The 57,671-nt window shown below is 43.8% G+C and carries 50 protein-coding genes (2 of these 50 cut by a window edge); 24 read left to right on the top strand and 26 right to left on the bottom strand.

What is annotated here, in order from left to right; translation table 11 throughout:
- From rbtA to cxpE, 3 genes are all read right to left on the bottom strand, one after another.
- A protein-coding gene (gene rbtA / locus FTU45_RS08065; protein WP_180076234.1) for a rhombotarget A crosses the window boundary here: on the bottom strand, positions 1 to 1,669 show its 5' portion. The gene continues 131 nt to the left of window position 1, outside the view; only the first 1,669 of its 1,800 coding nucleotides appear in the window; it begins with the start codon at positions 1,667 to 1,669; the stop codon falls past the left edge of the window.
- A 120-nt stretch (positions 1,670 to 1,789) separates the two neighbouring features.
- Positions 1,790 to 2,494 carry a DnaA regulatory inactivator Hda gene (gene hda / locus FTU45_RS08060; RefSeq protein WP_005097624.1) on the bottom strand — a complete coding sequence of 235 codons (705 nt, stop codon included), beginning with the start codon at positions 2,492 to 2,494 and terminating at the stop codon, positions 1,790 to 1,792.
- A 14-nt stretch (positions 2,495 to 2,508) separates the two neighbouring features.
- Entirely contained in the window at positions 2,509 to 3,729 is a 1,221-nt protein-coding gene (gene cxpE / locus FTU45_RS08055; RefSeq protein ID WP_074383363.1) for a chloramphenicol efflux transporter CxpE, read from the bottom strand.
- A gap of 135 nt (positions 3,730 to 3,864) precedes the next feature.
- Here cxpE and purM point away from each other — a divergent pair, with 135 nt between their 5' ends.
- Positions 3,865 to 4,935, top strand: a complete 1,071-nt coding sequence (gene purM, locus FTU45_RS08050; protein ID WP_005097626.1) for a phosphoribosylformylglycinamidine cyclo-ligase — start codon at positions 3,865 to 3,867, stop codon at positions 4,933 to 4,935.
- Positions 4,936 to 4,941: 6 nt separating this feature from the next.
- Entirely contained in the window at positions 4,942 to 5,571 is a 630-nt protein-coding gene (gene purN, locus FTU45_RS08045) for a phosphoribosylglycinamide formyltransferase (RefSeq protein WP_005170032.1), read from the top strand.
- 62 nt (positions 5,572 to 5,633) lie between these two features.
- Here the strand turns inward: purN and FTU45_RS08040 are convergent, their stop codons facing one another.
- Both FTU45_RS08040 and sppA read right to left on the bottom strand, forming a co-directional pair.
- A complete protein-coding gene (locus FTU45_RS08040) occupies positions 5,634 to 6,437 on the bottom strand; it encodes an alpha/beta fold hydrolase (protein WP_005170030.1) in 804 nt (267 codons plus the stop codon).
- Positions 6,434 to 7,456, bottom strand: a complete 1,023-nt coding sequence (sppA, locus tag FTU45_RS08035) for a signal peptide peptidase SppA (RefSeq protein WP_005097629.1) — start codon at positions 7,454 to 7,456, stop codon at positions 6,434 to 6,436. Before sppA ends, FTU45_RS08040 begins: the two co-directional genes overlap by 4 nt.
- A gap of 126 nt (positions 7,457 to 7,582) precedes the next feature.
- Here sppA and FTU45_RS08030 point away from each other — a divergent pair, with 126 nt between their 5' ends.
- On the top strand, positions 7,583 to 8,557 hold the full coding sequence (locus FTU45_RS08030) for a lysophospholipid acyltransferase family protein (protein WP_180076233.1): 975 nt from the start codon (positions 7,583 to 7,585) through the stop codon (positions 8,555 to 8,557).
- Here the strand turns inward: FTU45_RS08030 and FTU45_RS08025 are convergent.
- The 3 genes from FTU45_RS08025 to FTU45_RS08015 all read right to left on the bottom strand — a co-directional run bounded on the left by FTU45_RS08025 (position 8,546) and on the right by FTU45_RS08015 (position 13,009).
- Complete coding sequence (locus tag FTU45_RS08025; protein ID WP_180076232.1) at positions 8,546 to 11,011, bottom strand: DNA internalization-related competence protein ComEC/Rec2; 2,466 nt, start codon at positions 11,009 to 11,011, stop codon at positions 8,546 to 8,548. The genes FTU45_RS08030 and FTU45_RS08025 overlap by 12 nt on opposite strands.
- Positions 11,012 to 11,097: 86 nt before the next feature.
- On the bottom strand, positions 11,098 to 11,781 hold the full coding sequence (gene lolD / locus FTU45_RS08020) for a lipoprotein-releasing ABC transporter ATP-binding protein LolD (protein WP_005170024.1): 684 nt from the start codon (positions 11,779 to 11,781) through the stop codon (positions 11,098 to 11,100).
- Positions 11,774 to 13,009: a lipoprotein-releasing ABC transporter permease subunit gene (locus FTU45_RS08015; protein ID WP_180076231.1), complete on the bottom strand. Its 1,236-nt coding sequence runs from the start codon at positions 13,007 to 13,009 to the stop codon at positions 11,774 to 11,776. The genes lolD and FTU45_RS08015 overlap by 8 nt, the downstream gene beginning before the upstream one ends.
- Before the next feature lie 26 nt (positions 13,010 to 13,035).
- On the opposite strand from FTU45_RS08015, the gene FTU45_RS08010 reads away from it, so the two are divergent.
- Positions 13,036 to 13,599: a PilZ domain-containing protein gene (locus FTU45_RS08010; RefSeq protein WP_005097634.1), complete on the top strand. Its 564-nt coding sequence runs from the start codon at positions 13,036 to 13,038 to the stop codon at positions 13,597 to 13,599.
- Positions 13,600 to 13,608: 9 nt separating this feature from the next.
- On the opposite strand, the gene FTU45_RS08005 is transcribed toward FTU45_RS08010, so the two are convergent.
- The gene (locus FTU45_RS08005) at positions 13,609 to 14,523 is read right to left on the bottom strand and encodes a DMT family transporter (protein ID WP_074383367.1); all 915 of its coding nucleotides are present in this window, start codon (positions 14,521 to 14,523) and stop codon (positions 13,609 to 13,611) included.
- A gap of 12 nt (positions 14,524 to 14,535) precedes the next feature.
- A complete protein-coding gene (locus FTU45_RS08000) occupies positions 14,536 to 15,021 on the bottom strand; it encodes a YaiI/YqxD family protein (RefSeq protein ID WP_005097638.1) in 486 nt (161 codons plus the stop codon).
- A 239-nt stretch (positions 15,022 to 15,260) separates the two neighbouring features.
- On the opposite strand from FTU45_RS08000, the gene FTU45_RS07995 reads away from it, so the two are divergent.
- The gene (locus FTU45_RS07995; RefSeq protein WP_159138218.1) at positions 15,261 to 16,193 is read left to right on the top strand and encodes a hypothetical protein; all 933 of its coding nucleotides are present in this window, start codon (positions 15,261 to 15,263) and stop codon (positions 16,191 to 16,193) included.
- Between the two features lie 593 nt (positions 16,194 to 16,786).
- Here FTU45_RS07995 and serC read toward each other — a convergent pair.
- Positions 16,787 to 17,866, bottom strand: coding sequence for a 3-phosphoserine/phosphohydroxythreonine transaminase (gene serC, locus FTU45_RS07990; protein ID WP_159138219.1), 1,080 nt, complete (start codon positions 17,864 to 17,866; stop codon positions 16,787 to 16,789).
- A 262-nt stretch (positions 17,867 to 18,128) separates the two neighbouring features.
- Between serC and FTU45_RS07985 the strand changes: the two genes are divergently transcribed.
- The 5 genes from FTU45_RS07985 (at position 18,129) to FTU45_RS07965 (ending at position 24,280) form a co-directional block, all read left to right on the top strand.
- On the top strand, positions 18,129 to 19,310 hold the full coding sequence (locus tag FTU45_RS07985; protein ID WP_005170006.1) for a type I restriction endonuclease: 1,182 nt from the start codon (positions 18,129 to 18,131) through the stop codon (positions 19,308 to 19,310).
- 137 nt (positions 19,311 to 19,447) lie between these two features.
- A complete protein-coding gene (locus FTU45_RS07980; protein WP_159138220.1) occupies positions 19,448 to 20,914 on the top strand; it encodes a TolC family protein in 1,467 nt (488 codons plus the stop codon).
- Positions 20,915 to 20,925: 11 nt separating this feature from the next.
- Positions 20,926 to 22,053, top strand: a complete 1,128-nt coding sequence (locus FTU45_RS07975) for an HlyD family secretion protein (protein ID WP_005170000.1) — start codon at positions 20,926 to 20,928, stop codon at positions 22,051 to 22,053.
- Positions 22,053 to 23,180, top strand: coding sequence for an ABC transporter permease (locus FTU45_RS07970; RefSeq protein WP_159138221.1), 1,128 nt, complete (start codon positions 22,053 to 22,055; stop codon positions 23,178 to 23,180). The genes FTU45_RS07975 and FTU45_RS07970 overlap by 1 nt, the downstream gene beginning before the upstream one ends.
- Positions 23,180 to 24,280: an ABC transporter permease gene (locus tag FTU45_RS07965; protein WP_159138222.1), complete on the top strand. Its 1,101-nt coding sequence runs from the start codon at positions 23,180 to 23,182 to the stop codon at positions 24,278 to 24,280. The genes FTU45_RS07970 and FTU45_RS07965 overlap by 1 nt, the downstream gene beginning before the upstream one ends.
- 33 nt (positions 24,281 to 24,313) lie before the next feature.
- Here FTU45_RS07965 and FTU45_RS07960 read toward each other — a convergent pair whose 3' ends face one another.
- From FTU45_RS07960 to FTU45_RS07935, 6 genes are all read right to left on the bottom strand, one after another.
- Positions 24,314 to 24,733, bottom strand: a complete 420-nt coding sequence (locus FTU45_RS07960; RefSeq protein WP_005169984.1) for a hypothetical protein — start codon at positions 24,731 to 24,733, stop codon at positions 24,314 to 24,316.
- A 68-nt stretch (positions 24,734 to 24,801) separates the two neighbouring features.
- Positions 24,802 to 27,795 carry a DNA gyrase subunit A gene (gyrA, locus tag FTU45_RS07955; protein ID WP_180076230.1) on the bottom strand — a complete coding sequence of 998 codons (2,994 nt, stop codon included), beginning with the start codon at positions 27,793 to 27,795 and terminating at the stop codon, positions 24,802 to 24,804.
- Between the two features lie 329 nt (positions 27,796 to 28,124).
- A complete protein-coding gene (locus tag FTU45_RS07950; protein WP_100329073.1) occupies positions 28,125 to 28,775 on the bottom strand; it encodes a hypothetical protein in 651 nt (216 codons plus the stop codon).
- Positions 28,776 to 28,928: 153 nt separating this feature from the next.
- Positions 28,929 to 29,861, bottom strand: a complete 933-nt coding sequence (locus FTU45_RS07945; protein ID WP_159138225.1) for an FAD-binding protein — start codon at positions 29,859 to 29,861, stop codon at positions 28,929 to 28,931.
- 18 nt (positions 29,862 to 29,879) lie between these two features.
- Positions 29,880 to 30,632, bottom strand: coding sequence for an electron transfer flavoprotein subunit beta/FixA family protein (locus FTU45_RS07940; protein ID WP_005097655.1), 753 nt, complete (start codon positions 30,630 to 30,632; stop codon positions 29,880 to 29,882).
- Between the two features lie 520 nt (positions 30,633 to 31,152).
- Complete coding sequence (locus FTU45_RS07935; RefSeq protein ID WP_100329074.1) at positions 31,153 to 31,758, bottom strand: LysE family translocator; 606 nt, start codon at positions 31,756 to 31,758, stop codon at positions 31,153 to 31,155.
- Positions 31,759 to 31,870: 112 nt separating this feature from the next.
- Between FTU45_RS07935 and FTU45_RS07930 the strand changes: the two genes are divergently transcribed.
- The gene (locus FTU45_RS07930; RefSeq protein WP_005265834.1) at positions 31,871 to 32,365 is read left to right on the top strand and encodes an Lrp/AsnC family transcriptional regulator; all 495 of its coding nucleotides are present in this window, start codon (positions 31,871 to 31,873) and stop codon (positions 32,363 to 32,365) included.
- A 186-nt stretch (positions 32,366 to 32,551) separates the two neighbouring features.
- On the opposite strand, the gene FTU45_RS07925 is transcribed toward FTU45_RS07930, so the two are convergent.
- From FTU45_RS07925 to FTU45_RS07895, 7 genes are all read right to left on the bottom strand, one after another.
- Positions 32,552 to 32,935: a hypothetical protein gene (locus FTU45_RS07925; protein WP_034608955.1), complete on the bottom strand. Its 384-nt coding sequence runs from the start codon at positions 32,933 to 32,935 to the stop codon at positions 32,552 to 32,554.
- A gap of 231 nt (positions 32,936 to 33,166) precedes the next feature.
- A complete protein-coding gene (gene xerA / locus FTU45_RS07920) occupies positions 33,167 to 34,102 on the bottom strand; it encodes a site-specific tyrosine recombinase/integron integrase (RefSeq protein ID WP_159138226.1) in 936 nt (311 codons plus the stop codon).
- Positions 34,103 to 34,708, bottom strand: a complete 606-nt coding sequence (locus FTU45_RS07915; RefSeq protein ID WP_227523632.1) for an alpha/beta fold hydrolase — start codon at positions 34,706 to 34,708, stop codon at positions 34,103 to 34,105.
- Positions 34,709 to 34,801: 93 nt separating this feature from the next.
- Positions 34,802 to 35,647 carry a diaminopimelate epimerase gene (gene dapF, locus FTU45_RS07910; protein ID WP_100534855.1) on the bottom strand — a complete coding sequence of 282 codons (846 nt, stop codon included), beginning with the start codon at positions 35,645 to 35,647 and terminating at the stop codon, positions 34,802 to 34,804.
- Between the two features lie 13 nt (positions 35,648 to 35,660).
- A complete protein-coding gene (gene lysA / locus FTU45_RS07905; protein ID WP_074383381.1) occupies positions 35,661 to 36,905 on the bottom strand; it encodes a diaminopimelate decarboxylase in 1,245 nt (414 codons plus the stop codon).
- Positions 36,906 to 36,929: 24 nt separating this feature from the next.
- Entirely contained in the window at positions 36,930 to 37,163 is a 234-nt protein-coding gene (locus FTU45_RS07900; RefSeq protein ID WP_005169961.1) for a lipoprotein, read from the bottom strand.
- Positions 37,164 to 37,296: 133 nt separating this feature from the next.
- A complete protein-coding gene (locus tag FTU45_RS07895; protein WP_005097664.1) occupies positions 37,297 to 38,700 on the bottom strand; it encodes an amino acid permease in 1,404 nt (467 codons plus the stop codon).
- A gap of 320 nt (positions 38,701 to 39,020) precedes the next feature.
- On the opposite strand from FTU45_RS07895, the gene FTU45_RS07890 reads away from it, so the two are divergent.
- The gene (locus FTU45_RS07890) at positions 39,021 to 40,367 is read left to right on the top strand and encodes a sodium:alanine symporter family protein (RefSeq protein ID WP_005097666.1); all 1,347 of its coding nucleotides are present in this window, start codon (positions 39,021 to 39,023) and stop codon (positions 40,365 to 40,367) included.
- 100 nt (positions 40,368 to 40,467) lie between these two features.
- Here FTU45_RS07890 and FTU45_RS07885 read toward each other — a convergent pair whose 3' ends face one another.
- Positions 40,468 to 40,872 (bottom strand): hypothetical protein, encoded by a 405-nt coding sequence (locus tag FTU45_RS07885; protein ID WP_005169959.1) that lies wholly within the window; start codon positions 40,870 to 40,872, stop codon positions 40,468 to 40,470.
- Between the two features lie 175 nt (positions 40,873 to 41,047).
- On the opposite strand from FTU45_RS07885, the gene radA reads away from it, so the two are divergent.
- The 6 genes from radA (at position 41,048) to FTU45_RS07855 (ending at position 46,802) form a co-directional block, all read left to right on the top strand.
- Positions 41,048 to 42,439 carry a DNA repair protein RadA gene (radA, locus tag FTU45_RS07880; RefSeq protein ID WP_005097669.1) on the top strand — a complete coding sequence of 464 codons (1,392 nt, stop codon included), beginning with the start codon at positions 41,048 to 41,050 and terminating at the stop codon, positions 42,437 to 42,439.
- A 118-nt stretch (positions 42,440 to 42,557) separates the two neighbouring features.
- Entirely contained in the window at positions 42,558 to 43,562 is a 1,005-nt protein-coding gene (locus FTU45_RS07875; protein WP_005169956.1) for a Tim44 domain-containing protein, read from the top strand.
- A 208-nt stretch (positions 43,563 to 43,770) separates the two neighbouring features.
- Positions 43,771 to 44,127, top strand: coding sequence for a hypothetical protein (locus FTU45_RS07870; protein ID WP_074383383.1), 357 nt, complete (start codon positions 43,771 to 43,773; stop codon positions 44,125 to 44,127).
- Position 44,128: 1 nt separating this feature from the next.
- Entirely contained in the window at positions 44,129 to 45,850 is a 1,722-nt protein-coding gene (locus FTU45_RS07865) for a PepSY domain-containing protein (protein ID WP_180076229.1), read from the top strand.
- Positions 45,847 to 46,185 (top strand): DUF3325 domain-containing protein, encoded by a 339-nt coding sequence (locus FTU45_RS07860; RefSeq protein ID WP_180076228.1) that lies wholly within the window; start codon positions 45,847 to 45,849, stop codon positions 46,183 to 46,185. The genes FTU45_RS07865 and FTU45_RS07860 overlap by 4 nt, the downstream gene beginning before the upstream one ends.
- 98 nt (positions 46,186 to 46,283) lie before the next feature.
- Entirely contained in the window at positions 46,284 to 46,802 is a 519-nt protein-coding gene (locus tag FTU45_RS07855; RefSeq protein ID WP_100534858.1) for a tetratricopeptide repeat protein, read from the top strand.
- Positions 46,803 to 46,863: 61 nt separating this feature from the next.
- Here the strand turns inward: FTU45_RS07855 and FTU45_RS07850 are convergent, their stop codons facing one another.
- Positions 46,864 to 47,865, bottom strand: a complete 1,002-nt coding sequence (locus tag FTU45_RS07850; protein ID WP_257223969.1) for a DUF4917 family protein — start codon at positions 47,863 to 47,865, stop codon at positions 46,864 to 46,866.
- A 223-nt stretch (positions 47,866 to 48,088) separates the two neighbouring features.
- Here FTU45_RS07850 and ahcY point away from each other — a divergent pair, with 223 nt between their 5' ends.
- From ahcY to FTU45_RS07820, 6 genes are all read left to right on the top strand, one after another.
- Entirely contained in the window at positions 48,089 to 49,471 is a 1,383-nt protein-coding gene (gene ahcY / locus FTU45_RS07845) for an adenosylhomocysteinase (protein WP_180040621.1), read from the top strand.
- 182 nt (positions 49,472 to 49,653) lie between these two features.
- Complete coding sequence (gene metF / locus FTU45_RS07840) at positions 49,654 to 50,490, top strand: methylenetetrahydrofolate reductase [NAD(P)H] (RefSeq protein ID WP_005097677.1); 837 nt, start codon at positions 49,654 to 49,656, stop codon at positions 50,488 to 50,490.
- A 107-nt stretch (positions 50,491 to 50,597) separates the two neighbouring features.
- Complete coding sequence (locus tag FTU45_RS07835) at positions 50,598 to 51,308, top strand: 16S rRNA (uracil(1498)-N(3))-methyltransferase (protein ID WP_100329084.1); 711 nt, start codon at positions 50,598 to 50,600, stop codon at positions 51,306 to 51,308.
- A 176-nt stretch (positions 51,309 to 51,484) separates the two neighbouring features.
- Complete coding sequence (locus FTU45_RS07830; RefSeq protein WP_180076227.1) at positions 51,485 to 54,361, top strand: bifunctional diguanylate cyclase/phosphodiesterase; 2,877 nt, start codon at positions 51,485 to 51,487, stop codon at positions 54,359 to 54,361.
- Between the two features lie 140 nt (positions 54,362 to 54,501).
- Entirely contained in the window at positions 54,502 to 56,781 is a 2,280-nt protein-coding gene (locus tag FTU45_RS07825; protein ID WP_180040615.1) for an NADP-dependent malic enzyme, read from the top strand.
- Positions 56,782 to 56,875: 94 nt separating this feature from the next.
- A protein-coding gene (locus tag FTU45_RS07820; protein ID WP_074383390.1) for a multifunctional CCA addition/repair protein crosses the window boundary here: on the top strand, positions 56,876 to 57,671 show its 5' portion. The gene runs 440 nt beyond the window's last position; only the first 796 of its 1,236 coding nucleotides appear in the window; it begins with the start codon at positions 56,876 to 56,878; its stop codon lies beyond the right edge, outside the window.

The raw sequence follows: 57,671 nt of genomic DNA, 5'->3' as shown, positions 1-57,671 counted from the left end.
TGGTAATGGTCAGATAAGGTTTACTTTTATTAAATCGCGTGGATGTGGTTACCACTTGCAGCTCGAAGATATCTGCCCCATGCCAAGTCGAATCTGGGGTATACACCACATTGCCATGAATATCGATGCGTGTTTTACCTTTGGACTCTGTTTTAGTTTGCACAACTTTCAAACATCCATCTTGCCAAGGCTCACCTGTCGGCTGTTGACCAACCATGACATTGCATTGTTCTTTTGGAATTAAATCACTATCACCCAAAAAGGATTCAATTGAAAATTTGGCAATTTCACCTTTTAACAGGTCTTGTCCAACCAGACTCCCTGAGGTTGGCACAGTGATTTCAATCGCACCACGGTCACAGAACAGATTATCCATTAAACGGTTGATACCACGCTGGTCAGCAGCTTCACATGCCACTGTCGGGGCTGCAAGATTAAGCGCTGTACCTCTATTTACAATAGATGAGTCGCTGACCTGATTATGACTTAATAAAATACGTGGACGCATATAACCAAGAAATTGCCCTTTAGCAACGCTGTATGGACAAAGTATGGCTGTGCTATTTTCACTCAAGGTTTGACAAACACCTTCACTCTTATTTGAAGCTTCGGCTAAGATTTGTGTACCATTCCAAAGCTCATTTGGAGCAACAGCATCCCCTGTACCGCAGGACACAGTCAGCAGATTGTTTTGAATCAGGGTTTTATCGCCGTTTTCAATTTGGCAGTCCTGTGCACCATTTCTTAAAATAATACTATTTGCCACATAAGCCCTGCCAGCCGGGGCATTCATACGTAAAGCAGTATCAGCATTATCAACGATCGTTAGGTTATTTAATCCCATCCCGTCCATGACATTAATGAGTGTCCCCTTATTTTTTAATAGGGTACTACTTAATACTTCGGCACTAATGTTTTGAAGATTCTCTGTGTCAGCAAACTGCCCGGCGCTATAAATATTGGCCGCCGAGTTATTTAAGGTCTGGTTATTTTTAAGGACACTTTGCCTGATAAGGAAAGCGGGCAACTCGCTATATAAAATGCCACCTCGTTGTGCTTTGTTATTTTCAATCAGGCTATTTTTAATTTCAACACGACTGAGAAAGTTCTGACCAAATTGTCCCGTATTATAAATTGCCCCACCCAAATTGGCTGCACCATTAAATAAACGGCTATATTCAACCACCACTTGGCCTTTATTATGAATCAGACCACCTTGTTCAGCACAACTGACTTTGCCACAGCCTTCGAGGTCTAGTTCTTTTAAGTTAAGCTGAACTAGTGTATCTGTGCTGTTAAGGCGAAATAGATTGTCAGTTCCTTGCATTTGAATATGGGCATTATGCAGACCCAGTGTTTTTTCAGTTGTACTGAATTCTTCATCGCTATCAGCTACAGACCGAATGCTTAGAGATTTTTTGATTGCTATATGCTTATTGAGCACATAAGTATTTTTTTCTTTTAAAATAATGGTACTGGATGAATTTTCTCCACCACATCCCATAAAACCTTCTTTGGCTAAGCCCCGGTTAATATATTCAACGGCTTCTCGAAGTGAACATTCCTTGTCATCTTTTTCAATATCTTCTGTCGTGGTTACAATAATATCTGCACTATACGCCTGCCCTGCCATACACAGCAAAGCCATGCCTATGCTCTTCTTGAGCATAACCTTCTCCTTAATTTTTATTTCTTTCTTTTTCTTCTAAAGTTGCAGAATCCTTGCAACTGTGAATTATTTTGCCTTACTGTGGCATAGACTGAGTAATTACTCAAGAATTTTTATGATTTACCGATATTCGTCAATCAAGGCATAAATCTGTCGCAGATTGGCATTGCTGACCTTCAGTTTTTCTCCCTTAAGCAGTTGAATAATTTGCTCTAATCTCTGAAGAAGTACCGAAGTTTGATGTGGCCCATGACTCAGTAAATAGTCAAAAATTTGAGGATCTAAATGAATCCCCCGACGATCCAGTACGGATGAAACCAGCGCATAACGATCAGCATAAAGGCTACCACTCGGCACACGGGTACTCACCGCTTGTGTTAAGCGTGACTGTAGATCTGGCAGCTCAAGCTTAAGTTCAATCGGCGCAAAGCGTGAAGAAAATACCAGCTGTCCGCCGCCTTCATTATTATAATTAATCAGATGAAAGACCGCGCGCTGCCAATGCGGCACACCACTAATCGCTTCAATATCATCGAGTGCGACCAGATCAAAACGATCCAGCGAGGTAATCGCCTCGGTCGGTGCATCTAGAAGCTCAAGTAAAGAGACCTGAATCGCAGATTTCCCTACTTCAAGATAAGAGTCACAGATAGCAGACAATAAATGACTTTTTCCTGTACCCGCCCCACCATAGACATAAAAACGGCTGATTAAGCCTGCATGTAATTGACGCACTGCATCAATCACATGCCCCCAACCTGGCCCTGAAAAATCACTGATTCGGGCATCGAGCTGAGGTTCTATATCTAACTGCAATTGACGCATATGATTTTTTGGCCTTATGAGTCTTTACCATGGGGATCATGAATTTTACTTGAGTTCTCCTCTGCTTGCAGCGGTTTTTTCTCTGGCTTTTTCATTTCAATATCAACATCTAAGTCTGCTGTTTCGATATTGATTGAACCAGTAGAGGCATCTTGCATCACAATGGCCCGATCGCCATAAAATGTTGTGTGTTCATAGTACTCGCGTACATGCCGCAGTAGTACCACAATGACGGCTGCCACCGGTAATGCAATCAGCATTCCCAGGAAGCCTGCCAGCTGTGCACCTGCCAATACGGCAAATACTACGGCAACAGGAGAAAGACCAATTTTATCGCCCAGCAAGAATGGTTGCAGAATATAACCTTCAACTGCCTGTCCGACCATAAACACAATGCCGACCAATACCAGTTGCCACCAGTCAATCCCAAATTGCAGTAAGGTCGCAATCACCGCTGCGATAATACCGACTGCAAAGCCCAGATAAGGAATAATACTGGCCAGACCTGCCACCATACCAATAATCAATCCAACCTCAAGACCAATCAGTTGCAAGCCCACCGCATAGACAATTCCCAGCAAGATCATGACCAGAAACTGCCCTTTAACAAAAGCACCCAGCACGCTATGACATTCGCCCACAATTTTTAGTGTACTTTTTTCATAAGGACGTGGAATCAGGCGGCGCAAACTCCCCAGCATACGATCCCAATCCAGCAGGAAATAGAAGGCAATGATGGGAATTAAGACAATCGTACCGCCAATCTGGAGAAAATTAATTCCGGATTGAGCAAGGCGTAACAAGAATGCCTGAATACTGTCTGCGCTATAATTGGTTTGTACATAATTCATGACCACATCAGAAATCTGATTGGTATCAATTTCCATTTCAACGACATTAAAGGTATTGGACAACCATGGTAAAAAGGTCGAATTAATCCATCCAATGATCGCGGGTATATTGTCACGTGCATACATCAACTGTTGCCAGATCAGTGGCACTAAATACCAGATGGCCAAGGTCAGTACAATTCCGATTCCGATAAAAACGATACTAATAGAAAGCCAACGCGGCAGACCCACATCATGCAATTTATCCACCAGCGGGCTAAATAGATAAGCCACTAAAAGTGCTGCAACAAATGGAATTACAACGGGTTTTAATAAGTATAAAGTCCATAACAATAAAGCTATCCCAGCTAGGATAAACACGCGACGCAATGTGCGATCTACCATAAAGTTTCGCCTTTTCTCTATTAATCATTCTAAAAATTAAAATATTTCAATAAAGATAGCATTTTAGATCAGAAATACCATAAGAGTTTTATATATTCAGGTTATAATCGCCACCGCGAATGCGGAGACTTCATTATGAGCAACTCAACTTCTACCCCAAATACTGGTTTAAGCTACAAAGATGCAGGTGTCGACATTGAAGCGGGCGACGCGTTAGTCGATCGTATCAAATCTGTCGCTAAGCGTACCTCACGTCCCGAAGTTATGGGCGGTCTAGGTGGCTTTGGTGCACTTTGTAAAATTCCTAAAGGTTATGAAGAACCTGTTCTCGTATCTGGCACAGATGGTGTGGGTACAAAATTACGTTTAGCATTGAATTTGAACCGTCATGACACAATTGGTCAAGACCTGGTGGCAATGTGTGTTAACGACCTTCTCGTGTGTGGTGCTGAACCACTGTTCTTCCTCGACTATTATGCAACTGGTCATTTGAATGTGGATGTTGCTGCAAATGTTGTCACTGGTATCGGTACTGGTTGTGAGCTTGCTGGCTGTGCACTGGTCGGCGGTGAAACTGCTGAAATGCCAGGCATGTATGAAGGCGAAGATTACGATCTTGCAGGTTTCTGTGTCGGTGTCGTTGAGCAAAGCAAAATTATTGATGGCTCTAAAGTCAAAGCCGGTGACGTTTTAGTTGGTGTTGCTTCTTCAGGTGCGCACTCAAACGGTTACTCACTGCTTCGTAAAATTCTAGACGTGAAAAATGTTGATTTAACTCAAATCGTTGATGGTCGCCCACTTGCAGATGTTGCAATGGAACCAACCCGTATTTATGTCAAATCGATTCTCGAATTGCTTAAACATGTCGATGTACACGCAATGGCGCACATCACCGGTGGCGGTTTGCCAGGTAACTTACCTCGCGTCCTTCCAAATGGTGCTCAAGCGCTTGTGAATGAATCTTCTTGGGAATGGCCTGAGCTATTCAAACTTCTACAACGTGAAGGCGGTGTAGAGCAGTTTGAAATGTATCGTACCTTTAACTGTGGCGTCGGCATGGTGCTTGTGGTTGATGCAAATGAAGCTGACAAAACTGTTGAATTACTCAACGGTCTTGGTGAGAAAGCATGGACAATGGGTCAGATTCAAGACAATGCTGAATCGGTTGCAGGTGCAGACGAAAAAATTCGTGTGATCTTCGCATAATTTCGCATGATTAAAATTGCTGTACTTGTTTCAGGTAGCGGATCAAATCTACAAGCCTTGATTGATGCCAATCTTTCAGGGCAAATTGTCGGCGTGATTTCCAATAAACCTGAAGCCTTTGCTTTAACGCGTGCGCAACAAGCAGGAATTCAAACTGCAGTTATTGAACACAGGCAATATCCAAACCGAGAAGCGTTTGATGATGTGATGCATCAGCAACTGCTGGACTGGGATGCGGATCTGGTGGTACTTGCCGGCTTTATGCGAATTTTAAGTGAAAAATTTGTAAAAGCCTGGGAGGGGAAAATGTTGAACATTCACCCTTCTCTATTGCCTTATTACAAAGGCATGCATACCCATCAGCGTGTACTCAATACCGGTGATGTTCTGCACGGCTGTACGGTGCATTATGTCACGGCTGAACTTGACGCAGGCCAAGCGCTTGCTCAAGGTGTGCTCAAGGTTTCTCACCACGATACGGTAGACAGTTTGGCAATGCGTGTGCATAGCCTTGAACATGTAATCTATCCTCAAGTCGTAGAATGGATTTGTAGCGGTACCATTCAACACACTGAAGACGGTGTGCTATATCGAAACGAGAAAATGCAAGAACCTGTTCAATTCTGCAAGTTTTAACCTCATTTAAATATAAAAAAACGCATCCTCGGATGCGTTTTTTATATTCTCTTTTTAATGATTCAAACAGATTGTTGCTGAATCAATTGCTTTACTAAGTCCGCTACCTGATCGGGTTGTTCCAATGGAAACATATGTCCTCCCTCTACCACGGTAAAAGGAATACCAAATTTCTTTTCGACCTGCTGCGGGAACTTGCGGGCCAGAAATGGACCTTGCTCAGCCACGACCAAATGTACCGGAACTTTCGGTTTCGCCTGAGGCAACCACCACAGTGAGGGATTGGTTCTAAACACGGCCACTTCATCCTTTTTAGGGATGGTGAGTTCTACTCCGCCCCGAATCGGATCATCTTGCAAGGCATGCTCAATATAGGCCTGGAAGCAATCGGCATCAAAGTCTTGATAAAAACCTTTAGGACGCAACAACGCTGCTGCCTGTTCACGTGAATCCCAATGATCACGACGGCGCTTGGACAGACCTGCCGGAGACATTCTGTCCAAAGCTTTTAAGCGCAAAGTTTTCGCAAGATGCAAGGCAAAGGCTTCTTTACCCATAATCATCGGCGGGTCCAGCATGATCATCTGCGAAAACAGTTCGGGACGCTGCAAGGTAGCCTGGAAAGTTAATACTGATCCTAGAGAATGTCCCAAACCAATCACCGGTCGACCTTTTGACTGACGCACAATACTGTCAATCACTTGCTGAGTCAGGCTTTTCCAATGGTTATCCACTGGATAACGTTTATCAGGCCCTAAGAGCGGCACATAGATAATATCGTAATCATCTTGCAGTCCATCAAACAGCTTTTGATAGACTTTCGATGGCACGCCATTGGCGTGCGCGAAATGAATCAATGGTTTCATTGCAATGTCGTACTGTTTTCTGACTGAAGTTTCTGCGCAACTGAAGTGGCAATTCCGTCACCAATCGATGAGCCCATGCGACCCAATACGGACTCAAATGGACTATATTCAATGGTATAATTCAAGGCTCTTTCAGTTTTCAGTTCGCGCTTCAAGGTATTTAAACTTCCGATCCGATCTGCGATTCCTAGTTTCACCGCCTGATCACCGGTCCAGAACAAACCAGAGAAAATCGCAGGATCGGTTGATTTCAGTTTATTACCACGCCCCTGTTTTACCGCATTAATAAAGTGACTATGCACATTATCCAAGACACCTTGTACATGGGCTTTTTGTGCAGGATCGACTGGTTGAGTCATCGACAGCAAGGCTTTATTGTCACCTGAAGTCATGGTGCGATCTTCAACACCAAGCTTTTGCAGCAAATTACTCACGCCATAATTTGGCATGATCACACCAATCGAACCGACTAAACTCGATGGATTGACAATAATCTCATCCGCAGCAGAAGCGATATAATAAGCACCCGAAGCACCGGTATCACCGATCACTGCATAGAGTTTTTTCTCGGGATACTGCTTTTTCAAATACTGAATTTCTTGCCAGATTTCATCGGACTGTACCGGTGAACCACCCGGCGAGTTGACATTCAGCACTACGGCTTTACTTTGTTTATTTTCAAAAGCTTTTTTCAGCGATTTAATCGTATTGCTACTGTTGACACTCTGCTTGTCGGCAGCAATCGTACCAATAATATCGACGACGGCAATATGAGCACCTGCGCCAGCGCTGGCATCTGAGGAAACTGAACTACAGCTCTTGCCGAGTGCCAAAATCACCACAAGCAGATAAGCAAAAGTCAGGAATTTAAAGAAAATTCCCCAACGGCGCGCACGGCGCTGCTCTTCAACCGAAGCTAAAACCGCTTTTTCCAGCAATTTCCATTCCGGACCAGTCGGTTGAACTGGCTGTTGCGTATTTTGTATTTGATTTTCAGGTTTTGGTGGCCAATCGGACATAAATAATCCAATAAATTGATTTATATTGAACCCATTATATACACTGAATCGGGTAATTCTGTCTAAACAAAACGTTTTCGCCTATAATAAATTTTGTTCTCTTTTTATTGTACTTAGACGAAATCAATGACCAAACAGGACTCACGGAATTCAGCTTACGGTTTACTCAAATACATTAGCCGCCAACCGCTTCCGGTTTCTCGATGGATGGCCCGTCTTCTGGCCTTTATTGTGAACAGTTTCAAAGTCACCAAAACTTCGGAAATCATTCGCCTCAATCTCGAGATCAGCCTTTCTGAACTGTCCAATGACGAACGTGAGCGTATTAACCGTGCTGCGGTTCGCAATGAATTAATGTCATATTTCGAGTTTTTTACCATTTGGGGCTCAACTAATCAGAAAAATATCAAACGGGTGCATCGCGTCATTGGCGAAGATCTACTGCATGATGCACTGGCACAAAATAAAGGCCTGGTGTTAATCGTGCCACATTTTGGTACCTGGGAAATCATGAATGCCTATGTCGCCCAGTTTACTTCCATGACCATTATGTATAAACCTGTAAAAAATCAGGCAGCGGATCAGTTTGTACGGGCTGCGCGTAGCCGCGAACAGGCACATCTGGTGCCGACCGATGAATCTGGCGTCCGTCAGATTTTTAAGGCCTTAAAACAAGGTGGCACCACCGTGATCTTGCCAGACCATACCCCAAATGTCGGTGGTGAATATATACCGTATTTTGGGGTGCCTTTGGCCACCAGTAATTTAAGTGCCAAGCTGATTCAAAAGACCAAAGCCCGCGCCCTGTTTCTATATGCCCTGCGGAATACCGAAGATGGTTTTGATATCTTCATCGAGGCAGTTGATGAGAAAATTTATAGTGGCAATGCCAATCATGGCACGCAAGTCATTATCAATAGTATTGAAAATTTAATCCGTCGCCATCCTGAACATTATCACTGGAGCTATAAACGCTTTAATGCACATCAGGGCTTGGGCAATCTTTATACACTGGAGCATGAACAGGCTTTAGGCAAAGTAAATGCGTTAAGAACTCAGGAATTACATGAAGCTTCGCCCGCTCTAGAATCAGCGACTTAAAGGCTGACGATATAACCATTGCCATTGATGTCGTTCGGCTGAAAGTACCAGTTTTGAGTCTTGTTGCTGAAAGTGCAGACTACCCTGCTCTGCCGTATTCAGTAACGGAATATTGAGGGCTTTGAGCCGCTGCTGAGTCAATTGGCTCGGATGGCCATAACGGTTAAATTTCCCTGCCGAAACAATTGCCAGTTTAGGCTGTAAAACTTCTAAAAACTGATAGGCTGAGCTGTGCTGACTGCCATGATGTCCAAGCACCAGCACATCAACTTTAAGCTCAGGATAATCTTGGAGCAGCTGATACTCAGTCTCCCAACCCGCATCGCCCATGAGTAAAAAATTTTGATAAGGCCCGGCATTTTTAACTTGCAGATATACCACACAAGACCGTTCATTTTTATTGAAATGGGCTGTATTTAACTGCTGCTGCCGAGGTGCCAGAATTTTAAACTGAATATCTTCAGACCATTGCCACTGCTGACCTTGATGACAGAACTGAAAACGGGAGGAGTGCGCTATTTCAGGAATCTGATTGGACGATACCTCTTTAATTTTCAATTGATGTTTAATACTGTGATAAGCGCCACTATGATCTTGATCCAGATGGGTTAAAATCAGTTGATCCAGCTTACCCACACCTTGCACAGACAGAAATGGCAGAATCACCTGTCGACCGATACTGAATTTTTCTTCATCATAATAGCCACCCATATCGATCATCATACTGCGTGCTCCATCCCGAAGAAAAATTGCTTGTCCCTGCCCCACATCCAGAATAGAGAGCTGAAATGCATGCTGATTGAGCTGAGGAATACACAGCGGCACACAGGCAAGCGCCGTCCAGCTTTTGGGCAATAGGCCACGCGGTAAAAATACAATCATTAAGGCCAGAATACACAGCGCAATCATCCAGACATTCATCGCCACCGGAATCAGTTGTGGAGCAAACAGCCGATCAAGCAGATCCAGAAATGCCAGCAGCATGTGAATGAAAACATCATTCAATTGAAATACCACACTGGAAAGTGGCTCTGAAATAAAAAACAACAAAGCCGCCAGAATATCTATAGGCACAATCAGCAGCCCAATCCATGGAATCGCGACCAGGTTACTGAATGGGGTAATCCAGGCGATTTGCTTAAAAAACAGCATCATCAAGGGAAATAGCGCCAGAAAGATTTTCCATTGTGATTCCAGCAGCACTTTCAACGCAAAATATAGCCGTTGTAATAAGGTTTGTTCTGTCTGACGCGGTTGCTGCTGAATGGTCTGATAGATTCGCAGCAAAACAAAGCAGGCCCCATAAGACAGCCAGAATGCAGCCGACAAAATACTGAAAGGATCAAAGAGCAATAATAAGGCAGCACTCAGAATCAGTAATTTTAAAGCTTGCACACTTTGCCTGAGCAACAAGGTAAAGGTCACAATCACGCAGATCAATAAAGTGCGTAGCGCTGGAATTTCAAAGCCCACAAAGGCGCAGTACAGCAAGACACACAGTAAAAAAGGCAGGCTCAAAAAATACTGCCTTGGCCATTTCAGATAAATATGCGGCATAAATCTTGAAATCAGATATTGCAAAGTACCACAGACCATCAAGGCAAAGATCAGAACGTGCGGCCCGGAAATGGCTAATAAATGGCTCATACCAAAACGCTGGAATTGTCGCTCTGTCGCCGGATCTAACAGGCTTTCATCACCGCTTAATAAGGCCAATAACAAACCTTTATGCTGTACGGGTTGCCTGGCTACGAATTCTCTTAATGCCAGTCGCTGCCGCTCTACCCAAAGTAAAATTCGCGGACTTAAATTTTGCTGCTGGCGTAAATATTTGCCATGACCAAGCGCATAAAGTTGTTGCGGTTGTAACTCCTGAATGCTCTTGATTCGGAAACCGGCCATGATATTTTGCTGTAATGCCCACTTTTCAGCGTCAAAAGATCCGGGGGTGGCATAACTATGATGAGGTCGGATTTGGCCTTGAATTAAGTAATATCGTCCAAGTTCAAGGAGGTGCTGCTTTATCTGCGCATTTATCAAACTGGATTGAGTCACGGGTTCTTGGACAGGCAAAAAGCCCATCCATTTAACTGTACTGCCATCAGGGCTGAGCACATGCAGAGCTTGCTGGATATTCTGCTCACCAAGTTTATTCAGGTCTTTGATATGCACCACAATCTGTTTTTCGGAGACTTCATGTTCACGCGTCGACAAGCGTTCAGACAGTTGCAGATTGGCATAGCCATGGCCTAGAAATAATCCTAACAGCAGGCTTGAACCAGTCATGACCAAATTGCGTAATGGTGTGTTGAAAATGTGCTTTAATTTACGGCAACCCAGATACCACAGTAATACCGCGATTAGAACGACCGTGCTGCTCAGTTGAACAGACAGAAAACTTTTCCCCATACAGGCCAGGCCTAAAATCCAGCCGATACACAGCCACTGCAACATTGGATCTTATTCTTTATGGTTATTATTTTACCCAATAATAAAGCCCACCGGAGTGAGCTTCAATCAAATGCGAATATTCTCTTGATTTAGGATGTGACCCACAGGCCATCCTGCATATGTAAAATTCGGTCTGCTGCATGTGCCAGTTGTTCATCATGCGTCACAATCAGCATCGCCATATTGAATTCACGTTGCAATTCGGTGAGCAGTTCAAAAATCTTTGCTGCAGTCTTACGATCCAGATTTCCGGTCGGTTCATCCGCCATCATCAGTTTAGGTTTGCCCACCACTGCACGCGCTAAGGCCACACGCTGGCGCTCACCTCCAGATAATTCACCTGGCTTATGTGTCAGACGATGCGAAAGACCAACCCGCTCCAGCAAGTATTCAGCCTGCTGTTTGGCTTCTTTAAACTTCACATTATCGCGGAGCATCAGGGGCATGGCTACATTTTCCAGTGCCGTAAATTCTGGTAACAGATGATGAAACTGATACACAAAACCCAAATGCTCATTGCGCACATAGCCGCGCTCTGCTTCGGACAAGGTATCGAAACGGCGACCATTGACCATCACTTGCCCTGATGTTGGTCGATCCAGTCCACCCAAAACATGCAATAAGGTACTTTTACCAGAACCACTCGAACCGACAATCGAGACAAACTCACCTGCTTTGACCTGCAGCGACAAGCCTCGAATCACATCGACGGTGGCTTTGCCATCGGTAAAGGATTTGTGAATATTCTGGGCATCTAAAATCAGATTACTCATAACGCAAAGCCTCTGCCGGTTGAATTTTTGCTGCACGTAAAGCGGGGTAAATCGTCGCGACAAAACTTAAGGCCAATGACAAGCCGACAATCACCAAGACATCCTGCCAGCGTAAATAAGAAGGTAGATAATTGATAAAATAGGCATCAAACATATTCAGACCCAAAGTATTGTTTAACCAGCCGATAAAGCTACTGATACTGGTCGCTGCAATAATCCCGAGGATTGCGCCGGCACATGTCCCAATCACCCCAATCACCGTGCCTTGCACCATAAAGATTTTGGTAATGGTGGCAGGCGAAGCACCCAAAGTCCGTAAAATCGCAATGTCCGATTTTTTATCCGTCACCACCATCACCAGTGATGAAACGATATTAAATGCCGCAACCAGCACAATCAGGAATAATAACAAGCTCACCATGGCTTTTTCCATCTGGATCGCGCTGAACAGATTACCATGAGTATAAGTCCAGTCAGATGCGTAGAAGTTGGATGGTAAATCCCGCACGATTTCCTGAGACACTTGCGGTGCGACAAAAATATCATCCAGTTTTAAACGCACGCCTTGTGCACCATCAGGCAGACGCAATAAAGTTGAAGCATCATTTAAAGCGATATATCCCATCATCGAGTCGACTTCAGCACCAATACTGAAAATTCCCACCACTTTAAAGCGCTTGAAACGAGGCACCACACCTGCTGGTGAAGGGGTCGCCTCTGGCAATACCAAGGTAATATTATCGTTTAAACCGACCCCCATGGCATCGGTCATCTGCTTGCCCAGAACAATACCAAATTCACCTTTTTTCAGGCTATCAATACTGCCCTCGACCATATGGTTTTGTATAATGGATACTTTTTTCTCATACTCGGGTTCAATCCCGCTGACCATAATCCCGGCAACCTGTCCCTGTGCCGTCAGCATGCCCTGTAATTGGGTAAATGGTGCAACCCCCTGGACATGCTCATGCTGCTCAATCTGCTTTGCAAGTTCGGGCCAATTTGTTAGAATTTGCGTTGAAGAAACAGTAGCTTGAGGTATCATTCCCAAGACACGATTTTTCAACTCTCGGTCAAACCCATTCATCACAGACAAAACTGTAATGAGGACTGCTACACCGAGCGTGAGACCGATCATTGAGACCAATGCAATAAAAGAAATGAAGTGGTTACTACGCCGTGCGCGAGTATATTTCAACCCTATATACAGCGAGATTGGTTTAAACATAACCATCTAGTCCGAGGTAATAAATTATGGAAAATGTACAGCATCCAAACGGATACACGGAAAGACGCGTTATGTCTCGCATCGATGCTGCCTTACGAATTAATTATCAGATTATTTCCGATGATGTTGCCTTAAATGATCCTTATGACTCTAACTTCGTCTTGCCCCGCTATTTTCTACTACTTGCAGAGCTAGATCAATTTGATCATGCGGTTAACTACGAATTAGAACAATTATCTGAAAAAGATCAACAAATTGCTCGAATCTTATCCTTATTCAACCAAAAATTAAACCTTATTACCGGTTCTTTGTATGACGCAATTGTACAAAGCATGTTACCTGTACCAGAGCAGGTGAACTTTTCGGAAACCGGTTTTAGTTTCTTTAGTGACCGCCCCATCACTGAAGGCACCTATCTGCACGTGACTTTAAGCCACCCGGAAAATTTCTTCCATATTGCGGCAACCGCCCAGGTGGCCTACAGTCGTGAAGAAGAAAATAGCAAATTCCGGACCGGTGCTTATTTCATTACCATGCACCCACAAGACCGTGTCAAACTGGGTGAATGTGTCAAAGCCAACTTTGCTTAAATCACTGATTTAGTCATTGTGAATACTGGATGGAAGGCGAGCTGCATAGCTCGCTTTAATTTCTCTGGAAAAATACAACAATAAACCCGTCAACAAAATACCGACACCGATTAAGGCCTCACCCGACAAGCTCTCATCATTCAAAAGCACACCTACGAATAAAGCAAGCATTGGAGTCAATACCGTCGTCAAAGACAAGGTGGTCGCCCTGATTTTCTGTACCAGTTTAAAATAACAGAACATGGCAATCAGCGAAGCCATCACCACGGCATATCCTAGCCCGATCAGTGATTTTGCCTGAGGCATTTGGGTTGGCGCAAATTGCCAGATAAATGGCAACATGGCACAGGCCATGACTGCTGAAACTGCAATGGAACCGGCCGCTTGCGCCATCGGTTGTAAGGGTGCATTGACTTTTTTGACCCAAAACATCGAAACACAATAGATAAACACACTCAGTAGCATCAGACCAATACCGATTGGCTGAATGTGCTGGTCTTTGCCACCGAGGCAAATCACCGCCAAACCAGTCAGGGCAATCGCCATCCCGCACCACTGTGAAGGATAGAGCTTGAGCTGAAACACGAAACGGCCAATCAATCCGGTAATAATAGGTGCCAGACCAAACATCAGCGCAATAATGCCTGAGCTGAGATAATCCGTGGCCAGATAGGTAAAAATCTGCGAGCCAATAAAACTGCAAGCTCCAGCCAGATAACTGTGCATCGAGAGAGAATCGACAGGAAAACGGGTTTTAAACAGCCACAACAAGATAAATGCAAAAGGCAATGCCAGAAAAAATCGCAGTGCCAGTGCCCAGAGCGGATGCAGATCGCTTACACTCCAGACAATGGCTAGCGGTGTAGTGGCCCAGATAAAAACCAATAAAAGATAGGTCACAACCATATTGGTGTGTGTTGGCATGCGCGATTGCTCTTAAAGTGCAGATGTTTTACGTTTTTGTTTTTGAATGGTTTGATCCAGTGCGCTTGAAAATTCACGCTTATCCCGCTCTGAAATCGGAGGTGGCCCACCCGTTTGTACACCGGCACCACGCAAACTATCCATAAAGTCTCTTAGATGTAAACGTGCTTTGACATTGGCCGTGGTATACACTTCACCGCGTGGATGAATGGCAATCCCGCCCTTTTCAATCACTTCTGCCGCCAGGGGAATATCTTGGGTCATGACAATATCATGCTCTTTCATGCGCAGAATAATCTCTTTATCTGCAGCATCAGCGCCACTCATCACCTGAATTGAATTAATCCGGACTGAAGGCGTAATGCCCACCGACTGATTAGCCACAAAAGTCACTTCCAACTGATAGCGATCCGACGCACGGATAATCACATCTCTTAAAATACGGGGTAATGCATCAGCATCGACCCAAAGTTTGAATGGCAACACAGGGTTTCCCATTAAGGTATAAATCCTGGGTATTCTAGCAAATTGAGAGGATCAGGTTGATGATTAAATCGTTGCATTTTCATCGCTGCTGTCGCTCATGTTTTTTTGAATCTATTTGATTTGAGCAACGACTGTGATTTAGTCTAGAAAAAAATTGGCTGCATTTAATTTGAAAATTCATTCGATTGACTTGAAAAATCGCAATGACCCTCGATTAACTATAAATAAGTCATCCAAGATCAATTGTGCATATGAAAAATCAGAATAGCCCAGAGATCATCACCATTGATGATCAGAATTTCGGTAGTCACGTCGAACACTGGACATTACTCACCGAGAATCCAGGTACAGATGTGCCACAGTGGTTAGGCAAAGCTCTTGATGCGCCTATTATGCCGATGGGCATTTGCACACAAGAATGTGATATGGATGAAAATACCTGGCTGATTCAGGGGCCGAGTAAAGCTGCGGTGCAATTGAGCCAAGTGATCGCCATAGAAAATAATAAGCCACAGGCCGTAAAAACTGCATTCCCCTGCTTTGACAGTCCTTATCAGGTCAAAGCGACCATCGATCGAATTATTTCCTGCAAATCCAATACTCAGGCGGTATTACGTCTGAATCTGGGTGCCAACAATATTATTTATGCTTTCGATAGTCTGTATAGCGTCAATCATCCGCATTATGAAAAAGACCAGTCCTATGTGGTGAATCTGAATGCTTGGGCCTATGAGCTTGAAGCAGTGGCTGACCATGAACATCTGGTGGTGGATGATCCGGCTTCGATCAAGCATCACCGTGCCTTGAATGATATTCTGACAGCCAACCAAGGCGTGGCACCCGATAATTTGCAGGAACAGATTGATGCCTGGCAGCCACAGTCAGAAGAAGATAAAGCACCTGTTACTGTAGATTTCTCTAAAATGGTGGCTTATCTTTATGGTGAAACCATGGGCCAGGAAGATGAAGCCTGGTTTCAGGGCAATATTGTCGGTAAAACTGCCATGCAGTTTATGGATCAGGACTATACCCTGTATGATGTCACACTGATTCATGATGAAGGTCAACCAGCCACCTTGATCCGGATTGCAACGCGGAATGAGCAGCATAAAAATTTCCAGATTGGTCAATATATTCGTGGAAATCTGTGGATTCAGGCCAATATTTATAGAAAATCAGCTTAAGTTAAAATAAACAAAGAAGATCTTCTTTTTGATGGGGATCTTCTTTTTTTAATCCGTATTTTCTGTTTTTAATTTTATTTTTTTGATTATTTTTTACCCATTTTTTCTAGCTTAATAACCTATTTAAATCATTTAAAAAATCGAGTTATCCACATTGTTAAATTCACATGAATTCATTTTATACATGCAATCGAATCCTAAAAATCTTGTAAAAATAAGACTTTGATTTCGCATACGAATAAGTTCAGACAAATCCAAAGCTGATATTTAAATAAAATGAAAATTTATGAACTTTAATCAAGAATGTACTTTATTTAATCAATTTTTTATGATAAAAATACTCACAACAAATAGTATTAACGATAAATAGATCGGACAATAAATATCTATGAAAATCGTGCAAGAAGAAACATTAGACCAGGTCGAGCATCATCTTAGCTCTCGCTATAATATTGATATGATGTCATGCCTTTTTTTCATGTTGGGAATGCTGATCTGCGGCTTTACCCTGCATACTTTTATTTTTTAAATTCCCTGACATAACCGAATGCATAAAAAAACCCAGCCTATGCTGGGTTTTTACATTTCAGGGATTAACCATTGCGTTTTGCAAAGTCATCCATAAAATTCACCAAGGCTTGTACGCCCTCTAATGGCACTGCATTATAAATACTGGCACGCATACCACCGACAGAACGGTGACCCGCAAGATTCAATAAATGCTGGGCTTCTGCTTCTTTCAGGAATTGTTTTTCAAGATCTGCATTGACCAAAGTAAATGGCACATTCATGATTGAACGATTTTCTTTGAAGATTGGATTGGCATAAAAATCGCTTTGATCGATATAACCATAAAGCAGATTGGCTTTTTCCAGGTTCACTTTATGCATGGCCTCTACACCACCATTTTCCAGCAACCATTCAAATACCAGACCAGACAAGTACCATGCATAAGTCGACGGCGTATTTACCATAGAACCATTTTTGGCTTGATCTGAGTATTTTAAGATACTTGGAATTTCAGCTTTGGCTTGATCCAGTAAATCTTCACGAATAATCACCAGGGTTAAACCCGCTGGGCCGATATTCTTTTGCGCGCCTGCATAGATCACACCAAATTTTGATACATCAAGTGGCGCAGATAAAATGCTTGATGAATAGTCACAAACAAGGGGCTTATCTGTTTCAGGAATAGAAGCAAACTGCAGACCACCAATGGTTTCGTTGTCTGCATAGTGCACATAGGCGGCATCGGCAGACAGCTTCCATTCGCTTTGCGCGCTGATGGCATGTTTAGCATCAATTTTGATACCTGCTTCTACCACATTGATATCGCCATAGCGTTGCGCTTCTTTCAAGGCCTTTTCAGACCAGATTCCGGTATGGATATAGTCCGCTTTGTTATTTTTACCCAGCAAGTTCAATGGAATTGCCGAAAATTGTAAGGATGCGCCACCCTGCAAGAACAATACTTTGTAGTTCTCGGGAATATTCATGAGTTTGCGTAGGTCTGCTTCCGCTTTTTCAGCCACGGCCACATAGTCGGAACTACGGTGGCTCATTTCCATGATCGAAAGACCTTTGCCATGCCAGTCAAGCATTTCAGCTTGAGCTTTTTCAAGTACGGTAGTCGGTAATGCAGCAGGACCAGCACAGAAGTTGTACGCGCGCATGAGTTTTCCTTATCTATGTGAGACACAATAAAATGATGGCATTTAACCATATCTGGCAAGGTCTTGCACAAAATTATTTCAATCTCGAACTGTAATTACAGTCAAAAAATCAATGTAGATTCACAAGATAAGTTGACCATTTATAGGATTAATTAAACTTATTATGCCTATTTTTATTAAATGTTTGAGTTTAAAAATAAAACTATTATGATGAACTCACAATGATTAAAAAATAATCTGAAAAATTAGAAGTAGGGAAAAAATGGATAACTTTATTAATCGCCTCAAATTACATATTGAGCATGTTAAACGTGTCGGTGCGCATTGCTCAACTGAAGAAACCACCAAACAAGCACTTATATTACCACTTCTGGATATTTTAGGCTTCAGTCCTTATGATCCAACTAAAGTACTGGCAGAGTTTGCCGCTGATTTTCCTGGTGTCAAATCAACAGAGCGCGTTGACTACGCCCTATATTGTAATGGTCAACCAGTTATGTTTATTGAAGCCAAATCTTATGCAAGTAATTTAACAAATCACGCACCACAACTCTCCCGATATTTTAACTCTACTCTGGGAGTGACCATTGGCGTCATTACCAATGGACGTGAATGGCGTTTTTTCACTGACCTCATTAATCCAAATATTATGGATGAAAAACCTTTTCTGGTTGTTGATTTCACTAAACATCAAGCCGAAGAACTGACTCAATTAGCAGAATTCAAACATGATAATTTCCATGTAGAAAAATTACGATTTTTTGCCGAAGAGAATCAGTATATCCAACAGTTTAAAGCGGTAATCAAAAAATCAATTAATGAAGTCGATATTGATTTTGTACGTTATGTTGCTCAGCAAGCCAATATTCCAAGACAGCTCAATACAAAATTCCTTGAATCAATTCAACCCTTCGTTAAACAAGCAGTCGAACGTGCAATTAGCGATACGGTTTTAAAAGGCTTATCTGCACCCACCATCATTACAGCACAACCCATTGAGCAACAAACTGAATTAAGGACTGATGAAGTTTCAGAAGAACCGACTCCCTCAAATCTTCAACAAGACATTATAAATCCTCAGAATCAAAGAATTGTTACCACGGTAGATGAACAAAGCTTACAAAATATTATCCATGAACTTTTTCCAGACCATGAACTCACCGGAAAAGATACGGAGAGCTATTATTCCATTCTGTATCAAAGTAAAAATAATAGATGGTTATTCCGCTATGATGTGAACCGAAAACGTCCTACTGTTCAATTTATTGTTCCCATTGATGAGAGACATAAACTTGAATTAAATAGAGCGGGTCTAGAAGTGTTAAATAATGGACAAATTTATCTGGATAAACCGGAGCATATTTATAGAGCCGTAGGGGTTTTAAAAGATTGTTTAGATTTTTGCATGAATGATGAAAATTTCAAAAGAACCGCCCTAAGTTAGTCAGGACGCGCAAGCGTCCTTAATGCTAGACAGATGTAAAATAAACAATACTACAACCATGCCCCTTACTGAGCTGCAAACCACTGATTTATAATGTACACAAATCAACTTATTCTTCACTTTGGCCATCTGCTTGCATGAATATGACGAACTATAAAAGTAAATTATTTTTGGGGTGTGGATTATTGTCAGGTCTATGGTTGAATAGCCAGGGTCTATACGCCCAGACTTTGAGTTTTCAAGACGCCGAAAAACAGTTATTGCAGTCTTCTTATAGCAGTCAGGCCTATCAAAGCTTGGAACAAGCCTCAAAACTTGAAGCTGAAGCGGTAAAAGGTTTGGGATTACCACGTGTCGATCTGAATGTGCGTGCTTATGCCTTTCATAATGAATTAGATATTCCTTTGGGTGCTCTTAAAAACAACCTGGAGCAATCTCTCACCAATGGCTTAAATAATAAAATTGATGAGTTTAATTTAGCTGAGAATATTGCCAATCCTTTAAAAGAAGGTTTACAACAACCGATTCATGACGGTGTAGGCTTAATTCCCGATACCTCCAAGGTCGTACTCGAAGATCAAGTGATTCGTCCTACCGTGTCCATGATGATGCCGCTTTATACCGGTGGTTTGACTCATAGCGCCAAGGAGATTGCCAATCTTCAGGTCGGTCGCAGTCAGCTCAGTAATCAACAGCAACAAGACACGCAGCGTTTCGAACTGATTCAAAGTTATTTTAATGTGCAACTGCAAAAGCAACTCCATGCAGCAGCAGTATTTAATCTGAATGCCATGCAACAGCATTATCGCAATGCCTTAAAAATGGAACAGCAAGGTTTTATTAGCAAAGGCCAGCGCATGCAGTTTGAAGTGGCGCGTAATAATGCCGAGCGCAGTCAGCAAAATATGCAAACCAATTTAAATGCCAGTCTATTTCAACTGAATAATCTGCTGCAACAAAGCAGTATCACTGAACTGTCGACACCTTTATTTGTCAATCAGACCGAGCCACAGGCTTTAAATCAACTACTGAAAACCTTTAGTCAAAACTCTGCGCTGATTCAAAAAATGCAGCTAGATACCCAATTAGCACAAGCCAATGTCAAAGCTCAGCAAGCAGCAAAAAAACCCAATGTCTTTGCTTTTGGTGAATATAGTTTGGATCAGAATCAAAACTGGATTGTCGGTGTTGCCGCACGCTATAACCTGTTTTCAGGGATTGATAAAAACAAAAATATTCAGGCGGCCGAGCTCAAACGCTATGCCACAGAACTGCTCACCTCACGCACCCAGCAAGAGATTGAAAACCTGATTTATAAATCTTATAGCGAAGCCTTGAGTGCACAGCAAAGTCATGCTTTGTTGGAACAAAATCTAAAAGCTGCGCAGGAAAATTTACGCATTCAAGAGTTGTCCTTTAAAGAGGATATCGGAACAGCAACACAGGTCATTGATGCCCAAAACATGCTTAGCGGGCTACGAGCCGAAACTGCCTTGAATGCCTATAAATATGTGATGTCACTGGCCACCCTGTTACAAAGCCATGGCTCGATTACCGAATTTCCCAATTATATTCAACACACCAATACTCACTATATTCGCTAATGGAGCCGAACATGAACGACGATCAAAAACCCAATGATCCTGTGAATGAAGCGGTTTCATCTACCGAAACAGAAAGCTCTCCCGCTCCACAGACCCAATCAGCAACGCTAGAGGAAAATCACGCGACGACCTCGACCGATGAGCAGCCTCCTGAAATCTCCAAAAAGAAAAAATATCTACTGCTGGCGTTGCTGCCTATTCTGCTGGCCGTGATTATTTTTGGATTATGGAAAAGCTATCAACCGACGCCGATTGAATTGCAAGGTCGTGTCGAGGCTGAAACGATTCAGGTGGCCACCAAAGTGCCAAGCCGGATTGAAGAAATCTATGTGGAAGAAGGTCAGCGAGTTAAAAAAGGCGATGTTCTGGTTCGCTTAAATAGCCCGGAAATTGCAGCCAAAAAACAGCAAGCTACAGCAGCCTTACAATCGGCTTTGGCCTTACAGTCCACAGCTGAACGTGGCTCGCAGGAAGAAAATGTCGCGAGTCTGTATGCCAACTGGCAATCGCTAAAAGCACAGCAAAATCTCGCCACAGTATCTTATCAGCGTGGGGAAAATCTATTTAAGGAAGGTGTGATTTCACGTCAGCGCCGTGATGAACTGTATGCAGCCAGTCAATCTGCGCTAGAAATGACTGAGGCCGCCTATCAGCAATATGCACGTGCCAAGCGTGGCAGCACCCCGCAGCAAAAGAGTTCAGCCGATGCACAAGTAGACATTGCCCAGGCTGCTCTAAACGAAGCCAATGCGCTAGAAGCAGAAACCGAATTGCTGGCCCCCGTCAATGGAACGGTGTCTAAAACTTATGGCAAAATATCTGAGCTGGTCGCAACCGCAGTGCCCGTGGTCAGCCTGATTGAAGAGAAGATGTGGGTAAGCCTGAATATTCGCGAAGACCAGTATGCTCCATTTCAAAAATTAGAAAGCATTCAAGGTTATATTCCAGCCTTGGATCAAACAGCCAGTTTTCAGATCAAAAGTATTAGCGCTGAAGGTGAGTTTGCCACCATTAAAACCACCCGCCAAACCGGCGGCTATGATGTGAGAAGTTTTAAACTGCATTTGCTACCGACACAAACCATGCCTGAACTGAAAGTCGGTATGAGCGTATTATTTAAACTTAAAGAGACACCCTAATGTGGCTGGGTATATGGCGCGAACTACGCTATTTGCTCCGAGAAAAATGGGATCTGTGCCTGGTTACACTGGCACCTGCTCTGGTAATTATTTTATTCAGCAGCATGTTTGCGCAGGGCAAGCCTACTCATTTACCCATTGCCATTATTGATCAAGACCGAAGTGCGCTCAGCCGAAGCATCTATCGACATGTCTCGCTCAATCATACCCTTAAAATTGAAACGGTATCCCAGCAAGTCGCTGAAGTTGAACACCTACTGAATGAAAATAAAATTTGGGGTTATATCCATATTCCAAATGGTGCCGAACAACGTTTTGTTCGTGCTCAGGATGCAGAAATTAGCATTGCCTTTAACCAGAGTTATTTCAGTATCGGCAATACAATTTCTTCAGCCATGCTGGTGAGTACCTTACAAGCCCTGGCTGGGTTTACCGAACAGTACTATCTGGTGAATCGACTGCCCTATATCCAAGCACCGACACCACAGATCAAAATCTCACCTTTGTATAATCCGCAATTGAATTATGAGTTATATCTAGAACCTTATGTCATTCTCGCAGTTCTGCATTTACTGCTGTGTTGTTGTGTGGCATTTTCCGTCGGTCAGGAACTGAAGCGGCAGACTGTATCAGAGTGGATCAGTCATCCATCCATTTGGATGGCTTTAGTGTCTAAAAATCTGGTCTATGTGGCTATTTTTAGTCTATGGACTTGGGCGTGGATGTTTTGGATGATTGAAATTCGCGGCTGGTTTGTTGCCGGTTCGCTTGGTCTGATTTTATTGGCACAATTGCTGCTGTATAGCGCCTATGCATTTTTAAGCGCTGCGGTGGTGCTGGCCACCCAAGATTTAAGTAAATCTTTCGGCTTGATTGCTGTATATGGTGGGTCATCGTTAAGCTTTGCCGGGGTGACTTTACCCTTAAATAATGCGCCCCTATTCACCCAGTTTTGGGCCAATATTATCCCCTTTACTCCTTATGCCAAATTACAAACTGAACAATGGATGATTGGCAGTCCAGTGCAGATTTCACTGCAAGCTATATGGATCTTGTTGGCCTATGTGGTGGTGTACGCACTGCTAGCCTATATTTTTCTCAAGAAAATAGCCAAAGGAGCGGCCTGATGAAATCCCTTTGGTTTTATTATCTGCGCAGCTTTAAAGATATTGTCAGCCACGGCGCTATCTTTACCACACTGATTTTATCGGTCTTGTTTTATAGCTTCTTTTATCCCTTTGCTTATCAGGCACAGCAAGCCGAAGCCTTACCGATTATTATTGTTGATGCAGAACAAAGTCACTTGAGCGCGCGGATTATTGGCCAAGTCCGTCAAAGCCCGAATGTTGAAATCAAGGCGATTACCAGCAATTTCGCCGAAGCCAAAACATGGGTTGAATCGCAACAAGCGGATGGGATTTTGCTGCTACCGGACAATTTATCGCAAACGTTAAGGCATGGTGAAACGGGTGGAATAGGACTGTACTTAAGTGCTGCCAATTTTTTAGTCACCAAACAGATGGGGATCGGTTTAGCGACCTCTCTTGAGCAGACCTTGGCAGACTATGCTGAACGTTTTGGCCAGGTTTCAGATTTTTCTCCTGCCCTATCAGTGCATCAGATTCCATTGTTTAATCCGCTCTCCGGCTATGGCAGTTATGTCTTTCCTGCGGTCGCCCCTCTCATCATTCATCAGACCATTTTTTTAGGTTTGAATATGCTGATTCTGGTGTACCGCGAAAGAAAAGTGCAGTTAAACTCAAATGCATTGATTGGGCTATGTTTAGCGATATTGAGCATTGGCTGTCTGGGTTGTTTTTATTTATTTGGATTTACCTTTTGGTTATTTGATTATCCGCGAGGGGGTAACCTATTCGGCATGCTGCTGGCTGTGCCGGTTTTCGTTTACACTGTGATTGGAATCACCTGCCTATTTGCCAGTTTTCTGGATATGCCGGAACGCGCTGGACATGTGATTGTTTTTACTTCTATCCCTCTATTTTTTTTATCCGGTGCTGCCTGGCCACATGCAGCTATGCCCATCTGGATGCAAGTGATCGCTGAGATACTGCCTTCTACCCAAATGGTGCAGATGTTTATTCAACTGAATCAGATGGGTGTACCGACCGCACTGATTTTGCCTAAACTGATATATCTGGGGCTGATAGGCAGTTTATGTTTTTTCTTGGCTTATCGACGTTTTATTCAAGTGAGTCAAAGCAGATAAAGCATTGGATTTATGCTGCCATCAACTTATGGATTAAGATTCGCCAAAGACCTGAATATTAAAATTACGAATCTTGTTGCTACCATTCGGCTGGTCGAAACTGACATCATACTGCACCAGATTATTTGGATAGGCAATTTCATAGCTGATCTTATATTGGCCAGGCTGGTTGGTTGCTTCTTCAATCTGCTTGGTCATTAAAGTTTTAGACTTATATTCACCTTTCGGAATTGAACGTGAAAAGCGTTTCATCAGCTTTTCGTTGTCCTTAAACTGTGTTTGCAATTGCGGCTCTAGCTGATCCAGAAACTCGTCATACTTCCCATCACGCAAATCCTCATAGGCCAGCTGTGCTGCCTGTTCCTGCTCAGGACTTGGGTTTGGGATATTGTCCATTGAGTTACAGCCACTTAATGCAACTGCTGCCGCTAACAACATTGATTGGGTTTTCATCGCTTACCTTCATTCAGTCAAGATTTATAAAAAAGGACGCCGAAGCGCCCTTTTTATCAATAGAACACTTATTCTTCTACTGAGTTTTCACCATCTTTTTCAACATGTTCAGCTACTGCATCTGTTTCAGTCGCTACATCTGTTTCTGCCACTAAAGATTCTTCACCTTCAATCACTTCAACAAACTCATCTTCTTCAACAGCTTCAACTGAAACCACACCGACCAGTAACTCTTCATTACCGAGACGGATCAGACGAACACCTTGTGCATTACGACCGGTTTGAGCCACTTCAGAGGCACGGGTACGAACCAAAGTACCGCCATCGGAAATTAACATCAGCTCTTTAGATGCATCAATCGCTACTGCACCGACCAACTGACCGTTACGTTCTGAGGTCTTGAGTGCAATCACACCCTTACCGCCACGTTTCTTGGTCGGGAAGTCATCCACCGGGGTACGTTTACCATAACCATTTTCAGAAGCACACAATACTTCGCCAGTTTCAGGGACAACAACTAAAGATACAATCCGGCTGATCAATGCTGAATCTGCAGCATCTTCATCATCAGACTCGATCTCAGTTTCTTCGCTTTCTTCCAGCAAGGCTGCTGCACCGATGGTCACGCGCATACCGCGCACACCTTTGGCTGAACGACCCATTGAACGTACATCAGTTTCTGCAAAGCGAATCGCTTTACCTTCGTTCGAGAACAACATGATTTGCTGTTCGCCGTCAGTAATCGCAACACCAATTAAAGTGTCATCGCCATTCAGTTCAATCGCACGTAAACCGTTTGAACGCACATTCGAGAACTGTTCAAGTTCTACACGTTTAATCGTACCGTATTCAGTCGCCATAAACACATAGAAGTTTTTACGAACCGCTTCAGCCTGCTGTGCAAAATCATTGATGATGTCATCATCAAGATCGGTCGTTGAAAGTTCTAAACCTAGCTCTTTCAATTGAACACGAAGTGCATCAGAAATATCATCCGCACCCTCTTCAGATTCAGCAAGTGCCGCTTCAAGTGCCGTAAAGTGACCATTAATCACTTCATTGCTTTGCAGTTGTGCAGCATTGGCTTTTACGAAGGCTTTGAAGTCCGCCAGACGTTCTTTGAATTTCTTCGGTGCATCAATCACCGGTAAAATTGCGGTAATGGTCTCGTTTTCGTCTAATGGCAACAAGTTCACCATTGGGCGACCTTTGGCACCACGTGATGCTTGTGGCACTTCATACACTTTCAGACGATAGACTTTACCAACGTTGGTAAAGCAAAGTACCGTCGCATGACTTGACGTCACAATCAGATGTTGAATGTAATCATCTTCTTTCATGCTGGTCGCAGACTTACCACGGCCACCACGACGCTGTGCGGCGTAATCAGACAATGGTTGAGTTTTCGCATAGCCTGTTTTTGAAACCGTCAGCACCATTTGCTCTTCAGGAATCAGATCTTCACGAGAGAAATCGATACGTGATTCAACAATCGACGTTTTACGTGCATCGCCATATTGCTGCAGAATTAACGCAAGCTCTTCGCGAATCACATTCATCAACAGATTAAAGTCATTTAAAATTGCAGTCAGTTCAGCAATTTGCGCCAGAATTTCACTATATTCAGCATGTAACTTGTCTTGTTCAAGACCGGTTAAACGATGCAGACGCAGTTCCATAATCGCATTGACTTGGGTTGGTGACAGACGATAAATATCGCCATCCAGACCAAACGGACGACTTGGGTCTTCACCTTCAATCTCATCCGGACGTACAGAAACTGAGCCAGCTTTTTCTAGCAATGCCAATACACCGCCACCTGCCCACTCACCTGCCTGCAAACGCTCACGCGCTTCAGCCGGGTTTGCAGAACTTTTGATGGTTTCGATGATGGCATCAATATTCGCCAGAGCAACGGTTAAACCTTCCAAGATATGACCACGTTCACGCGCTTTGCGTAATTCGAACATGGTACGACGCGTTACCACTTCCTGACGGTGACGGATAAACGCTGCAATAATATCTTTCAGGTTCATCAGTTTAGGCTGGCCATTGTCCAGGCAGACCATGTTGATGCTGAAAGAGTTTTCAAGTTGCGTATTCTGGAACAGGTTGTTCACGATCACTTCGGCGTTTTCGCCACGTTTCAAGTCAATCGCGATACGCATACCGTCTTTGTCAGACTCGTCACGAAGCTCTGAAATACCTTCCAGTTTTTTCTCTTTGACCAGTTCAGCAATACGCTCAATAGTTTTTGCTTTATTGACCTGATATGGAATTTCAGTAAAGACAATCGTGGTACGGCCATTCTTTGGATCTTCCTCGAAATGGTATTTACCACGGATATGCAAACGGCCTTTACCGGTACGGTACGCATCGACAATGCCTGATTTACCGTAAATGATACCGCCTGTCGGGAAGTCCGGACCAGAAATGTGTTCCATCAACCCTTCGATGCTGATCTGGGGATCATTGGCATAGGCCAGACACGCATTCACAACTTCAGTCATGTTATGCGGCGCCATATTGGTCGCCATACCCACTGCAATACCGGTTACACCATTAACCAGTAAGTTCGGTACACGGGTGGGCATCACCTGAGGAATACGCTCAGAGCCATCGTAGTTGTCTTCCCACTCGACGGTATCTTTTTCAAGATCCGCCAAGAGTTCGTGGGTCAGTTTACGCATACGCACTTCGGTATAACGCATCGCTGCTGCGCTGTCGCCATCGACCGAACCAAAGTTACCCTGACCATCGACCAACTGGTAACGCAAACTGAAATCTTGTGCCATACGTACAATGGTTTCGTATACGGCATAGTCACCATGCGGGTGATATTTACCGATCACGTCACCGACGACACGTGCAGACTTTTTATAAGCTTTGTTATAGTCATTGCCTAATTCGTGCATTGCGAAAAGCACACGACGATGAACAGGTTTTAAACCATCTCGTACATCGGGCAATGCACGTGACACAATCACGCTCATCGCATAATCGAGATATGAGCTTTTAAGTTCATCCTCAATGGCAATCGGTCTAATTTCCGATACGCTCATGCATACTCCTTATTCTACAAGCCAGTTTTGGCTTGTATTTATATGTCGTAAAACTAGCAAAATCATTAACTCAAACGACTGAGTTAAAAACTAAAATACAGCCCTAAATTATAGCATAAACACTTGTATTTTTGTGTCGAAATATTCAGCTTAACCTTGTTAATTATCTTCATTTTAGTGGTCATTTTCCTGTTATTTCAGCGTCAAAAACAAGTGCACCACATCCATATTTTTTCGCACCCAAAATATACATAAAAACAGCAGTGCAAAAAAAAGATGCACACACAAAATGGGCATCTTCCTTAGATTTAATCTGTCTTTTAATGCGCTTAATTCAGTACCTTGCGATAAGTCAGCACCGCCACAATCAATAGAATCGGCAATAGCATCTCCACCCCTTCCTCAATGGTCATGATCATGACCTGGGTATGTGGTATGAGCTGAATATTGAATTCCTCCCTGAGGGTTGACGTCGTGCGATCCAGAACCTTGCTCAGTCCGCCACAGGCAATGGTCAGGAAGATAAAAAAATGCGCAATATTCAAAGAATCTTTCATGCTGCGTATGGTGTTTACCAATTTTTTTGCCAGTACCAGAAAGACAAAAATAATCCCGAGCAATAAAATAAAGCCCAGCAGCTTGTCCATGAGCGGAATTTCAGCACTGCGATAGAAATTGGTTTTAATAAAGCTGTCGTCAAACAGTCGCTTATGAAAGTCCATTTCCCTGAAGCCCAACAATATCGCAGCAGCAGCGGTAAATATCCGGGTATTCAGTTTAATTTCAGTATTTAGCAGACACAGCATGGCCAGCAAGTACCATAGCCAAGGACTAAGCACTTCAAAAGCGCCCGACTCACTGAATAAATACTGGGTTACTGACAGCGGTGCATTCAATGCAGTATGCACACAAATACTCACATAGAGCGCAATCAGCAGGAAACTAATAAACAGGATATGAGCGGTTCTGGAAAAGGATATGATCAAAACAGGAGAAAAAGCAAAGCAGGATTTTATCACTTTTCATCCAAATCACATACTCTAGTTTCGACTGCCGAGTATCTTTAAAAATTTTCCAATAAAAAACGCCTCTTGGTACAGAGACTAAGAGGCGTTTTAAACTGTATTCAGGAATTAGATTTTAGAAACCAATTCAGGAATAACAGTGTTCAAGTCACCAACTAACCAGTAGTCAGCCACTGCATTGATTGGCGCTTCTTCATCTTTGTTGATCGCAACGATCACTTTAGATTCTTTCATACCGGCCAAATGCTGAATTGCACCAGAAATACCGACAGCGATGTACAGGTCAGGTGCAACGATTTTACCGGTTTGACCAACCTGCATATCGTTAGGAACGAAGCCAGCATCTACTGCAGCACGTGATGCACCTTGTGCAGCACCAAGCTTGTCCGCCAATGGATCAAGGATCGCGTGATAGTTCTCACCTGAACCCACACCACGACCACCAGACACCACAATGCGAGCAGCTGTTAATTCAGGACGCTCAGACTTCACGATTTCTTCGTTGATAAACTTGGAAATGCCTGCATCGCCAGCAACAGTCGCAGCTTCTACAGAGGCAGAACCGCCTTCAGCAGCAACAGCATCAAATGCTGTACCACGAACAGTTGCCAGTACGACATTTTCGCCTGACTCTACAGTTGCAATCGCGTTGCCTGCATAGATCGGACGTTTGAAAGTCTTAGGACCATCTACCGCGATGATGTCAGTGATCATGCTTACGTCAAGAAGCGCAGCTGCACGTGGCAAAATGTTTTTACCAGTTGTTGTAGAAGCAGCAAGGATATGTGTATAGCCTTTACCTAATTCTGCAACCAGTTTCGCTACGTTTTCAGCCAATTGGTTTGCATAAGCAGCGTCATCAGCAAGTAATACTTTGCTTACACCCGTAACTTTCGCTGCTTGATCAGCAACTGCTTGAGCGCCAGAACCAGCAACCAATACAGTGATATCACCACCGATTTTTTGCGCCGCAGCAACAACGTTTAAAGTAGCAGCGTTTAATGCTTTGTTGTCGTGCTCAGCGATAACTAAAATACTCATGATTTTTATCCTTCTGTATTAGATCACTTTCGCTTCGTTTTTCAATTTTTCTACAAGCTCGTCTACAGACTTCACTTGTACGCCAGCTTTACGCTCTGCAGGTGATTCAACTTTTACTGTTTTCAGTTTAGTTGTGGTCGTTACACCAAAATCTGCAGGCGACTTGTTATCAAGCGGTTTTTTACGCGCTTTCATGATGTTTGGAAGCGCTGCATAACGTGGCTCGTTCAAACGCAAGTCAGTGGTAATAATGGCTGGAAGTGCAAGTTCAACAGTTTGTAAACCACCGTCTACTTCACGTGTTACTTGTACTTTGTCGCCATCTACTTTCACTTCAGAAGCAAATGTACCTTGGCCCGCACCCATTAGAGCGCCAAGCATCTGACCAACCTGATTAGAGTCGTCATCAATGGCTTGCTTACCTAGAAGGATTAATTGTGGTTGTTCAGCTTCAACAACACCTTTCAGGATTTTAGCAATTTCTAGCGCACCGAGCTGGCTGTCATCAGCTTCAACCAGAATACCGCGGTCAGCACCAAGCGCCATTGCAGAACGGATCTGTTCTTGCGCTTCTTTAGGACCAATAGAAACAACAATGATTTCTGAAACAGTTCCTTTTTCTTTTAAACGAACCGCTTCTTCCACTGCGATTTCACAGAATGGGTTAATTGACATTTTAACGTTGGTTAAGTCAACACCACTGTTGTCCGGTTTAACACGAACTTTAACGTTGGCATCAACCACACGTTTTACAGCAACAAGAGCCTTCATGTAATCCTCGGCTGTTTTAGCAAATGTAAATGTTGAGAAAAGTTAGTGTAACTCTTCACTTAAATTTTTTTAGGTGCCCTATCTTGCAATGTGTACGGCATTTCGGTCAAGTCACAATTCAACAAAGAGCTGTAAAAATGCGTAAATTTACCTGAACGATGCGTTCACAATTAATTGTTATCCATTTATTACAATGAAATGTATAAACATTTACTTAAAGTTTAAGCATTGATTTATATTATTTTTTTATTTGATTAGTCACATCAATAGTTCTGATTGAAAAGCTGTACGCAAAATAAAATGAAAGTAGTTGGCAGCAAAACTGGCAGGATGAACCCACAATCATATTTGTCATTTTAGACAGAAATCTTCTTTGAAACGGATTTGGCCCACTAAAAAGACCAATTGACTGAATAAGCAACCCGCTCACTTATAGATACGCCAGGAAAGTCATCTCTTTTTCAAATGCTTTTAACCATAAAAAAGCATACTGTGAAAAGTATGCTTTTTTGAATCGGGCTTAATTGATGATGAGCCAGCTTGCTGCAAGCGCCAATAAACCACCAGAAGTTCCATCTACCCATTTTTGTTTACGTTCATCAATCTGGGTTTTCTGGCTGATTTTGCTGAACAAAATACTTAAGCCACAATACACCACAAAAATCAGACCAATAAAAATAAAGGACAGAATCAAACCTTGACTGACAGTATTGGCCGATTTATCAATAAACTGCGGCAAAATCGCAAAATAAATCAGCATGCCTTTCGGGTTTAATAACGCAGTAAAAAAACCTTTTTGAATCGGATTAGCTGATGTCTTTTTCTCAATGTTCAGCACACTTTTACTGAATACTGACTTGAACAGGCCAAAGGCCAGATACAGCAGATAAGCAATTCCGAGCCAGCGAATCGTTTCAAACAGCACCGGAAAGGACACAATAATCGCGGCAATTCCGAGTGCGACCAGAATCGAATGTACCAGATAACCACAACACACACCGACAGTCGCCATCATGCCTGCTTTTGCATCTTTACCCATTACTTGAGACAGGATAAATAACATATCGGGTCCAGGCGTAAAAATCAGGGGAAGCACGGTCAGTGCAAAGAGTACAAATACAGACATTTCCTTTTCCTTTCAAACTCCAGAAAGTGAAACAAGTATCTGCGATTTTTTACAAAATTGGCTTTCAATTTATTTTATAATAAGTCTTATTTTTCGAATATTATTCTAATTTATGAAAATATCCACCAAGTCTGTGCGGGTAAAACTTGATCGAATTGATAAAAATATCATTCGACATTTACAAGCCAATGGCCGTATTCAAAATAATGATCTGGCGCGGGAAATTGGACTTTCACCTTCCTCCTGTTTGCGGCGGGTCAAATTACTGGAAGATGCGGGTGTGATTCAGAATTACACCACCATTGTCGATCAACAGAAAATTGGCTTTCAGCTGATTTTGTTTTCACGGATTTGGCTGGTCGGTCAAGATGCTGAAACCATTGACACCTTTATTGAGGCCATGAAAGAACTGCCTCAAGTGATGGAGTGCTATATCATTTTGGGGGAAAGTGATGCCTTGCTGAAAGTCGTGGTGCCTGATCTAGAAAGTTACCGTAAATTCCAGTCGACACATCTGACTAAAAAAAATGGTATTACCAGTGTTAAAACCGATTTACCGAGTCAGATTATTAAACAGAGTTTCCAATTGCCTTTAGAGGATTTATAAACGAATGGATTAAGAGTGACGATGGCGTATTTTTAATTCCAGCGCTAAATAATCATAGCCAGCTTAAATCACCCGCTATGTTGCAGATAGATAGATCGCAAGTTTGACGATAAGAAAAATATCAGGTTGCCTTGTTTAAAGACAACCTTTTTCTTGAGTAAAGCCGAGATACTAGGGAGTTTAAGTTTAGGCAGTTACCTGTGCTAAAAAATCACGATGAATATGGCTTAAATCCACCAATTCATAGTCTGATAATTCAAAAACTGTCCAAATCGCAATCGCATCTTCTTTTAAATCGACCGCTTGGGTGGCACGATTCGACACTTGCCACTGTAAATCAGAAATCCATAAATAGTATTGTCCTGTCATTGCATTAAATGCCTGAACTTTACCATCGGCATTAATCCCTTGAATGATGGCACCTTCAGGTAAAGTCGCTGCAAGACTCGGTAAGCTAATGTCCACAAAATGCTTGATTTGTCGCAAACCATAACCGGCAAACATTTCTTTTTGAGCTGCGCTTAACTGTGCATATTTTTGTTCTATATCTGCAATCACTATTGTGTCCATATCAATTCCCATCCGCCAAATGCTGAGACTTTGCTCAGTCATACTTCATTTTAAATATTAATTACTCGTTCTTGTTATACCTGAAATGACGCATTTAACGAATAAGACAATAGTGAAATGCCCCAACAGAACGCCAGTTTTCAGTTCAATTCCATTTTAAGGTTTAAATATGAAAGTTTTATGCCAAAAATATATATTCATGATTTTTACTTTCTACCACTTGGCGCATGATCAATCCTTTTTATGCTGTGCACGCGGATGCGCCTGATCATAAATTTGTGCCAGATGATCAAAATCGACATGGGTATAAATCTGGGTGGTGCTTAAATTACTGTGGCCCAGCATTTCCTGAACCGCACGTAAGTCGCGGCTATTCGACAGCATATGACTGGCAAAGCAGTGACGTAACAAATGCGGATGTAAATCCACATTGACGCCTGCGCGCTGCGCCTGAAACTTGACCCGATTTTCAATTTGGCGTGCACCCAGTGGATTGCCCTTCTGGGTAATAAATACATTCGCCTCTGGCACAAAATCGCCATTCCAGCGTGGATAAAGCTGTAACCAGGCCATAACACTCTCTTTGGCCTTGGAGCCAAAAGGCACGATCCGGGTTTTATTGCCCTTACCGGTAATACGTAGCAACTGCCGGTTGAAGTCGATATCTTTGATTCTGAGGTTTTGTAATTCGGCCAGACGCAACCCACTGGAATACAGCAACTCCAGAATCGCTTTGTCCCGGAGCCACATTTGCTGCTGGATTTCATTTTCAGGCGCAGGCTGATCGATAATCTGATTCACGGTTTCAATATCCACCATGCCCGGCAAAGGACGCGATTGGCGCTTTAACTGAAAATCATCCGCCGGGTTAAAAGCGAGATGCTGGGCCTGCTCTGCCCATTTCATAAACTGGCGAATGGACGACAGCATGCGCTGAAGACTGCTGGGACTCAGCTGATGCTGTTCGACTTTTTCAGCCAGAAACTGGCGCAGGTCTGTGGCTTCTACATCATTTAAATTGAGCTGCTCACGCTGGCAAAACTCTAAAAAATCCGAGACATCACGAGCATAGGCCTGCAAGGTATGTTTAGACTGGTTCTGGATTTCACGTTCTTTCAGCCACATATTGAGCAAAAGTTGAGGGGGCACAGTCACTGCATGCTCCATTTAAAATTGCTCCAGATAATCTTGAATCAGTGCTGCCACCTGATCTGCATGAGTGTTGGCAAAGAAATGATTTCCGCCTTGGATGATATGCAGTTTTGCATGTTTAAATATTTTTTCTAAGTATTGTCCTACTTGAATGGTGCTTAGAGGATCATGATCTGCCCAAATTAGCAAAATGGGAATTTCAAGACCGGCGAGCTGATCAGGATTAAATTCAGTGTGATCTTGTACAAACCAGTTCGGTACTGCTTTAAACTGTTCACGATAATCTGTTCGCCAGTCGGCACAGTGAAATCTCTTCAAATTTAAACCGCCTGATGTCGCCAACAATACCAGCCCTTTGACTTTTTGCGGATGCTTAAGCGCTAACCCAACTGCCAGTACACCGCCCATCGACTGGGCAATCAGAATGGAGTCATCCTGAATCTGCCTATTTACTAGTTCTTGCAAATCATACAGGTTTTGAATGGCTACATTTGGCGTCACCCCATCAAATCCTGGATAGGCAATGACCTGCTGATCTGGATATTCGGTTAATGCTGCCCTTAACGGCTGCCAAAAACCTTGGCTGCCAGATGCACCCGGTAAAAATACAAGCTGATTCATGAAGGCATAATCATGCATATTAAATTTCAGTTTCATCCTAACATAAAAAAAGCACCGTTCTGAGCACGGTGCTTTTTTAAAACTTAATGCCGATTAACCCTGAAAATAACGCAAATCCAGACGCCCTTCATACACGGTCGCCGTTGGTCCGGTCATCCAGACCACATCGCCTTCTTTCCACTCGATCTGCAACTTGCCACCTGCCAGCTCGATTTCAACCTTGCTCGACAGCAGACCACGGCGCATACCGGAAATGGCTGCGGCACAGGCACCTGTACCACAGGCCAAAGTCTCGCCGACCCCACGTTCATACACACGCAAACGCGCATGTTTTTCATCAATGATCTGCATAAAGCCAGCATTGACCCGTGCCGGGAAACGCGCATGCGCTTCAACTTGTGGGCCAATACGTGCCACATCGGCAGCAATCACATCCGGTACAATCGTCACCGCATGTGGATTACCCATATTCACCACATCAATGCTCAGCTTTTCACCGCTAGCAAGCTCAATGTCATACAGGCTTTCCGGTGCATCGGCCAAAAATGGAATGTCCTGTGGCAGGAATTTCGGATAGCCCATATTGACCCGCACCCAGCCATTGGCACCCAATTCCGGTTCAACAATACCAGACTTCGTCTGTACCTTGATTTTGGTTTTGCTGGTCAACTGACGGTCATGTACAAACTTGGCAAAACAGCGCACGCCATTGCCACATTGTTCTACTTCCGAACCATCGGCATTAAAAATCCGATATTTAAAATCTGCACTCGGTACGTCTGGTGGTTCAACCACCAGCAGCTGATCAAAACCAATACCAAAGTTACGATTGGCCAAGCGCTGAATGGTGACCGGATCCAAATAAGCGCGCTGGCTGATCAGATCAACCACCATAAAGTCATTGCCCAGACCATGCATCTTGGTAAATTCTAATAACATCTCGATTTAGTCCTTAAGGCAATAAACGCTCACGTTCCCAGAGTGATTCAATCGTCTCACGTTCACGAATCAGATGTGCCTGATCTGCATCAACCATCACTTCAGCCGCACGGCCGCGACTGTTGTAGTTTGAGCTCATCACAAACCCGTAGGCACCTGCGCCCAAGACTGCCAGTACATCATTTTCTTTGATTGCCAATTCACGCTCTTTACCGAGGAAATCACCGGTTTCACAGATCGCACCCACCACATCCCATTCTTTAGTTTCAGCATCAGTACGCGGCCTAACAGGTTGAATGTCCATCCATGCTTCATATAAAGCCGGGCGAATCAGGTCGTTCATCGCGGCATCAATAATCGCGAAATTACGGTGATTGGTCGGTTTGAGCAGATCGACTTTGGTCAGCAATACACCCGCATTGGCAGAAATACTACGCCCCGGCTCCATATACACTTTCAGGCCCAATTTTTCTAAAGCTGGACGCAGCGCATTGGCATATTCTTCAACCGATGGCGGGGTTTCATCTTTATAAGTCACACCCAAACCACCACCAATATCGATGTGTTTGAGGTGGATACCCATTTCTTTGAGCTGGTCAATCATGACAATGACACGATCCAGCGCATCAACAAAAGGCTGGGTTTCGGTGAGCTGTGAACCGATATGACAGTCAATCCCGACCACATCCAGATTGGCCAGTGACGCCGCATATTGATAGGTTGCAAATACGCTATCAGATGGAATACCGAATTTATTTTCTTTTAGACCGGTTGAAATATAAGGATGGGTTTTGGCATCGACGTCCGGATTCACGCGCAATGAAATCGGCGCTTTAACATTTAATTCAGCCGCAACCTTTTGGATACGATCCAGCTCGGCATGAGATTCCACATTAAAGCAGGCAATGCCCACTTCTAAGGCTTTTTTAATATCTGCTTCAGTTTTACCCAGACCCGAAAATACAATTTTTGCGGCATCACCACCGGCTTTTAGCACACGTGCCAATTCACCACCGGTCACAATATCAAAACCGGCCCCCTGTTTGGCCAATACATTCAATACCGCAAGATTGGAGTTGGACTTTACCGCGAAACAGATTTGATGATCGATAAAGTTAAAAGCACGGTCCATATCTAAAAAATGCTTTTCCAAGGTGGCTTTGGAATAAACATAGAGAGGTGTGCCAAATTGCTCTGCGAGCTGTTGTAATGAACATTGCTCAGCGTGCAATACCCCATTAATGCGGGTGAAACTCATGAAGGTATCCTTTCTTTGAAAGCGTTAAGGTGTAGTCGTTGAATCTGATGCTTCAGGCGCAGCAAACTGTTGTTGCACAGGGGCATCTCGTTTTTCATCGGAAGCTTTGGATTCAGCTTCGGTATTTTTATATAACAAATACTTGGCACGCTTGTCGTAATCTGGATCATTCGGCAAGTGCAACGCACCTGACTGCCCACAAGCTGCAAGAACAAGACTTGTCGCCAAGATACTGATGTAGCAAATGACTTGATGCATCTGACCACCTAATTGAATAGTGTTTCGATGAAGTATAACGCGATGATCACCATGACCAAAGCGCTAAAGCCTAGAGATTATCTTTAGCGATAAAAAAACGCCAGCAGATCGCTGACGTTTTTATTGATAAGGTTTATTTATGTTTCTGTTTATAGAAACCGAAATAGCCAATAACCAGAAGGATAAACCAGATCGGGCTGACCATCAGTGCTTGACGGGTATCGTCTTCCAGCGCCAACACCACGATCATGCTCAGGAAGAATACAATCACAATCCAGCAGGTCACCAGACCGCCCGGCAACTTAAAGGTCGATTTGGCATGCAATTCTGGACGTGTTTTGTAGTACACGATATAGCTCCAGATAATGATGATCCAGACACAGATAAACAGAATCGTGGATAAAGTCGTTGCTAAAGTGAAAGCGCGGACGGTATCTGGAACGAAATACTGTAGTGCTGCACCCAGCAACAAACATACCGCAGAGAAATACAAGGCATTTGCCGGAACTGCACGACGGTTTAAGCGACCAAAGGCAAGTGGTGCCTGCTCTTCACGCGACAGACCGAACAGCATACGACTGGTCGAGAATACCCCACTGTTCATCGATGACATCACCGAGGACAACACCACCAGGTTCATGATGATCGCAGCTGCGGCAATACCAGCCTGACTAAACAGGTTCACAAAGGGCGAGATATTTGGATCAATCTGATTCCATGGCGTTACCGACATCACAATCAAAAGTGCCAGTACATAGAAAATAATGATACGGATCGGAATCGAGTTCACTGCTTTCGGCAGGTTCTTTTCCGGATCTTTGGTTTCAGCTGCGGTCGTACCCACCAGCTCTACACCCACGAAGGCAAAAATCGCAATCTGGAACCCGGCCAGGAAGCCCATCGCTCCAGTCGGGAAGATACCGCCATGTGACCAGATATGACTAAATGACGCAACTGTGCCGGCATCCGAGGTAAACCCGGTAAAGACCATCCACAGGCCAACGGCAATCAGCACCACAATCGCGATAATCTTGACCAGAGCAAACCAGAATTCCATTTCACCAAACAGTTTGACCGTGACCAGGTTCAAACCCATGATAAACACAATCGCGGCAACGCTGATCATCACTCCTTCTTCAGGACTAAAGGGCAAGCCATTATTGAAGAATTGCAGGTAATAAATAATCGCGGATAGATCTGCGATCCCGATAGTGATCCAGCACAGCCAGTAGGTCCAGCCAACAAAGTATCCGGCCCAAGGCCCGATCAGATCCGTGGCAAAATCAATGAATGATTTATATTGCAAATTCGAGAGCAACAACTCACCGAGTGCACGCATTACCAGAAATACCATAAAACCGATGATCATATAGATCACCAGAATAGAAGGACCTGCGAGACTGATGGTCTTGCCCGAACCCATAAACAGGCCGGTTCCGATGGCGCCACCAATGGCAATAAGCTGTAGATGCCGATTGGATAAACTTCGCTGTAACTCACCGTGCTCTGCCGATGAACTGTTATATTTTTCTGACATTATTGATTTCAACTTCGAGTTTTACTCGCGACAAATTAACGTAAAAAAGCCTGAATACAAAAAGAAAAATCACATCATTTGTATTTTCTGCCTAAACTGTAAAGTTCATTTATTTTTCTTATATCTCACTCGCGCCAGCTTAACGCTTATTTTTTCGACGCCCGAGATTCAAGAAACTTCTTGTCAAAGCAGCAAAACCATGTAAAAACTAGAACACAATTCCGCCGTTTTAAGTATTCAGGATGAATACCGATGGCACAATAATTGCTTTTTAATCAATATCTCGAATTACATAGACATGGATCAATAAGAAGAATTTTATGCAAAATTTACAAAGTTTAATGGAGACTTTAAGCGGCTGGGTCTGGGGCCCTTATATGCTGGTACTGATTGTCGGCACCGGGATATTCCTCACTTTCCGCTTATTGTTCTGGCAATTCCGTATGCTGCCACTGGCTTTCAAACAGGTTTTTGGCAAGCATCCCGAGCACTCAGGCGATATTTCCCAGTTCGCTTCACTGATGACTGCACTGTCTGCCACGATTGGTACCGGTAATATTGCCGGCGTAGCCACCGCCTGTGTGCTGGGTGGTCCGGGTGCGGTGTTCTGGATGTGGATGACTGCACTGTTTGGTATGGCGACTAAATACGGCGAAGGTGTCCTTGCAGTCAAATACCGGATTAAAAATGAAAAAGGTGAAATGTCGGGTGGTCCGATGTACTACATCGAACGTGGCCTGAAATGGAAATGGCTGGCGCTGATTTTTGCCTTGTTCGGGACACTGGCCTCTTTTGGGATCGGCAGTTCAGTGCAGTCCAATACTGTTGCACTGGCAGTTGAAAACAGTTTGGGGATCGAAACCTGGATGACCGGTATTATCATTACTGCCTTTTCAGCACTGGTGATTTTGGGCGGGATTAAATCGATTTCCAAGGCATCTTCGGTGATTGTTCCAATCATGGCGGTAGGCTATGTGGCTGGTGGTCTGGTCATTATTCTCAACAATTTAGAACTGGTAGCGCCTGCACTAAAAATGATCTTCACCTATGCTTTTACCGGTGAAGCTGCAGTAGGCGGTGCGATTGGTGCGGCGATTCGTTATGGTGTAGCACGTGGGGTATTCTCGAATGAAGCCGGCATGGGCTCTGCGCCGATTGCAGCCGCAGCAGCAAAAACCGACCATCCTGCCCGTCAGGGTCTGGTCTCTATGACCGGTACTTTTATTGATACCATTATTGTGTGTTCGATTACTGGTATTGTTCTGGTCATGGGCTACATCATGGCCGGTAATTCATTTGGCGATCAGACCGGTGCAGTACTGACGATTGGCGTGTTCGACAAACTCCTGCCCGGTGTCGGTGGCTGGGTGGTCACCTTCGGAATTATTTTCTTTGCTTATTCCACGATTTTAGGCTGGAGCTACTACGGCGAAAAATGTGCCACTTACTTGCTCGGCGAAAAGTTCGTTCTACCCTATCGTATTATTTATATTGCATCGGTTTTTGTCGGCTGTATCGCGACACTGGATCTGGTCTGGTTATTTGCCGATACCTTTAATGGTCTGATGGCGGTTCCCAACCTGATTGCATTGCTGTTATTGTCTGGCGTGATTGCCAAGGAATCGAAAGACTTCATCGCAAGGCGTAAATCTGGTGAACTTTATTAACCGCCTTATTGCTTAAATCCCGAACCAAGAGAATAAAAAGCCACATCAATTGTGGCTTTTTATTATTAATTATTCGAAATCCAAATCCAATATTCATGTTCTATGAGCGTAAACCGCCCCATTCTGGTAATTTGCCGTCAGATTCGAGTTCAAGTGCCAGCCCTAAAGATAAAACAAAAAACTGAATGCCTTCAATTTTCATATTGCCCTGATCATCTTCCAAATACTCGCTCAGTTTCTGATAGGTTTTATGCTGCAGGTCAAAAGGTACATCCAGATATAGACTGCCCGAATACACGTCACTGCGGACTGTGGGCTCAATGCCTAAACACGGTATATAACGGATACCCTGTTGCTCTAACCAGCCGATAAACATTTGCCGAACCGAGTGAGCGTCCTGATCTGGGTATACATACTGTTCAAAATGCACAAACAGCACATCACGGTTTTTTTCACGTGCGATCGCATCAATATGTTTCAGCAATTGTGACAAGATCTGTTCCATTTTCAGCATAACAAGACGGGCATTATAGATGGCGTTGATACACAACATCCGAATAAGCACAAATAAAAACGACAAGCCTTGTCGTAAAAACCATGATTTCTCAGGTGAAAGGCTTGGTTTTAGATCACATTCACCGCTATGCTGTCAGTCAATTTCAATCGCCTCATCTTAAAATATGGCTAAAGCAAAAAGTGTCTATCGTTGTGAACAATGTGGTGCAGATCATCCGAAATGGTCGGGACAATGTTCGGAATGTGGGGAATGGAACAGCCTGACTGAGGTCAGCATTGCACCTGCGGTTACACATCGGGCTCAGCCAAAAATCGCGGGTGGATATGCAGGTCAGGCATCCACAATCACCATCTTAAATCAGGTCTCAGTCTCTCATGAAACACGCTTACCGACCGGTATCAGTGAGTTTGACCGGGTTCTGGGTGGCGGACTGGTGACGGGTTCAGTGGTTCTGATCGGTGGTGATCCCGGCATTGGTAAATCAACCATTTTGCTGCAAACAGCCACGCATATGGCCTCTGCCAAAAATCCGGCCTTATATGTCACCGGCGAAGAATCCCTGTCTCAGGTCGCATTACGTGCCCAGCGTCTGGATCTGCCAACCGATCAGCTCAAGGTCATGGCAGAAACCTGTGTCGAACGCATTTGTGAAGTACTGGCCCAGCAACGTCCTGCCGTCGCAATTCTGGACTCAATTCAAACCCTGTATACCGAGACCTTACAATCGGCTCCAGGTGGAGTCTCGCAGATTCGTGAATCCGCTGCCCTGCTGACCCGTTTTGCCAAAAACAGCGGTACCTCTTTATTTCTGGTCGGTCATGTCACCAAAGAAGGCGCCTTGGCAGGCCCACGCGTACTTGAGCATATGGTCGATTGTGTACTGTATTTTGAAGGTCAGTCCGATTCACGTTACCGGATGATCCGTGCCGTCAAAAACCGTTTTGGCGCGGTGAATGAACTCGGGGTGTTTGGCATGACCGACAAAGGGCTGCGCGAAGTGTCCAATCCATCTGCAATATTTTTAAGCCGTTATGATGAAGCGATTCCGGGCTCGATTGTCATGATCAGTCGTGAAGGCACGCGTCCACTCCTGGTCGAAGTACAGGCTTTGGTCGATGATGCGCATGGTCAGCCACGACGGGTCGCGCTGGGTCTGGACCAGAACCGCCTGAATATGCTCTTGGCCGTCATGCACCGGCATGGTGGTGTACAAACCTCAGGTCAGGATGTGTATGTCAATATTGTTGGTGGTCTTAAAATTACAGAAACCGGCTCCGATCTGGCGGTACTTCTGGCCTGCGCTTCCAGTATTCGTGGCAAGGCCTTACCACAACAACTGGCTGTTTTTGGGGAAGTCGGGCTGTCTGGTGAAATTCGTCCCGTGCCAAATGGACAGGAACGTCTGAAAGAAGCGATCAAGCATGGTTTTAAATACATTATTGTGCCGCGTGGCAATGCACCGCAAAAAACCATTGCAGGCGTGCAAATTATTGCTGTTGCCCGTTTGCATGAAGCCTTGAGTGAAGCCATGTCTTTAAGTGATGAGCTAAATTAAGCATCAGGCAGTGAATTCGCAGTAAAGCGCAAAAAAATACAGATTTTTGATTGAAATTCCACACAAAGCCTATATAAATAGACTGTACAAATAGGTTTTATTCTCATAGGAAAAATGAATGCAAGTTCGACAGCGCGGTTTGATTACAGGTATCTTGACAGCAGTATTATTGGTTGCGCCTTTTGCTGCTGAAGCAAAACGTGCCGGTGGCGGTAAAAGTCACGGTATGCAACGTTCTGCACAGCCTACCCAATCTTATCAACAACCTCGTCAAGCTGCGCCTGCTCAACAAGCGCCAGCTGCCGGTGCTGCAACCCAGCAAAAATCTGGCCCAGGTGTGGGTGGTATGGTTGCTGCCGGTGTAGCGGGTGCTGCGATTGGTGCCGTAGCTGCCAATGCATTGGCCGATGATCAAAGTGTGGCAGCGTCTGAAGCTCAGGCGGCTCCAGCAGAAGAGGAAAAAGGTGGTATTCCAGGCTGGATCTGGATCCTGCTTGCTGCTGCTGTTGCCTTCTTCATTTTCCGTAAGATGGGCGCAAAAAAAAAAGTAGCTTCTAATCCATTTGCACCAAATAGCGGTGCTGGTAATACAGCACCTTTTGGTCAAGCACCGACTGCACCTCGCGGTGGTGACAATAGCAATATCTTTGGTCAGAATGTTGGTGGTCAAACGCCAAGTACTAATGCACCGTTTGGTTCTGCGCCGGTAAATACGGCGCCTTTCGGCACGGCTTATACCCAAAGTGGTAGCCAGTTACCGGATGGTACTGAACCTGCCGCGTTCTTGCGTGTCGCACGTCAGCGTTTTAACCACATTCAGTCTATGAATACGGCAAGCAATATTTCGGAAATTCAGCGTTACCTAACTCCTGATCTTTATCAGTCAATGCGTAATGACATCATGAGCAATCAGGATCAGGATGTGGCCGAGTTTTCAAATCTGAATGCCATGGTGGTAGATTCATCGACTGACAATGGTCAGTATATTGTCAGCGTACGCTTTACCGGTACGGTAAGCGAAGACTTGAACAGCTTGCCACAACCGTTTGCAGAAATCTGGCATTTCACTAAACCAGCAGGTTCAAATCAGGACTGGGTGGTTGCAGGTATTCAGCAAGACTAATTCTGAACAGATAATATTTAGACAGCGGCTTTCGAGCCGCTGTTTTTATTTTTAAAGCTTATATTTTTTAATACCCCCCTTTTAGCCTGTCCAATAGTTCTTTTTATTTTTCATATAAATAGTTTGATGTTTCGTATTTAAAATATAAACAATAATTGTTATCATTCGCATCGAAATAGCTTAACAAGTTTAATAGATAGAATTTTCGATGATGAGTAGTCCGAATATGCATGCAATAGCGACTGAAACAGTTACTGCACCGAGTCCATCGAGCAAAAATAAAGTTAAAGCAAATCTGCTGGTTTATCGTGGGATGATTTTATATCGTTTTCTTCTGGCTGGTGTCGGCGGTTATATGCTTGCCTCGCTGGCTGCCGTCGTGATTGCCCAGATGTTTATGGATGCAGGAAGCAGTGCTGCCATGTCAGCCACCCTGATTGGTTTTAGCCTGAATACCGCAGCCTTTATTTGGGTATTTATGGTCAACAAAACTGTCAAGGCAACGCTCGGAATCGTAATTCCCAGTGTTTTGCTCTATATCGCATATAAATTCCTAGGAAATTAAGATGAGAGTAGATGCAAAACAGGAAGGGCCACGCCAGTCGATGTCATGGTTGCATACCTGGGCCAGTCTGATTTTAGGCTGGCTTTTATATGCGATTTTTTTAACTGGAACTTTAAGTTTTTTCCAGAATGAAATCAGCATCTGGATGAAACCGGAATTTCATCAGTCAGTCCCACAAAAGTCCCAAATCGAACAGACCCGTGTCGCATTGGCTTATCTGCAACAGCATCATCCGGATGCCGGCAGCTGGGCGATTCAGCTGCCTAACTCACGCCAGAATACCACCATACTGAATATTCGCGGTGCCGGTGAAGATCCGCGTGCCCGTCGTGGCGGTACCCGCCTAACCATTGACAGTGCAACCGGTGAAGTGCTGCAAGCCCGTGAAACACGCGGTGGTTCATTCTTATACCGTTTTCATTTTGAACTGTACGGACTGCCCCGAATCTGGGCGCGCTGGATTGTCGGCATTGCAACCTTGCTCATGCTGGTGGCGATTATCAGCGGTGTCATTACCCATAAGAAAATTTTTAAGGATTTCTTTACTTTCCGTCCTGGCAAAGGTCAGCGCTCCTGGCTGGATGCCCATAATGCAACGGCGGTATTTGCCCTGCCGTTCCATATCATGATTACCTTTAGCGGTTTGTTACTGCTGCTGTTTACCCTGATGCCTTGGGGTGTCAACCAGATTTATGAAAATCGAGGCGCATTTCTGCAAGATCAACGTAAGAGCTTGATTCAGGACAATAGCGTTCAGGCTGAATCCGGTGATAGTGACCAGCGTCGACCGCGTAGTGAGGGAGAGAATCGTGGTGAACGTGGTGATATGTCTGCACGGGGTGAAGCTCGCCGTTCGCGTGGCGATGCGTCACCTGCCCGCCCTGCGCCATTGGCAGACTTAGCGCCCATTCTTGCAGCAGCAGAAAAGCAATGGAAAAACAATCCGGTTGCTACAATTAACATCATCCAGCCAAATACCGCCAAAGCTGAAATTGAACTTCGTGCCTTAAATGGGGTCAGCGTAGCCTATCGTAATGTTTATCCGAGTCTGGCTTTCAATGGCGTGACGGGTGAATTAAAGCTGGATCAAACCACACTGAAAACACCTTCAGTTGCAAACGGTATTTATAACGTATTTACCACATTGCATGAAGCACGTGGCGTGGACTTGGCTCTACGCTGGTTATTGTTCATGTCTGGTGTGGTCGGCACATTCATGATTGCGACTGGTTTGATTCTGTGGTGTGTCAAACGCGCACCACAACAACAAAAGCAAGGCTATAAATCTTTTGGTTATCGTCTTGTGGAAGTGACTAATATCGCGGCAATTATCGGTTTACCGATTGCCTGTGCTGCCTACTTTTATGCCAACCGTTTTATTCCGGCAGACATGGACATGCGTTTGAACTGGGAAATTCGCAGCTTCTTTATCGCGTGGTTGCTGACCTTAGTTTATGCCATGATTCGTAGCAATCGTCAGGCCTGGCTAGAGCTACTCGTGCTTGCCACTGTGGCATTCGCATTGTTGCCAATCATTAATTTCCTGACCGGCGGTCAGGCAATCTGGAACAGCATCATGCATGGTCAGTGGATGATTGCTTCTTTTGATCTGGCGATGTGGGCGCTTGCAATCCTATTCTGGTTTGCATTCAAGAAAGTGAAAAACCATAAAGGCTTGCCGCCTAAAAAATCTAAAGTGATGCTCAAGGAGAATCAGGCATGATGTTCTTCTTATTGATTTGGGCTTTGACTTCTCTCGGTTTGTTTGCACTTGCCGCGTCGATGTCCAAACATCAGAAACAGATCTTTGCTAAAGAGCTAGATGCTCCCAAAACCCAAATAGCCAGCATTCTTGGCTGGGTGATATTAACGATTGCGCTCATCCTGTGCCTGTTCGCAGGTACAATCAGTAACATGATCAGTTATTGGCTGGGCAGTTTAACTTTTGCAGCATTGGTCGTTGGTTTAAGCCTGAGCTATCTGGAAAGTAAAATTAAAGTAATCGCCTCAATCTGTGTGGTAATCGCCGTGATTTCAGCAATCATTTGCTTGGTCTAAAGTTCTATTTTCCCCATCCTCATTTGAAAAGCTGATCTTCGGATTGGCTTTTTTAATTTAAACCTTTAGTCTACGCATAATATTTTTGAGATGTTGATATGACCCAGCGTGTTTCTCCCTCTGCTGCCCTGACCAATCTTGCCTTAGCAGGCAATGCTGAAGCGCAATTTGAATTGGCTGAACTGTATATGCAAAGCGAGCATGATGATGACATCATTCTGGCTGAAGAATGGGCATTGAAAGCTGCCAACGGCGGACTGGTTGATGCGATGTACTGGTTAGGTGAAGGTTATACCGTTTATGCCAAAGAACTGACTGAAGAAGATCCGGAAGAATCTAAAGCTCACTTTGAGTTAGCCTATTACTGGTTAAGTAAGGCCAATATCGAGAAGCACCCTGCTGCGACTTTAGAGCTGGCCGGTTTTTACCGTCGCGGTGATGTGATTGAAAAAGATGTAGAAAAATCAATCTCTTTAGTTAAACAGGCTGCGGAATGGGGCGAAGTTCAAGCGATGCGTGATCTTGCATTTATTTATGCCAATGGTTTAGGCGTAGATGGTAATGAAGAACAGGCCGAGTTCTGGACTCAAAAAGCAGATGCTGCTGAAGCTAAATAAGTAAAAAAAGCCCGTCAGATGATGGGCTTTTTATTTAAGGATTATTCCAACAACCTGAACTTTAGCTGTCAAAAAATTCTATTTCGATATTTGGAGCTACTTTTTCATTTTTTATAAGCCTATAAATTCGATGGCACTCTTCCTGATTATTTTGAAATATAGAAATAGCCACCTTACCTGATTGTTTGTTCTTAAATATCTGCTTTACCAAATGTGATTCCTGCTCGCCTAATCTCCAGCCATAAATGACTAAATTAGCTTTTTGAGTTATTAAATCTGGTAGAACTTCATAGAAAATAGTACTCAAATAGGGACTACTTTTTATAGATTCAAGCTTTTTAGTTCCCGTACCCTCGGCAACAAATAAAGGAATTTTATTATCTTCCCATTGTGAAGTAATAACTTCTAACAAACCCTCAAAATCCCCTCTTTGAACTTTAGTTTCGGTATTTTTTGCATCTCTGAAAATAGATAAACTACCATGTTGATAAAGACTCAAAGTTACTTCTTTTTGATCATATATCGGTTCACGCATATCTTGCCAACTACTGCTAAAGATACCGCCATCCTGAAAACAATCTTTAAATTTATGACCGTCTCTTTCCCGATTCCCATACATAAGAATCCAATACAGAATTAAATCATAATTAAGGGAGACTATAGTTTTAAACTGTTTTGTAAATTGATATAGCTGAGGTAATTGATCCGCGATATCAGAATGTACACAATGAACTTCCTTCACCACTTTAATAAGAGCTTCTTTTATATTTTCGTAAGCTGAATCAATTTTTTGATCAATTATTCCCAAATGCTTGTTTACTAGCTTCGTATGCCAAACCAATCGTAAAATTAATTCAAAATCATCAGTTTCAAATTCTTTAAATAATTTTGCTATATCCTCATCAAATAACTTTAATTCTTCCGCTTTTTCTTTTAGAGAACGAAAGTTAAAATCTTGATGCAAAGCAATACTCGAACCATTCCCGATAATTAAATTGCCATTCTTATAATCATCTTTAATTTCAGCCCAGTCTTTGATTGCATACTCAAAACCATCAGTCATAGTTTATTCTCAAAATTTTCTTATTAGTCAGATATTAATCAATTTAAGATTGGAACAAAATCATTTTCCAAGTACAATACTGCGCTAGTCGAGGGATGCTGCGACGTTTTACAGGTACTAAATGTAAAATCGCTAGGCTCGACCATCGGTCAGACATTCGTTCTGATCAACAACGGCATCCGCGAACAGAACGATCCAATCTATTTTTTCCTAGGAGATCCTGATGAACGCGGTTACTGCTTCATTTACAGATTACAAAGTTGCTGATATTTCACTTGCTGATTACGGCCGTAAAGAAATTAAACTTGCAGAAGCTGAAATGCCAGCCCTAATGGGTCTGCGTAAACGCTATGCTGCTGCTAAACCACTTGCTGGCGCGAAAATTCTCGGCTGTATCCACATGACTATTCAAACCGCTGTTCTTATTGAAACACTGGTTGAATTGGGCGCTGAAGTTCGCTGGACTTCATGTAACATCTTCTCTACTCAAGATCACGCTGCTGCTGCAATCGCGGCTGCGGGTATTCCTGTGTTTGCCTGGAAAGGCGAAACTGAAGAAGAATACATGTGGTGTCTTGAACAACAGATCAATGTCAATGGCACGCCTTGGGATGCCAACATGATTCTTGACGATGGCGGTGATTTAACGCTACTTGTTCACGAAAAATACCCAGAAGTGATTGCAAAAATTCACGGTGTAACTGAAGAAACAACGACAGGTGTTCAACGTCTGTACGAAATGCTTCGTGATGGCACTTTAAAAGTTCCTGCAATCAACGTAAATGATTCAGTAACCAAGTCTAAAAACGACAACAAATACGGTTGCCGTCACTCACTAAATGATGCAATCAAACGTGGTACAGATATGCTTTTATCTGGCCGTCGTGCGCTGGTAATCGGTTACGGTGACGTAGGTAAAGGTTCTGCTCAATCCCTTCGTCAAGAAGGCATGATTGTACGCGTAACTGAAGTTGATCCAATTTGTGCAATGCAAGCATGCATGGACGGTTACGAAGTTGTATCTCCATACAAAAATGGCGTGCAAACTGGCAAGAAAGAAGACGTGAATCTTGATCTTCTTCAAAACACTGACCTGATCGTGACTACAACGGGTAACTACCACGTGTGTGACTCAGCAATGCTTGATTCATTAAAAGCGGGCGCTGTTGTATGTAACATCGGTCACTTCGATACTGAAATTGATACAGCTTACCTACGTGGCTACAAGTGGGTTGAAGTGAAACCTCAAGTACACCAAGTGTATCGTTCAGAAAATGAAAATGATTACCTGATCCTTCTTTCTGAAGGTCGTTTGGTAAACCTTGGTAATGCGACTGGTCACCCATCACGTATTATGGATGGTTCATTTGCCAACCAGGTATTGGGTCAAATGCATTTATTCGCTGAGAAATTTGCTGATCTTCCAGAATCTGAAAAAGCTGCGCAAATTCGTGTAGAGCTTCTTCCTAAGAAATTAGACGAAGAAGTCGCTGCTGCAATGGTTGCAGGTTTTGGTGGTGTTCTGACTCAATTAACTCAAGAGCAAGCGGATTACTTAGGCGTTGCTGTTGAAGGTCCGTTTAAAGCGGATGCTTATAAATACTAATTAAACTCCACCCTCTCCCTAACCCTCTCCCATAGGGAGAGGAAACATTCATTACCAAATGTATGTCATCGAGGGTAAGTCCTCTCCTGAGCGTGCTTAAAGCACTGCTTTGAAGCTCAGCGCAAGAGAGGATTTAGGAGAGGTAAAACTAATTAAAAAGTATTTATAAAAAGGATTTCAACATGTCTAAGCAAATTCCAATTTCATTTGAATTCTTCCCGACCAAAACTGATGTGGGTGCGGAAAAACTCAAAGTGGTTCATCAAGAACTACAATTGCTCAATCCAGAATTTTTCTCTGTAACTTATGGTGCAGGTGGTTCAACTCGTGAACGCACCCTGTCTACCATCAACGATTTTAATGGCAAAGGTGCACCGGTTGCCCCTCACCTGTCATGTATCGGCGATGACAAAGCGCGTATTGCAGAACTGCTTGATCTGTACAAATCACAAGGCATTGACCGTATTGTTGCCCTCCGCGGTGACTTGCCATCAGGTCAGGTTGGTTTGGGTGAATTACCCTATGCCGCTGATCTGGTTCGCTTTATCCGTGAATATTCAGGCGATCATTTCAAGATTGAAGTCGCAGCTTATCCGGAAATGCATCCTCAGGCAGAAAGCTTTGATCAAGACATCCAGCACTTTGTTGAAAAAGTACAAGCTGGTGCCAATGCAGCATTAACCCAGTTTTTCTTCAATCCAGATGCTTATTTCTACTTTGTAGAGCGCATCCAGAAAGCCGGAATTGATATTCCTGTGGCGCCGGGCATTATGCCAATCACCAATGCCAGCAACCTGATCCGCTTTGCGGACGGTACCGGTGCCGAGATTCCACGCTGGATTCGCAAGCAACTGGCAACCTATGGTGATGATACTGCCAGCATCAAAGCCTTTGGCCACGAAGTTGTGGTTAAATTCTGTGAGCGTCTACTTGCAGGTGGCGCACCAAGCTTGCACTTCTACACCATGAACACCACTGATCCTACACGCCAACTTGTAAAAGACTTAGGTCTAGCATAAGTTTTTAGGCTGCATTGATCTCACCCATTTTCTCCCTTTGAGAGAAACACAAAGAGGGTGTAAATGCAATGCAGTCTTGTTTTGTTCCATCTGAGAGTAATCCTTACATGCCACGTTTTTTTATTGAAGCAGACTTAAATGTTGATACTACGGTTGAGTTAACGGAAACCGTTTTTCATCATTGGGTAAAGGTATTACGCGCTCAAGCGGACGAAGCCGCGACCCTGTTCAATGGACAGGGTGGCGAATATGAAGTGACCTTAACTGAGGTTGCTAAAAAATCAGCCACAGTATCGGTCAATGCATTTAATCCCGCCAATCGCACACCCAAGTTCCAGGCCTTGCTCGGTCAGGTGATGAGCAAAGGCGACCGCATGGATTATGCGATTCAAAAAGCTGTGGAATTGGGCGTTTCCGAAATTCAGCTGCTGACTTCGGATCGTTGTGAAATGCGCTTGAAGTATGATCGTGACCAGAAAAAACTGGATCACTGGCAAGGGATCGCGATTGCAGCATGTGAACAGTGTGGACTGAATATTGTGCCTAAAATTTTAGCACCAATATCACTTGAAAAATGGTTGGAAACCGAGCTACCCAAGACCAAACTGGTTTTGGCGCCCAATAAAGATGAAACAGATGTACTGGCAGATGCGACCCTGGATATTGCCCTGCTGATTGGCCCTGAAGGCGGTCTCAGTGAGGCAGAAATTACAGCAGCAAATGCAAAAGGTTTTCTAAACTGGTGTATTGGTGAACGCGTACTACGTACCGAAACAGCTCCTGTCGTGGCCCTTTCAATTTTGAACTATAATCTCTAGTTCATCAGGCCAGTAAAAATTTGTCTTTAATTTTGTTGATTTTTATTCCTAAGACCTCTAATCTCGACGAAAGAATAATAACTATTGATGAGTTAATTTTACACATTTCCTGGAGTTTTTTTATAAGAACAATACATAGGGAAAAACGTTTAGGATGAATACAGGCATTGAATCACATGGTTGATAAGCAAGACGACTATATCCAGCAGCATTTGCATCATGCCCAGATTGCGAACACACTTCGCCATAGTCGCTATTTTTTAATCAGTATAATGGTGATTTGCCTTTATATTTTTTGTATTTATCACCTTCAATATCGTCCTTCCAATACCTATTTTAATACCTGGTTTATTCTGACCGAGCTACTGGTCAGTATGTGCTGGTTGATGAGCACACTTTATTTTAAGCCTGAACAATATGATTTGAAAGGCGCACATCGCTGGTTACAGATTCAGAGTCTTGCTGTCGGGAGCTGTATTGCAGTCGGTATTTATACAATTTATTACTATTTGCCGCAGGCCAATCCCGCATTCGAAGATATTGAAGCACTGACCTTGTCTGCTCTGCTCCTGATTGTGACTCAGGCATTTGGGCTGACCTATCTGACCCAAAAACTCAGTTATTTCTGCCTGGTATTTTTACCCTCTTTATTCCCTTTTTTATTGTCGCAAATTTATCATGTCAGCCTTTCCAATCCCTTCTTCGGTCTGGCCTTAAATTTTGCGGTGATTGTCATTCTGCTGTGTGCCAATAGTAGTTATCGTATTCATCGCCGGACATCGCGCTTGTATGCAGAAAACAGTCTGCTGGTTAAAAATGCCGAACAGCAAGTGGTCTGGACTGATGAGCTGTGCCAGCAACTGCAAACTGAAGTCAATAAATCCAAAGATATTGAATTACAGTTACAGCTCAACAATCAACTGCTGGAACAAAAAGTACGGGAACGTACCTATGATATTGAACAGATTAATCATCATTTGAAAAATCAGCAACAGAACCTGGATCTTGCCCATGAGATTGCCGGCATTCGCCCATGGGACTGGAATATCAAAGACCGTCTCATTACATTAACCAATCATAAAGATGAAAAAATTCTGCGTGATTCCAAAGATCATCATCTGCAATTAGAGCATCTGATTCACCCCGATGATCTGGACTATTTTAAGCGCAACATGAAACAGCATTTGCGTGGTCAGATTGAGCGTTATGATGCCACTTACCGGATTCTGCTCAGTGATAGCAGCTGGAACTGGGTGCATGATATTGGCCGCGTGATTAGCCGTGATCCTAAAAATAACAAACCTTTGCGAATGGTGGGTATTCGTCGTGATATTCAGCAGGAACGTATTTCTCAAGAACGTTTAAAACTGGTTGCCAGTGTACTGGAACAGGCCGCGGAAGGGATTTTTATTCTCAATCCTGAACTGTATTATATTGATGTCAATCCTCACTATGAATACCTGAGTGGCTTTGAGCGTGAGCAGATCATCGGTAAGTCTTTATTCGATCTTGTTGCACAAAATAAAGCTGAACAGCGCAGTAACCATGCCAGTATTATCAAACAGCTTCAAAAGATTGGCTCCTATGATGGCGAGGTATACGCCAAATTCATGTCGGGCAAACAATCCGCCTTATGGTTACACATCAATGCCGTCACCGATGATGAAGGCCGGATTACCCATTATGTCGGGATTGTCTCGGATCTGACCGAACGCAAATTACAGGAACAGCGCCTGTCTTATCTGGAAAATTATGACCCACTGACCGATTTACCGAATCGTTTCTATTATAACTATCAGCTGCATCAATATCTGGTCTCGCAAAAAGACTCCATTCAGCAGATGGCCGTGATTCGCCTGAATATCGATCGCTTCCGTCCATTAAATGAATATCTATCCAATAATGGCGGGGACGAACTTTTACGTCAGGTCGCGCAGCGCCTGCGCATGAATAATGCAGAAGCCTTGTTTGTGGCACATCTGAATGGTGATGATTTTGCAATTATCTATGAGATTTCACATATTCGCCCTTCAGTACAGCGACACTGTGAACGCATCGCTCAGGCATTTACCACTCCATTTAATATTTACGGTCAGGATTATGTGATCACGCTTTCCATGGGCGTGGCATTTTATCCAGATCATGGTCGTCAACTCGATTATTTAAACAACTGTGCCGAACAGGCCCTGAACGAAGCTAAAAATCTGGGCGGCAATACCATTCACTTTTATTCTAATCAAAGTGATGGCTTACAAGAAACGGGGATTTTTCTGGAACGGGATTTGCGTAAAGCCATCCAGAATAATGAGCTGATTGTTTATTATCAGCCAAAAATTAATTTCAGTGATCAGCGCATTTATGGCTTTGAAGCCTTGATTCGCTGGAATCATCCCGAAAAAGGCATTATTCCACCCGGCTTGTTTATCCCTTTAGCCGAACAGACCAGCCTGATTTCAGATATTGGCCGTCTGGTCATCCAGCAGACAGCCAAACAGATCCGCCAATGGAATAATCTGGGCTTTAATCATATTTGTGTATCAGTCAACGTCGTGGCGCAGCAATTGCGCCGCGGTCAGTTACTCGATGATCTGGATCAGGCCATTGCCGATAACCAGATTTCAGGTGCCAGTCTGGAACTGGAAATTACCGAATCGTCTTTAATTGAAAATTCGGAAGCAGTCAAAAACCTGCTGAACGAAATCAAACAGCGACAGATCCATATTGCTCTGGATGATTTTGGCACGGGGTATTCATCCCTATCCTATCTTGCTGATTTCCCGATTGATACCCTAAAAATTGACCGCAGTTTTGTGTCCAAGATTGGTGAAAACAAACAGGAAGCCATTGTCAGTGCCATGGTGGCGATGGGTAAAGCCATGGGCATGACCGTAGTGGCGGAAGGCATCGAGACTGAAGAGCAGTTAGCATATCTGCGTGATTTAGACTGTGATATCGCTCAAGGATATTTATTCTCCAAACCGCTGCCAGAAGAGGAAGCCACTGCGTATTTGACACAAAATATGACCAACGATTCTTATACTTATCAAGTCTAAGTTTATACCCTCCCCCAATAAGATTGTTGGAAAAACGGCCGTCTTTGGCTGTGCGAACTGGCGAACAAATGGTATATTCGGGGACATAAATAAATTTTTTACCCGCTGACCGGGTAATCTTTACAACGATCGAGAGACTGATGGACGAACAATCTTTAAAGCAACAGGCCCTTTACTATCACGAGTTTCCTACCCCGGGGAAAATCAGCGTTACACCAAGCAAACAATTGGTCAACCAACGTGACTTAGCCCTTGCTTACTCGCCTGGCGTAGCTGCACCATGTCTTGAGATTGAACGCGATCCTTCAACTGCTGCATTGTATACCGCACGCGGTAATCTGGTCGCTGTAGTGACCAACGGTACTGCGGTGCTGGGCTTGGGTAATATTGGTCCTCTGGCTTCTAAACCAGTCATGGAAGGCAAAGGCGTATTATTTAAAAAATTCGCCGGTGTTGATGTATTCGATATCGAAATCGCTGAAAATGATCCAGATAAAATTGTAGACATTATCGCATCCTTAGAGCCGACTTTTGGCGGGATTAACCTTGAAGATATCAAGGCGCCAGAATGCTTCTACATCGAGCAAAAACTGCGTGAACGCATGAATATTCCGGTATTCCATGATGATCAGCACGGTACTTCAATTATTGTTGGTTCTGCGTTACTGAATGCCCTGCAAATTAATGGCAAAAAAATTGACGAAATCAAGATTGTGGCATCAGGTGCGGGTGCTGCAGCGCTATCTTGCTTAAATCTGCTGTGTGCTTTGGGCGCTAAAAAAGAAAACATCATCGTTGCCGATTCACGTGGTCTGCTGACCACGCATCGTGAAGGTCTGGATGAATCTAAAAAAGCGTATGTACAGGACATTGAAGCCACTCAGCTTGGTGATGTGATCGCGGGTGCAGACATGTTCCTTGGTCTTTCTGCTGCCGGCATCCTGACCAAAGAAATGGTTAAGGTGATGGCCAAAGATCCGATCATTTTCGCACTGGCGAATCCGGATCCAGAAATTCTGCCTGAACATGCACACGAAGTTCGTAATGATGTGATCATGGCCACTGGCCGTTCTGACTATCCAAACCAGGTCAATAACGCACTTTGCTTCCCATACATCTTCCGTGGGGCATTAGACGTTGGTGCAACCACGATTAACGAAGAAATGAAAATTGCCTGTGTACATGCAATTGCGCGTATGGCACACATCGAAGCGGATGCTGCAACTTATGGTGAGAAATCGGCATCATTTGGCCGTGAATACCTGATTCCGGGTCCACTGGATCAGCGCCTGATTCTTGAAATCGCACCTGCAGTGGCACAAGCAGCCATGGATTCGGGTGTAGCAACACGTCCAATTAAAGATTTCTCGCATTATCGTCAACGTTTGTCTGAGTTTGTCTATAACTCGGCATTCGTGATGAAACCGATCTTTGAACAGGCAAAATCGAATCCTAAGCGTATTGCCTATGCGGAAGGTGAAGACCTGCGTGTACTTCGCGCCGTTCAAATTGCAGTCGATGATGGTTTGGCGATCCCTATTTTGGTCGGTCGTCCAGCCGTGATTGAAGCCAATATCAAAAAATTGGGTCTACGTCTTGAAGATGGCGTGAATATCACGATTGTTGATCAGGAAAAGAATCCGGATTATGAGTTGTTTGCAGACGATTATTACCAGATCATGCAGCGTAAAGGCGTAACGCCTGAATATGCACAGCGTGAAGCGCGTCGTCGCTCTACCTTAATTGCATCGATGCTGGTCAAACATGGCATGGCAGATGGCATGCTCTGTGGTACTTATTCAAGCTACGACATTCATCTGGACTTCGTCAGCAACATCATTGGCAAAAAAGAAGGTCACAACACTTTCTTTACCCTAAATGCCTTGATGCTTGAAGATCGCAACCTGTTCATTGCCGACACCTATGTCAACACCAATCCAACGGCTGAACAGCTGGCGGAAATGACCATTCTGGCTGCTGAAGAAGTGCGCCGTTTTGGTATGACCCCACGTATTGCCCTGCTTTCTCACTCAAGTTTCGGTTCAGACCAGCATGATGCCAGCGCGCAAAAAATGCGTAAGGTATATGACATCCTGTCTGAAATCGCGCCTGAGCTAGAAGTGGAAGGTGAAATGCACGGTGATGCTGCACTGGATGAAAATATTCGCCAGTTTGCCTTCCCGAACTCACGTTTTAAAGGTTCTGCAAACTTACTGATCATGCCGAATCTGGATGCTGCCAACATTTCGTTTAACTTGTTGAAAGCAACTTCAGGCAACAACGTGACGATTGGCCCAATTCTGTTGGGTGCTGCGAAGCCGGTACATATCTTGACTCCGACTGCGACTACGCGTCGCGTGGTGAACATGACTGCACTTACCGTTGCAGAAATCCAGCAAGCGGAACAAGACGCACTTTAATCCAATGACAAGATAACGACGCATCCGCCTCGTTTCTTAACTTGAGAAAACCTCTATTCTGTAGCATGATGCTTGTAAGAATAGAGGTTTTTTCATGCAAGTTTATTTAGTAGGCGGTGCAGTTCGGGATCATTTGCTCGGACACCCCTATCACGAAAAAGATTATGTGGTCGTTGGTGCAACTCCGGCGCAAATGCTTGACTTAGGCTATCAGCCCGTAGGCAAAGATTTTCCTGTTTTCCTACACCCCAAAACAAAAGAAGAATATGCACTGGCCCGTACCGAACGTAAATCCGGCACCGGTTATCATGGTTTTGACTTTCATACCGATATCAGTGTGACCCTGGAACAGGATTTGATCCGTCGTGACCTGACCATTAATGCCATGGCGATGGATGATGCCGGTCAGATTTATGATCCTTATGGCGGTCAGCAGGATTTGAATAACCGGGTGCTGCGTCATGTTTCCGATGCTTTTGTCGAAGATCCATTACGGGTGCTGCGAATTGCCCGTTTTGCGGCCCGATATACCAGTGCGGGTTTTGTGATTGCGGATGAAACTTTAGCACTCATGCAGCGCTTGACGGAATCCGGTGAGTTGAATGCATTAACACCGGAGCGGGTCTGGAAAGAAACTTCACGTGCCTTAACAGAACGTCATGCTGATGTGTATTTTGAAGTATTGCGTCAATGTGGCGCTTTAAAAGTCTTATTTCCTGAGATAGATGCCTTATATGGTATTCCGCAACGCCCTGAATATCATCCGGAAATTGACTGCGGCATTCACACCATGATGTCCTTGCAGCAGGCGTGTCGTCAAAACTATAGCCTGGATGTACGTTTCGCCGTTTTAGTGCATGATTTGGGCAAAGCATTAACCCCGGTTGAAG

The sequence above is a fragment of the Acinetobacter sp. YH12106 genome (assembly GCF_013418995.1).
GTDB lineage: Bacteria > Pseudomonadota > Gammaproteobacteria > Pseudomonadales > Moraxellaceae > Acinetobacter > Acinetobacter pseudolwoffii.
Note: the sequence above shows the minus strand (reverse complement) of the source record. Positions and strands in the feature narration are given on the sequence as shown.

Coding starts and splice junctions, on each gene's coding strand:
- FTU45_RS07985 (WP_005170006.1), top strand. CDS start 18,129: ATGGATAACTTTATTAATCGCCTCAAATTACATATTGAGCATGTTAAA.
- FTU45_RS07860 (WP_180076228.1), top strand. CDS start 45,847: ATGATGTTCTTCTTATTGATTTGGGCTTTGACTTCTCTCGGTTTGTTT.
- FTU45_RS07945 (WP_159138225.1), bottom strand. CDS start 29,861: ATGAGTATTTTAGTTATCGCTGAGCACGACAACAAAGCATTAAACGCT.
- FTU45_RS07940 (WP_005097655.1), bottom strand. CDS start 30,632: ATGAAGGCTCTTGTTGCTGTAAAACGTGTGGTTGATGCCAACGTTAAA.
- FTU45_RS07925 (WP_034608955.1), bottom strand. CDS start 32,935: ATGGACACAATAGTGATTGCAGATATAGAACAAAAATATGCACAGTTA.
- FTU45_RS07885 (WP_005169959.1), bottom strand. CDS start 40,872: ATGGAACAGATCTTGTCACAATTGCTGAAACATATTGATGCGATCGCA.
- purN (WP_005170032.1), top strand. CDS start 4,942: ATGATTAAAATTGCTGTACTTGTTTCAGGTAGCGGATCAAATCTACAA.
- dapF (WP_100534855.1), bottom strand. CDS start 35,647: ATGTTATTAGAATTTACCAAGATGCATGGTCTGGGCAATGACTTTATG.
- FTU45_RS07825 (WP_180040615.1), top strand. CDS start 54,502: ATGGACGAACAATCTTTAAAGCAACAGGCCCTTTACTATCACGAGTTT.
- metF (WP_005097677.1), top strand. CDS start 49,654: ATGTCTAAGCAAATTCCAATTTCATTTGAATTCTTCCCGACCAAAACT.
- xerA (WP_159138226.1), bottom strand. CDS start 34,102: ATGGAGCATGCAGTGACTGTGCCCCCTCAACTTTTGCTCAATATGTGG.
- serC (WP_159138219.1), bottom strand. CDS start 17,866: ATGCGCGCGTACAACTTCTGTGCTGGTCCTGCTGCATTACCGACTACC.
- FTU45_RS07970 (WP_159138221.1), top strand. CDS start 22,053: ATGTGGCTGGGTATATGGCGCGAACTACGCTATTTGCTCCGAGAAAAA.
- FTU45_RS07995 (WP_159138218.1), top strand. CDS start 15,261: ATGAAAAATCAGAATAGCCCAGAGATCATCACCATTGATGATCAGAAT.
- FTU45_RS08040 (WP_005170030.1), bottom strand. CDS start 6,437: ATGAAACCATTGATTCATTTCGCGCACGCCAATGGCGTGCCATCGAAA.
- FTU45_RS07900 (WP_005169961.1), bottom strand. CDS start 37,163: ATGCATCAAGTCATTTGCTACATCAGTATCTTGGCGACAAGTCTTGTT.
- FTU45_RS07930 (WP_005265834.1), top strand. CDS start 31,871: ATGAAAATATCCACCAAGTCTGTGCGGGTAAAACTTGATCGAATTGAT.
- sppA (WP_005097629.1), bottom strand. CDS start 7,456: ATGTCCGATTGGCCACCAAAACCTGAAAATCAAATACAAAATACGCAA.
- FTU45_RS08025 (WP_180076232.1), bottom strand. CDS start 11,011: ATGTTGCAGTGGCTGTGTATCGGCTGGATTTTAGGCCTGGCCTGTATG.
- FTU45_RS07975 (WP_005170000.1), top strand. CDS start 20,926: ATGAACGACGATCAAAAACCCAATGATCCTGTGAATGAAGCGGTTTCA.
- FTU45_RS08010 (WP_005097634.1), top strand. CDS start 13,036: ATGGAAAATGTACAGCATCCAAACGGATACACGGAAAGACGCGTTATG.
- FTU45_RS07835 (WP_100329084.1), top strand. CDS start 50,598: ATGCCACGTTTTTTTATTGAAGCAGACTTAAATGTTGATACTACGGTT.
- gyrA (WP_180076230.1), bottom strand. CDS start 27,795: ATGAGCGTATCGGAAATTAGACCGATTGCCATTGAGGATGAACTTAAA.
- FTU45_RS07915 (WP_227523632.1), bottom strand. CDS start 34,708: ATGAATCAGCTTGTATTTTTACCGGGTGCATCTGGCAGCCAAGGTTTT.
- ahcY (WP_180040621.1), top strand. CDS start 48,089: ATGAACGCGGTTACTGCTTCATTTACAGATTACAAAGTTGCTGATATT.
- FTU45_RS07850 (WP_257223969.1), bottom strand. CDS start 47,865: ATGACTGATGGTTTTGAGTATGCAATCAAAGACTGGGCTGAAATTAAA.
- FTU45_RS07895 (WP_005097664.1), bottom strand. CDS start 38,700: ATGTCAGAAAAATATAACAGTTCATCGGCAGAGCACGGTGAGTTACAG.
- hda (WP_005097624.1), bottom strand. CDS start 2,494: ATGCGTCAATTGCAGTTAGATATAGAACCTCAGCTCGATGCCCGAATC.
- FTU45_RS07875 (WP_005169956.1), top strand. CDS start 42,558: ATGCAAGTTCGACAGCGCGGTTTGATTACAGGTATCTTGACAGCAGTA.
- FTU45_RS07980 (WP_159138220.1), top strand. CDS start 19,448: ATGAATATGACGAACTATAAAAGTAAATTATTTTTGGGGTGTGGATTA.
- FTU45_RS07855 (WP_100534858.1), top strand. CDS start 46,284: ATGACCCAGCGTGTTTCTCCCTCTGCTGCCCTGACCAATCTTGCCTTA.
- FTU45_RS07935 (WP_100329074.1), bottom strand. CDS start 31,758: ATGTCTGTATTTGTACTCTTTGCACTGACCGTGCTTCCCCTGATTTTT.
- FTU45_RS08030 (WP_180076233.1), top strand. CDS start 7,583: ATGACCAAACAGGACTCACGGAATTCAGCTTACGGTTTACTCAAATAC.
- FTU45_RS07965 (WP_159138222.1), top strand. CDS start 23,180: ATGAAATCCCTTTGGTTTTATTATCTGCGCAGCTTTAAAGATATTGTC.
- FTU45_RS07960 (WP_005169984.1), bottom strand. CDS start 24,733: ATGAAAACCCAATCAATGTTGTTAGCGGCAGCAGTTGCATTAAGTGGC.
- radA (WP_005097669.1), top strand. CDS start 41,048: ATGGCTAAAGCAAAAAGTGTCTATCGTTGTGAACAATGTGGTGCAGAT.
- FTU45_RS08000 (WP_005097638.1), bottom strand. CDS start 15,021: ATGGGAAACCCTGTGTTGCCATTCAAACTTTGGGTCGATGCTGATGCA.
- cxpE (WP_074383363.1), bottom strand. CDS start 3,729: ATGGTAGATCGCACATTGCGTCGCGTGTTTATCCTAGCTGGGATAGCT.
- FTU45_RS07890 (WP_005097666.1), top strand. CDS start 39,021: ATGCAAAATTTACAAAGTTTAATGGAGACTTTAAGCGGCTGGGTCTGG.
- FTU45_RS07830 (WP_180076227.1), top strand. CDS start 51,485: ATGGTTGATAAGCAAGACGACTATATCCAGCAGCATTTGCATCATGCC.
- FTU45_RS07865 (WP_180076229.1), top strand. CDS start 44,129: ATGAGAGTAGATGCAAAACAGGAAGGGCCACGCCAGTCGATGTCATGG.
- FTU45_RS08015 (WP_180076231.1), bottom strand. CDS start 13,009: ATGTTTAAACCAATCTCGCTGTATATAGGGTTGAAATATACTCGCGCA.
- lolD (WP_005170024.1), bottom strand. CDS start 11,781: ATGAGTAATCTGATTTTAGATGCCCAGAATATTCACAAATCCTTTACC.
- FTU45_RS07870 (WP_074383383.1), top strand. CDS start 43,771: ATGATGAGTAGTCCGAATATGCATGCAATAGCGACTGAAACAGTTACT.
- purM (WP_005097626.1), top strand. CDS start 3,865: ATGAGCAACTCAACTTCTACCCCAAATACTGGTTTAAGCTACAAAGAT.
- FTU45_RS08005 (WP_074383367.1), bottom strand. CDS start 14,523: ATGCCAACACACACCAATATGGTTGTGACCTATCTTTTATTGGTTTTT.
- lysA (WP_074383381.1), bottom strand. CDS start 36,905: ATGAGTTTCACCCGCATTAATGGGGTATTGCACGCTGAGCAATGTTCA.